This is a genomic window from Azospirillum sp. TSO35-2 (assembly GCF_003116095.1).
Taxonomy (GTDB): Bacteria; Pseudomonadota; Alphaproteobacteria; order Azospirillales; family Azospirillaceae; genus Azospirillum.
This window is the reverse complement of the sequence record NZ_LGRA01000018.1, coordinates 768749-825237: the sequence shown is the minus strand read 5'-3', so window position 1 is coordinate 825237 and position 56489 is coordinate 768749. Positions and strand designations below refer to the sequence as shown.

General features: G+C 68.0%; 50 protein-coding genes, 3 tRNA genes, 1 pseudogene and 1 riboswitch (1 of these 55 cut by a window edge). Of the genes and pseudogenes, 35 read left to right on the top strand and 19 right to left on the bottom strand.

From position 1 onward, the window contains the following. On the top strand, positions 1–2420 hold the 3' portion of the coding sequence (mutS, locus tag TSO352_RS14680) for a DNA mismatch repair protein MutS (RefSeq protein WP_109108338.1). Its footprint begins 283 nt before the window's first position; the window shows 2420 of its 2703 coding nt (coding positions 284–2703); its start codon lies off the left edge, out of view; its stop codon occupies positions 2418–2420. Between the two features lie 51 nt (positions 2421–2471). Here mutS and ccoG read toward each other — a convergent pair whose 3' ends face one another. Beyond that, on the bottom strand, positions 2472–3992 hold the full coding sequence (ccoG, locus tag TSO352_RS14675; protein ID WP_109108035.1) for a cytochrome c oxidase accessory protein CcoG: 1521 nt from the start codon (positions 3990–3992) through the stop codon (positions 2472–2474). A 147-nt stretch (positions 3993–4139) separates the two neighbouring features. Continuing rightward, positions 4140–4703: an HD domain-containing protein gene (locus TSO352_RS14670; RefSeq protein WP_109108034.1), complete on the bottom strand. Its 564-nt coding sequence runs from the start codon at positions 4701–4703 to the stop codon at positions 4140–4142. 58 nt (positions 4704–4761) lie between these two features. Between TSO352_RS14670 and TSO352_RS14665 the strand changes: the two genes are divergently transcribed. Next, positions 4762–5955, top strand: a complete 1194-nt coding sequence (locus TSO352_RS14665; protein ID WP_109108033.1) for a VWA domain-containing protein — start codon at positions 4762–4764, stop codon at positions 5953–5955. A 58-nt stretch (positions 5956–6013) separates the two neighbouring features. Here TSO352_RS14665 and TSO352_RS14660 read toward each other — a convergent pair whose 3' ends face one another. Both TSO352_RS14660 and TSO352_RS14655 read right to left on the bottom strand, forming a co-directional pair. Next, positions 6014–7780, bottom strand: coding sequence for an AIPR family protein (locus TSO352_RS14660; protein WP_109108337.1), 1767 nt, complete (start codon positions 7778–7780; stop codon positions 6014–6016). Between the two features lie 251 nt (positions 7781–8031). Further along, complete coding sequence (locus TSO352_RS14655; RefSeq protein WP_247872107.1) at positions 8032–8844, bottom strand: DUF2189 domain-containing protein; 813 nt, start codon at positions 8842–8844, stop codon at positions 8032–8034. 325 nt (positions 8845–9169) lie between these two features. Here TSO352_RS14655 and TSO352_RS14650 point away from each other — a divergent pair, with 325 nt between their 5' ends. The 10 genes from TSO352_RS14650 to TSO352_RS14605 all read left to right on the top strand — a co-directional run bounded on the left by TSO352_RS14650 (position 9170) and on the right by TSO352_RS14605 (position 19987). Beyond that, positions 9170–9886, top strand: coding sequence for a hypothetical protein (locus tag TSO352_RS14650; protein WP_109108032.1), 717 nt, complete (start codon positions 9170–9172; stop codon positions 9884–9886). 164 nt (positions 9887–10050) lie between these two features. Beyond that, positions 10051–12162 (top strand): multicopper oxidase family protein, encoded by a 2112-nt coding sequence (locus TSO352_RS14645; RefSeq protein WP_109108335.1) that lies wholly within the window; start codon positions 10051–10053, stop codon positions 12160–12162. Between the two features lie 135 nt (positions 12163–12297). Next, positions 12298–13743, top strand: coding sequence for an NADP-dependent isocitrate dehydrogenase (locus TSO352_RS14640; RefSeq protein ID WP_109108031.1), 1446 nt, complete (start codon positions 12298–12300; stop codon positions 13741–13743). A gap of 43 nt (positions 13744–13786) precedes the next feature. Beyond that, complete coding sequence (locus TSO352_RS14635; RefSeq protein WP_109108030.1) at positions 13787–14335, top strand: RNA polymerase sigma factor; 549 nt, start codon at positions 13787–13789, stop codon at positions 14333–14335. Continuing rightward, positions 14335–15147 carry an anti-sigma factor gene (locus TSO352_RS14630; RefSeq protein WP_109108029.1) on the top strand — a complete coding sequence of 271 codons (813 nt, stop codon included), beginning with the start codon at positions 14335–14337 and terminating at the stop codon, positions 15145–15147. The genes TSO352_RS14635 and TSO352_RS14630 overlap by 1 nt, the downstream gene beginning before the upstream one ends. A gap of 174 nt (positions 15148–15321) precedes the next feature. Continuing rightward, positions 15322–15690 carry a GcrA family cell cycle regulator gene (locus TSO352_RS14625; RefSeq protein ID WP_109108028.1) on the top strand — a complete coding sequence of 123 codons (369 nt, stop codon included), beginning with the start codon at positions 15322–15324 and terminating at the stop codon, positions 15688–15690. Between the two features lie 162 nt (positions 15691–15852). Beyond that, a complete protein-coding gene (locus tag TSO352_RS14620; protein WP_348770620.1) occupies positions 15853–16296 on the top strand; it encodes a DUF192 domain-containing protein in 444 nt (147 codons plus the stop codon). A gap of 103 nt (positions 16297–16399) precedes the next feature. Continuing rightward, the gene (locus TSO352_RS14615; RefSeq protein WP_109108026.1) at positions 16400–18034 is read left to right on the top strand and encodes an efflux RND transporter periplasmic adaptor subunit; all 1635 of its coding nucleotides are present in this window, start codon (positions 16400–16402) and stop codon (positions 18032–18034) included. Next, positions 18024–18758 carry an ABC transporter ATP-binding protein gene (locus tag TSO352_RS14610; RefSeq protein WP_282183862.1) on the top strand — a complete coding sequence of 245 codons (735 nt, stop codon included), beginning with the start codon at positions 18024–18026 and terminating at the stop codon, positions 18756–18758. Before TSO352_RS14615 ends, TSO352_RS14610 begins: the two co-directional genes overlap by 11 nt. Continuing rightward, the gene (locus TSO352_RS14605; protein WP_109108024.1) at positions 18755–19987 is read left to right on the top strand and encodes an ABC transporter permease; all 1233 of its coding nucleotides are present in this window, start codon (positions 18755–18757) and stop codon (positions 19985–19987) included. The genes TSO352_RS14610 and TSO352_RS14605 overlap by 4 nt, the downstream gene beginning before the upstream one ends. Here TSO352_RS14605 and TSO352_RS14600 read toward each other — a convergent pair. After that, entirely contained in the window at positions 19956–20360 is a 405-nt protein-coding gene (locus TSO352_RS14600) for a glycosyltransferase (RefSeq protein WP_109108023.1), read from the bottom strand. The genes TSO352_RS14605 and TSO352_RS14600 overlap by 32 nt on opposite strands. Before the next feature lie 154 nt (positions 20361–20514). Between TSO352_RS14600 and TSO352_RS14595 the strand changes: the two genes are divergently transcribed. From TSO352_RS14595 to TSO352_RS14585, 3 genes are all read left to right on the top strand, one after another. Beyond that, positions 20515–20592, top strand: a tRNA-Pro gene (locus TSO352_RS14595). Between the two features lie 74 nt (positions 20593–20666). Further along, entirely contained in the window at positions 20667–20963 is a 297-nt protein-coding gene (locus TSO352_RS14590) for an ETC complex I subunit (protein WP_109108022.1), read from the top strand. A gap of 29 nt (positions 20964–20992) precedes the next feature. After that, positions 20993–21069 (top strand) — tRNA-Arg (locus tag TSO352_RS14585). A 205-nt stretch (positions 21070–21274) separates the two neighbouring features. Here TSO352_RS14585 and TSO352_RS14580 read toward each other — a convergent pair. The 4 genes from TSO352_RS14580 to TSO352_RS14565 form a co-directional block, all read right to left on the bottom strand. Next, positions 21275–21350, bottom strand: a tRNA-Lys gene (locus TSO352_RS14580). A gap of 135 nt (positions 21351–21485) precedes the next feature. Further along, positions 21486–22049 carry a pantetheine-phosphate adenylyltransferase gene (coaD, locus tag TSO352_RS14575; protein ID WP_109108021.1) on the bottom strand — a complete coding sequence of 188 codons (564 nt, stop codon included), beginning with the start codon at positions 22047–22049 and terminating at the stop codon, positions 21486–21488. A gap of 25 nt (positions 22050–22074) precedes the next feature. Continuing rightward, positions 22075–24882, bottom strand: a complete 2808-nt coding sequence (gyrA, locus tag TSO352_RS14570) for a DNA gyrase subunit A (protein ID WP_109108020.1) — start codon at positions 24880–24882, stop codon at positions 22075–22077. 131 nt (positions 24883–25013) lie between these two features. Next, a complete protein-coding gene (locus TSO352_RS14565) occupies positions 25014–26372 on the bottom strand; it encodes an MATE family efflux transporter (RefSeq protein ID WP_109108019.1) in 1359 nt (452 codons plus the stop codon). A gap of 290 nt (positions 26373–26662) precedes the next feature. Between TSO352_RS14565 and TSO352_RS14560 the strand changes: the two genes are divergently transcribed. Both TSO352_RS14560 and TSO352_RS14555 read left to right on the top strand, forming a co-directional pair. Next, the gene (locus TSO352_RS14560) at positions 26663–26863 is read left to right on the top strand and encodes an entericidin A/B family lipoprotein (RefSeq protein WP_109108018.1); all 201 of its coding nucleotides are present in this window, start codon (positions 26663–26665) and stop codon (positions 26861–26863) included. Between the two features lie 39 nt (positions 26864–26902). Beyond that, positions 26903–27091, top strand: a complete 189-nt coding sequence (locus TSO352_RS14555) for a hypothetical protein (protein ID WP_109108017.1) — start codon at positions 26903–26905, stop codon at positions 27089–27091. A 43-nt stretch (positions 27092–27134) separates the two neighbouring features. Here TSO352_RS14555 and TSO352_RS14550 read toward each other — a convergent pair whose 3' ends face one another. Continuing rightward, on the bottom strand, positions 27135–27941 hold the full coding sequence (locus TSO352_RS14550) for an alpha/beta hydrolase (RefSeq protein WP_109108016.1): 807 nt from the start codon (positions 27939–27941) through the stop codon (positions 27135–27137). A gap of 187 nt (positions 27942–28128) precedes the next feature. Here TSO352_RS14550 and TSO352_RS14545 point away from each other — a divergent pair, with 187 nt between their 5' ends. Genes TSO352_RS14545 through TSO352_RS14530 form a run of 4 tightly spaced genes read left to right on the top strand, consistent with a single transcriptional unit; the run spans position 28129 to position 31228 of the window. After that, positions 28129–28608, top strand: a complete 480-nt coding sequence (locus tag TSO352_RS14545) for a cupin domain-containing protein (protein ID WP_109108015.1) — start codon at positions 28129–28131, stop codon at positions 28606–28608. Next, on the top strand, positions 28605–29129 hold the full coding sequence (cobU, locus tag TSO352_RS14540) for a bifunctional adenosylcobinamide kinase/adenosylcobinamide-phosphate guanylyltransferase (RefSeq protein ID WP_109108014.1): 525 nt from the start codon (positions 28605–28607) through the stop codon (positions 29127–29129). The genes TSO352_RS14545 and cobU overlap by 4 nt, the downstream gene beginning before the upstream one ends. Further along, positions 29126–29749 (top strand): cob(I)yrinic acid a,c-diamide adenosyltransferase, encoded by a 624-nt coding sequence (gene cobO, locus TSO352_RS14535; RefSeq protein ID WP_109108013.1) that lies wholly within the window; start codon positions 29126–29128, stop codon positions 29747–29749. Before cobU ends, cobO begins: the two co-directional genes overlap by 4 nt. 18 nt (positions 29750–29767) lie before the next feature. Beyond that, a complete protein-coding gene (locus TSO352_RS14530) occupies positions 29768–31228 on the top strand; it encodes a cobyric acid synthase (protein ID WP_109108012.1) in 1461 nt (486 codons plus the stop codon). A 138-nt stretch (positions 31229–31366) separates the two neighbouring features. Here the strand turns inward: TSO352_RS14530 and ispH are convergent, their stop codons facing one another. Further along, positions 31367–32332, bottom strand: coding sequence for a 4-hydroxy-3-methylbut-2-enyl diphosphate reductase (ispH, locus tag TSO352_RS14525; protein WP_109108011.1), 966 nt, complete (start codon positions 32330–32332; stop codon positions 31367–31369). A 180-nt stretch (positions 32333–32512) separates the two neighbouring features. On the opposite strand from ispH, the gene TSO352_RS14520 reads away from it, so the two are divergent. The 5 genes from TSO352_RS14520 (at position 32513) to gcvPB (ending at position 38132) form a co-directional block, all read left to right on the top strand. Further along, positions 32513–33109, top strand: coding sequence for a hypothetical protein (locus TSO352_RS14520; protein WP_247872106.1), 597 nt, complete (start codon positions 32513–32515; stop codon positions 33107–33109). A gap of 237 nt (positions 33110–33346) precedes the next feature. Beyond that, positions 33347–33462: riboswitch (glycine riboswitch) on the top strand. A 169-nt stretch (positions 33463–33631) separates the two neighbouring features. Further along, positions 33632–34744, top strand: a complete 1113-nt coding sequence (gcvT, locus tag TSO352_RS14515; protein WP_109108009.1) for a glycine cleavage system aminomethyltransferase GcvT — start codon at positions 33632–33634, stop codon at positions 34742–34744. Between the two features lie 106 nt (positions 34745–34850). Further along, positions 34851–35225: a glycine cleavage system protein GcvH gene (gene gcvH, locus TSO352_RS14510; RefSeq protein ID WP_109108008.1), complete on the top strand. Its 375-nt coding sequence runs from the start codon at positions 34851–34853 to the stop codon at positions 35223–35225. 1 nt (position 35226) lies between these two features. Beyond that, positions 35227–36570 carry an aminomethyl-transferring glycine dehydrogenase subunit GcvPA gene (gene gcvPA, locus TSO352_RS14505; RefSeq protein ID WP_109108007.1) on the top strand — a complete coding sequence of 448 codons (1344 nt, stop codon included), beginning with the start codon at positions 35227–35229 and terminating at the stop codon, positions 36568–36570. Further along, positions 36567–38132, top strand: coding sequence for an aminomethyl-transferring glycine dehydrogenase subunit GcvPB (gcvPB, locus tag TSO352_RS14500; RefSeq protein ID WP_109108006.1), 1566 nt, complete (start codon positions 36567–36569; stop codon positions 38130–38132). The genes gcvPA and gcvPB overlap by 4 nt, the downstream gene beginning before the upstream one ends. Before the next feature lie 99 nt (positions 38133–38231). Here the strand turns inward: gcvPB and TSO352_RS14495 are convergent, their stop codons facing one another. Further along, positions 38232–38447, bottom strand: a complete 216-nt coding sequence (locus TSO352_RS14495; RefSeq protein WP_146210764.1) for a hypothetical protein — start codon at positions 38445–38447, stop codon at positions 38232–38234. Between the two features lie 226 nt (positions 38448–38673). Here TSO352_RS14495 and TSO352_RS14490 point away from each other — a divergent pair, with 226 nt between their 5' ends. The 6 genes from TSO352_RS14490 to TSO352_RS14465 all read left to right on the top strand — a co-directional run bounded on the left by TSO352_RS14490 (position 38674) and on the right by TSO352_RS14465 (position 47463). Next, positions 38674–41322, top strand: a complete 2649-nt coding sequence (locus TSO352_RS14490) for a glycosyltransferase family 2 protein (RefSeq protein ID WP_109108004.1) — start codon at positions 38674–38676, stop codon at positions 41320–41322. A gap of 215 nt (positions 41323–41537) precedes the next feature. Next, a complete protein-coding gene (locus tag TSO352_RS14485; protein ID WP_109108003.1) occupies positions 41538–42635 on the top strand; it encodes a phosphotransferase family protein in 1098 nt (365 codons plus the stop codon). Next, complete coding sequence (locus TSO352_RS14480) at positions 42635–43021, top strand: DUF6285 domain-containing protein (protein WP_109108002.1); 387 nt, start codon at positions 42635–42637, stop codon at positions 43019–43021. The genes TSO352_RS14485 and TSO352_RS14480 overlap by 1 nt, the downstream gene beginning before the upstream one ends. 412 nt (positions 43022–43433) lie before the next feature. Next, positions 43434–45575, top strand: a complete 2142-nt coding sequence (uvrB, locus tag TSO352_RS14475) for an excinuclease ABC subunit UvrB (protein WP_109108001.1) — start codon at positions 43434–43436, stop codon at positions 45573–45575. 101 nt (positions 45576–45676) lie between these two features. Then, a complete protein-coding gene (locus TSO352_RS14470) occupies positions 45677–46564 on the top strand; it encodes a transglycosylase SLT domain-containing protein (RefSeq protein WP_109108000.1) in 888 nt (295 codons plus the stop codon). A 41-nt stretch (positions 46565–46605) separates the two neighbouring features. Then, entirely contained in the window at positions 46606–47463 is an 858-nt protein-coding gene (locus tag TSO352_RS14465) for an alpha/beta hydrolase (RefSeq protein WP_348770631.1), read from the top strand. A 22-nt stretch (positions 47464–47485) separates the two neighbouring features. Here the strand turns inward: TSO352_RS14465 and TSO352_RS14460 are convergent, their stop codons facing one another. Beyond that, positions 47486–48679, bottom strand: a complete 1194-nt coding sequence (locus TSO352_RS14460) for an alpha/beta hydrolase (protein WP_247872105.1) — start codon at positions 48677–48679, stop codon at positions 47486–47488. A gap of 192 nt (positions 48680–48871) precedes the next feature. Between TSO352_RS14460 and TSO352_RS14455 the strand changes: the two genes are divergently transcribed. Continuing rightward, complete coding sequence (locus TSO352_RS14455) at positions 48872–49345, top strand: hypothetical protein (RefSeq protein WP_109107997.1); 474 nt, start codon at positions 48872–48874, stop codon at positions 49343–49345. A 13-nt stretch (positions 49346–49358) separates the two neighbouring features. On the opposite strand, the gene TSO352_RS14450 is transcribed toward TSO352_RS14455, so the two are convergent. Beyond that, entirely contained in the window at positions 49359–50006 is a 648-nt protein-coding gene (locus TSO352_RS14450) for a GNAT family N-acetyltransferase (protein WP_247872104.1), read from the bottom strand. Positions 50007–50404: 398 nt separating this feature from the next. Between TSO352_RS14450 and TSO352_RS33520 the strand changes: the two genes are divergently transcribed. Further along, complete coding sequence (locus tag TSO352_RS33520) at positions 50405–50575, top strand: hypothetical protein (RefSeq protein WP_199231600.1); 171 nt, start codon at positions 50405–50407, stop codon at positions 50573–50575. 150 nt (positions 50576–50725) lie between these two features. Here TSO352_RS33520 and TSO352_RS14445 read toward each other — a convergent pair whose 3' ends face one another. The 4 genes from TSO352_RS14445 to TSO352_RS14430 form a co-directional block, all read right to left on the bottom strand. Beyond that, entirely contained in the window at positions 50726–52072 is a 1347-nt protein-coding gene (locus TSO352_RS14445) for a globin-coupled sensor protein (RefSeq protein ID WP_109107996.1), read from the bottom strand. A gap of 340 nt (positions 52073–52412) precedes the next feature. After that, complete coding sequence (gene rpoH / locus TSO352_RS14440; protein ID WP_109107995.1) at positions 52413–53303, bottom strand: RNA polymerase sigma factor RpoH; 891 nt, start codon at positions 53301–53303, stop codon at positions 52413–52415. A 721-nt stretch (positions 53304–54024) separates the two neighbouring features. Further along, positions 54025–54435 (bottom strand): MucR family transcriptional regulator, encoded by a 411-nt coding sequence (locus TSO352_RS14435; protein ID WP_109107994.1) that lies wholly within the window; start codon positions 54433–54435, stop codon positions 54025–54027. Between the two features lie 35 nt (positions 54436–54470). Next, complete coding sequence (locus TSO352_RS14430; protein ID WP_109108333.1) at positions 54471–54746, bottom strand: HU family DNA-binding protein; 276 nt, start codon at positions 54744–54746, stop codon at positions 54471–54473. Positions 54747–55192: 446 nt separating this feature from the next. Here TSO352_RS14430 and TSO352_RS14425 point away from each other — a divergent pair, with 446 nt between their 5' ends. Then, positions 55193–56194 (top strand): TerC family protein, encoded by a 1002-nt coding sequence (locus TSO352_RS14425; RefSeq protein WP_109107993.1) that lies wholly within the window; start codon positions 55193–55195, stop codon positions 56192–56194. A gap of 17 nt (positions 56195–56211) precedes the next feature. Here TSO352_RS14425 and TSO352_RS14420 read toward each other — a convergent pair. Next, positions 56212–56489, bottom strand: a pseudogene (locus TSO352_RS14420) (hypothetical protein); the annotation flags it as partial.

Below are 56489 nucleotides of genomic sequence, written 5' to 3'. Positions count from 1 at the left end.
GCTTCCGCGTCGCCATCTGCGAGCAGATGGAGGATCCGGCGGAGGCCAAGAAGCGCGGCGGCAAGTCGGTGGTGAAGCGCGGCGTCATCCGCATCGTCACCCCCGGCACCCTGACTGAGGACAGCCTGCTCGACGCCCGCTCCTCCAACTGGCTGGCGGCGGTGGCGGAGGCGGCGGGCGGCCTCGGCCTCGCCTGGCTGGAGATGTCGACCGGCGAGCTGGTGGTGCAGCCGGTGGAGCGCGCCGGGCTGGGCGCCGCGCTCGGCCGGCTCGACCCGCAGGAGGTGCTGGTCTCCGAAAAGCTGTCGCAGACACCGGAGCTGTTCGAGCTGTGGGGCGAGTGGAAGTCGCGCCTGACGGTGCAGCCGACCCCGCGGTTCGACAGCGAGAACGGCCGGCAGCGGCTGCTGTCGCAGTATGGCGTCGGCACGCTCGACGCCTTCGGCACCTTCACCCGGGCCGAGGTGGCGGCGGCCGGCGCGCTGGTCGGCTATGTCGAGCTGACGCAGAAGGGCCGGGTGCCCCGCCTGTCTCCGCCGCGCCGGCTCGGGCCGGGGGCGGTGATGGAGATCGACGCCTCGACCGGCCGCAATTTGGAACTGACCCGCACCCTGACCGGGGAGCGGCGCGGCAGCCTGCTCGCCACCATCGACCGCACGGTGACCGGAGCGGGCGCCCGGCTGCTCTGCGCCCATCTGGCGGCGCCGCTGACCGACCCCGCCGCGATTGCCCGCCGGCACGACATGGTGGAGTTCGCGCTGACCGAGGACCGGTTGCGCGGCGAACTGCGCGAGGCGCTGCGCCGCTGCCCGGATCTGGAACGGGCGCTGTCGCGCCTGACGCTCGGCCGCGGCGGTCCGCGCGACTTGGCCGCCATCCGCGACGGGCTGATGCAGGCCGGGCTGATCCGCCAGCTGCTCGGCACCGTCCACCCGCTGCCCGACGGGTTGGGCGCGCTCGACAAGCGGCTGGGCGTGCACACCGAACTGGTGGACCAGTTGACCCAGGCGCTGGCGCCGGAACTGCCGCTGCTCGCCCGCGACGGCGGCTTCATCGCCCGCGACTACAGCTACGCCCTGGACGAGCTGGTGACGCTGCGCGACGAGAGCCGGCGGCTGATCGCCGGCCTGCAGAGCAAATACGCCGAGCTGGCCGGGGTGCCGGCGCTGAAGATCAAGCACAACAACGTGCTGGGCTACCACATCGAGGTCACCGCCACCCACGCCGACAAGCTGATGTCGGACAAGGGTCGCGAGGTCTTCATGCACCGCCAGACCATGGCGAACGCGGTGCGCTTCGGTACGGTGGAGCTGTCCGACCTGGAGCGCCGCATCTCCGAGGCGGCCGACCGGGCGCTGGCGGTGGAGCTGGAGCTGTTCGCCGGGCTGGTCGAGGCGGTGGCCGGCCGTGCCGACGCCATCGCCCAGGCGGCGCACGCGCTGGCCGCGCTCGACGTCGCCACCTCGCTGGCCGAATTGGCGGACGAGCGGCGCTACAACCGGCCGGTCGTCGACGACAGCCTGACCTTTTCCATCCAGGGCGGCCGCCACCCGGTGGTGGAGGCGGTGCTCGACGCCGGCCATTCCGGCCCCTTCGTCGCCAACGACTGCGATCTGGCGCCGGACAACCGGTTGTGGCTGCTGACCGGCCCCAACATGGCCGGCAAATCGACCTTCCTGCGCCAGAACGCGCTGATCACCGTGCTGGCGCAGATGGGCAGCTTCGTCCCGGCCGAGCGGGCGCACATCGGCGTGGTCGACCGGCTCTACAGCCGGGTCGGCGCCGCCGACGACCTCGCCCGCGGCCGCTCGACCTTCATGGTGGAGATGGTGGAGACGGCGGCGATCCTGAACCAGTCCGGCGCCCGCGCCCTGGTCATCCTCGACGAGATCGGCCGCGGCACCGCCACCTTCGACGGCCTGTCGATCGCCTGGGCCTGCGTCGAGCATCTGCACGACGTCAACCGCTGCCGCGCCCTGTTCGCCACCCATTATCACGAGCTGACCATGCTGGCGGCCAAGCTGCCGGCGCTGTCCTGCCACACCATGCGGATCAAGGAGTGGCAGGGCGATGTGGTCTTCCTGCACGAGGTGACGGCGGGGGCGGCCGACCGCAGCTATGGCATCCACGTCGCCAAGCTGGCCGGCCTGCCGCCGGCGGTGGTCGGCCGGGCGGAATCGGTGCTGAAGCTGCTGGAGAGCGGCGACCAGAACGCCACCATCCACCGCCTCGCCGAAGACCTGCCGCTGTTCAGCGCCGCCCTGAAACGCGCCCCGGCCAAGCCGGAGGCCGCACCCGAAGCCCCTCCCGCCGGCCCATCACCGGTGGAAGCGGCGCTGTCCAGCATCGACCCCGACAGCCTGACCCCCCGGCAAGCGCTGGAAGAACTCTACCGCCTGCGCGGCCTGATGCGGGGATAGAACAATCCCCCTCTCCCCGGGGGGGAGAGGGGGATTCTTACCGTCCACCCCTCACGGCGCCATGAAGACGCTGGGGTGGCGGCCGACCTCGCCGCTGCCGGTGTCCTTGGCGATCACCGACACGTCGGTCGACCCGGACTTCGCCGCCGCCGCCGGCACCTTGACGAAGACGCGGTAGGTCGCCACCGAGTCGGGCTGGGCGTTCAGCGTCAGGCTGGCACCGCTGCCGACGCTGTCGTCGCCGACCACCGAGAGCTGGGCGCCGGGCAGCCCGTCGATCGACACGACGTAGTTGCGGGCGATGTGCGTCTTGTTCAGCACCTTGATGGTGTAGGCGTTCTGCACCGTGCCGTCCGACAGCGCGACGAACAGCGGCGCCCGATCGCGCAGCACGCTGACGTCCAGCGTCGGGCGCATCAGCAGGGCGATGCCCATGGCGCAGCCGACGACCAGCATGATCAGCGAGTAGATCACCGTGCGCGGCCGCACCAGCTTCACCCGCTCCGGCTTGCCGTCGATCTTGGCGATTTGGTTCGACTGGGTGTCGAAGCGGACGAGGTCGATCGGCCGGCCGATCTGCCGCATGACGTCGTTGCAGGCGTCGACGCACAGGCCGCAGCCGATGCACGAGATCTGCTGGCCTTCGCGGATGTCGGTGCCGGTCGGGCAGACCTGGACGCACTGCTTGCAGTCGATGCAGTCGCCCAAGCCCGCCGCCTGCCGCTCGTCCCAGCTCTGCGACTTGCGCATCGGGCCGCGGCCCTCGCCGCGCCAGTCCTCGTAGGTGACGAGGAAGGTGTCCTCGTCGACCATCGCCGACTGGAAGCTGCGCCACGGGCAGACATAGATGCAGATCTGCTCGCGCGCCCAGCCGGCGAAGAAATAGGTCGTAAAGCTGAACAGCGCGATGAAGGTGGCGACGCCGCTGGTCAACTGCCCGTGCAGCATCTCGTTCATCAGCGTCGGCGCGTCGTTGAAGTAGAACACCCACGCCCCGCCGGTCAAAAGCGAGATGCCGAGCCACGCCGCGTGCTTGGCCGCCTTCTTGCCCAGCTTCGACGCGGTCATCGGCGCCTTGTCCAGGCGGATGCGGGTGGTGCGCGGGCCTTCGATCTTGCGCTCCACCCACATGAACAGGTCGGTCCACACCGTCTGCGGGCAGGCGTAGCCGCACCAGATGCGGCCGGCCAGCGTGGTGGCGAAGAAGATGCCGAAGGCGCCCAGGATCAGCAGGCCGGTCAGGTAATAGACCTCCTGCGGCCAGATCTCGATCCAGAAGAAGTAGGCGCGGCGACCGACCATGTCGATCAGCACCGCCTGGTCGGGGATGCCGGGGGCGCGTTCCCAGCGAATCCAGGGCGTGATGTAGTAGATCGCCAGCAGGGCGATCAGCGCCGCCCACTTGATCCGGCGGAAGGTGCCGTGCACGTCGGCGGCGTAGACCTTCGGCCGGTTGATGAACCAGTGGCGGCCCGGATCCTCGTGGGTCTCGCCATGGGCGGGGGCCGACGGTTGCGGAGCGGGCGCCGGAGTGGGACGGCGGGTGAGGGTGTCTTCTTGGCGTACGGACATGGCGTGATTCCTCGGCCGTCGATGGACGGTGACGTCAGCTTCGTCCCTTATCCATAAGACTTCCGTGATGGAGTCACATTGCGCGATATCAATTCACGCGCGGATTCCCGTCCTACCCCGGATTTTGGTTCCCGGATTTCAGCCCTCTCAGCCGTTCTGCCCGCGCAGTTCCGCCAGCCCGTCGTGATAGGCCCGGTCGAACAGCTGCTCCAGCCGGGCGTCGGTGCCGCGCAGGCCGGCGACGACGGCGTGCGCCCATTCGAAATACTCGACCTTGCGGGTCAGCGGCCAGTCGGCCGGCGGGCTGGCGGCCATCGAGCGCAGGTTCGACACCTTGTCGGCCAGCTTCACCAGCCGGGCCCGCGCCGAGGCGTGCGGCGCGGCGTCGATCTGGTGCTGCTTGCGCTCCGCCTTCGACATCCGCTTGTCGTCGGTGGTCTCGGCGACGACCTGCACCACCTCGGTGCCGAACAGCCGCTCGATCTCCTCATAGCTGGCGTCGGTGTCCTCCAGCGTGTCGTGCAGCAGCGCGGCGATCACCACCACCGGGTCCTGGCCGTTGGTCGCCTCGGCCACCAGCAGGGCCACTTCCGACAGGTGGTTGACGTAGGGTTCGGCGCGCACGCCCTTGCGGCGCTGGTCGATGTGCTTGTGCGCGGCGAAATCCAGCGCGCGGGCGAAATCCAGCAGGGGAGCGTTCAGCAGGCTCATGGTGTTCTCTCTGGTACGGCGCTACTCTCCGCCCGAGACCCCGCGCGAAGGACCGCTCATGTTCACGAGTTTCTTCTTCGATCTGCGCAAGGCCGGCGTCCCCGTCTCGCTGACGGAGTACCTGACGCTCATGGAGGCCATGAAGCAGGGCACCGCGTCCTTCCGCGTCGAGGACTTCTATTACCTCAGTCGTTCCTGTCTGGTTAAGGACGAACGCAACCTCGACCGCTTCGACCGCGTCTTCGCCGCGACCTTCAAGGGCCTGACCGGCGAGGGCGGCGAGGCCGGCGCCGAAGTGGCGGTCACCGACCTGCCGGAGGAGTGGCTGCGCAAGCTGGCCGAGCGCTTCCTGACCGACGAGGAAAAGGCGCAGGTCCAGGCGCTCGGCGGCTGGCAAAAGCTGATGGAGACGCTGGCCCAGCGGCTGGCCGAGCAGCAGGGCCGCCACCAGGGCGGTTCGAAATGGATCGGCACGGCGGGCACCTCGCCCTTCGGCGCCTACGGCTACAACCCGGAGGGCGTGCGCATCGGCCAGCAGGGCAGCCGCCACCGCCGCGCCGTGAAGGTGTGGGACCGCCGCGACTTCAAGAATCTGGACGACCGGGTGGAGATCGGCACCCGCAACATCAAGGTGGCGCTGCGGCGCCTGCGCAAGTTCGCCCGCAGCGGCGCCGCCAGCGAGCTGGACCTGCCCGGCACCATCCGCGCTACCGCCACCAACGCCGGCTGGCTCGATCTGAAGATGGTGCCGGAGCGGCACAATTCGGTGAAGGTGCTGCTGTTCCTCGACGTCGGCGGCTCGATGGACGACCACATCCGTCTGGTCGAGGAGCTGTTCTCCGCCGCGCGCAGCGAATTCAAGCACCTGGAGCACTTCTACTTCCACAACTGCGTCTACGAGGGCGTCTGGCGCGACAACGCGCGGCGCCACGCCGAGCGCACCCCGACCTGGGACGTGCTGCACACCTACCCGGCCGACTACAAGCTGGTCTTCGTCGGCGACGCCGCCATGAGCCCCTACGAGATCGTCTACCCCGGCGGCAGCGTCGAGCACTGGAACGAGGAGGCCGGCGAGGTGTGGATGCAGCGCCTGCTGTCGGTCTACGCCAAGTCGGTCTGGCTGAACCCGACCCCGCCGCAATACTGGGACTACTCGGAAAGCACCCGCCTGCTCCAGCGCCTGATGAACGGCCGGATGTTCCCCCTGACGCTGGAGGGGCTGGACGGGGCTATGCGGGAGTTGTTGCGATAATAAGCTCCATATTGGTCAGCGATCGGTGGAGAGTTGTTCTAAATCGGTTATTTGAGATTTATTGAACAGAGACTTTTGATGCGAAATCATTGAATGTTGTTTGCTGAAGGTCCTTGATTGAAGCAACCACCCCGACAAAATTTGGAACCGTTTTGTTGACGTTTTCATTTGATATTCTATTCCTTGAGAACGCTGGCTCAAGCTGATTTGATAGAGAAAGCATCATATCAACAATCGGCTTCCATAGAGATACAGCTGCAAATGGGCTTACGTTTTGCCGAAACTGAAGATCAAATCGGTTTGGAATTGGCTTTGATAGAATTGTCTCCATGCACTGAGATATAACATGCAGCAATAAGTAATTGGCTCCCTTATTATTGAGGAAATCGAGGCTTGTTTTCTGGATTTTTGTTAAGGAATTACCATCTTTTTTATCCATATTTGTGAGATCTAGCCTTCTGTCATTAATGGACGTAAGTAGTGAGTAGCAGAATACAATATGCCGAGCGGTAGTACGTTCGGTGAAAATGTGCCTGTAGTTACTGTCGTTTGTCCATAGTTCCGATTTCTTGTCGTAAGCTGTAACAGGATTGCCGTGAAAGGCCGCGAGAGACTGTCCAACAGTATAAGAAGGAAGTGTGAATTTACTTCTTTTGATCGCGTCGCTTGCGCCTCCGCGCCTTCCTCCTTCGTACTCGGCGTCAGGAATCTTTTCGAATTCTGTCCTGAGGCGTTCTTGGATTTGGTCAGCACTTCGAAAATCCGCAGCCTGCAGCTTGTTTTGAAGATTGTTATATCTAACGACATCCGCTACAATAGAGTCTTTATTGGCTTTTACAAAGCGGATCGGGATTTTCAATCCGGCTGAAGGCTTATTGTCGAGGTTCCCAATTGAGCCTGTAGTCTGTGCCCCATTTACAATCGCAATTCCAGTAATCTTGAGCTTTCTGCCACTTCTGGAGCGGCGACCGATTTCAAAGTCCAATACGAGCGCTGTAATTCCGTTGTTGTATACGTAGAAGTTGTTTGGTTGTGTGTTGGCGGTTTTTTTGATCCCGTTGTTAATATTCGAATCGCTATCACGAGATCCTAGGTATCCGCGAAGATTTGCAGAAAATAGATCCGTCCCATATTGATGGTAAAGATTGTATAGCCATTCTCCATTCACATTTGTAACAACTGAGCTCCAGTCAGTCTCAATTGTTTCCACGACATCAGGAACTATGAGGGAAAATTCATCTGTTACAATTACCGTTCTTTCAGCCTGCATATAAAGGTGGCCTATTTTTTTATTACACATTTCTTCTGCAAATATATTAATATCTCGACCTGTTTCATAGCGGTTTAAAGCCACACGCGCTGAATTTTCGACCGCGCGCAGCTCGTCTTCAACATTCTTGGAAGAGGGGGCGTTGTGCACATACCAGATAAAAAGTTGTTTTACATCACCAGATGAAATTGCTGATCGAAGCTCGTCAGCTTTTCCTTTGAGTGATGCCGGCAATTGATCAATGTCGGCAGACAAAAGCCAAGAAATAGCAGTGTTAAGATCGGAAGCTTTGTTAGAGGGGGCTGATTGTCTTAACTTCTGAGAGACATAGCATTGCGCTATGACAGCTATTCTTCTTTCTTTGTCGACATATAGAACGTCACACTTTTTGTCATCACCTCCTCCTGTGATTGATTCTGCTGCTATTGTCTGAATATCGTCTAAATTGAAACGAAGATTGATCGCAAAGACGCCGATGGCATCATCAGTAAGCCCATAGTTATCTTTCATAATATTGAATGCGCTAAACCAGCCTGCATCAGCGTCGCTATTCATGATAAAATCTCTGGTTGCAGTTATGCGGATAGATGGAAATCATATCCTTCAGCTGTGCATTTCTGCAACCAGATTTATATTAGTTTTTCTGAAAACTCAAACACGGGGATGCGTCGTGAGCGGAGCTACTAATATACGAATACGTTTAGGTTGCCGTCAACGGCTAGCTGTCAAATTCCTATCGTTTCGATGCTGAAGTGCGCTGGGGAGTTGAGTCGCTTCGTTTCCAATGAAGTTAAGGTGTGTCAAAATCACCCCACCACCCGCCGATACAGGTGCCACGTCGCGTGCCCCAGCACCGGCATGACGACGGCCAGCCCGACGAAGGCCGGCAGGCACCCGAGCACCAACAGCGCCGTCACCATCACCCCCCACAGCGCCATCGGGCCGGGGTTCGCCATCACCGCGCGGATCGAGGTCTGCATGGCGATGATCCAGTCCACCTCGCGGTCGAGCATCATCGGGAAAGACACGACGCTCAGCGCCAGCGCGGTCATGGCGAAGATCAGGCCGACCGCGTTGCCCAGCACGATCATCTGCCAGCCCTCCGGCGTGGTGATGGCCAAGTGGGCGAAGGCGCCGACGCTGTCCGGCTGCAGGCGGCCCAGCGTGTGGTCGTAGACGATCTGCGCCGCGCCCAGCCACAGCACATACAGCGTCAGCATCAGCAGCCCCAGCGCCGCGATCGACCAGATCGCCCGCGAGTGGAAGACGTCCAGCGCGTTGACCCAGGACACCGGCTTGCCGTCCTCGCGGCGGCGGCTCAGTTCATAGACGCCGACGGCGGCGAGCGGGCCGACGAAGGCGAGGCCGGCGACCAGCGGGTAGAACAGCGGCAGCAGGTCGCCGCCATAGGCCGCGCGCGCGGCGACCAGACCGACCAGCGGGTAGATCACGCTCAGGAACAACAGTTGCGTCGGCGCGGCGAGGAAGTCGCGCCAGCCCAGCGCCAGCGATTCGCCCAGGGTGTGGGCGTCGATCCGGCGGATGCGGATGTCGTGGGGGACCACCAATCGGTCGCTCAGCGGGATGTGGTGGTCGGGCATGGTCCAGCGGTTTGCCATGGCGGGACGGCTCCCTCTTCCCTGGGCGGCCCGGCGGGGGGTGGACGGGCCGGCGGTGCGGCGGCACAGGATGGCTCGATCCGCGGGTCGGGCGGGGCGGCGTGCGTCGGCCGGCCGGGCGGGACGGGGATCGGGTCGCGGTCGGGACAGGATACACCCGGCGGCGGCGGCGGGCACCGCGAATGGTGGGTATACGAACATTTTCCCGGCGAGGGGCCGTGCCGGTCGATGGTCCCGGCGTCGGCAACAGGGATTTCCAACCTACTGTTGCCCGCGACAGCCGGCAGAGTTGGGAAATAACACCTAATTCGCCCTGGAGGACCCGATGCCCGCCGATTGCCTGCCTCCCACCCACCTCCTGTCCACCGACAGCCTTCCGCGCTGGGCCGACGAACCGCCGGTTCCGCCCGAGGGCTCGCTGGTCCCCGGTTCGCGCTTCCACGAGGAGCAGTGGGTCATGGCCGCCGGCATGCTGGCGCGCGGCGCCTCGTTCCAGCAGGTCGCCCGCGCCATGGGCTGCAGCCGCACCACGCTGTGGCGGGCCTATTACGGCGCGCAAGCCTTCCGCGTCCGGGTGTGGTGGGAGCGGCAGGCGTTGAACCGGGAGTCGGAACTGCGGCTCGGCTCGCTCCGCGCCCAGGTGACGGAGCAGATCGAACGGCTGGTGTCGGCCGGCGATCCGTCGACGGTGCGCTGGCTGGCCGAGCGGCTTGGCCTGTTCAAGGAGCTGGACACCAAGGACGCTGCCGCCGCCCCCGCGGCCACCACCCCCGCCCCCGAACCGCTGCCCGCCGATCCGCAGCCGGCTCCTCCCGCCGCCGCCGACCCGGCTGCCGCCTTCGACGACGACTCCGTCCCCGGCGCCTTCCGCGAACGCACGCCGCCCGATCCGCACGCCGTCGCCGCCATCCTCGCCCGGCCGGAGGGGGACGGGCCGAAGGGCGTCTATCCCTGGTCGTTGAACCCCGATGATCCCTTCCCCAACCTCGGCTCGGTGCTGGAACGGCGGGGCGGGCAGGGGGCGTTCCCGCGCCGTGGCTGACCGGATGGAACCGTGGAACGCCGCCGGGGAAACGGTTCAGGGGGTTTCAAACGTTCCATCCGCCGTTCCGCCCCGTCCGTCTGACACAACGTGCAACACTGTTACAGTAAGCAATTTTTAGGACGCATGGTACGTTCCACCACCTGTGCATGATGGAGCATTCCATGAAGAACGCATACGTATTGGGTGTGCTGCTGCCCCTGGCGCTGGCCGCCGCACCGGGCGCCTCGGCCGCCACCGCCACCGCCCCGGCCAAGGACAGCGCGGCGGCGGGCGAGAGCGTCGGCAACCCGCCGGTGCTCGGCAACTCGGCGACGCCGCGCGCCGGCTCGCTGCTGCTGCGTCCGCCGACGGCGACCGCGCGGCCGCACACCGGACAGGCGCGCAACCTCGACCTGTTCGTGACCTTCACCGACGGCTTCATCCGCAACCCGCCGCAGGGCCGTCCCGACCCGGTGCGGCTGCGCAGCTACCGCGGCACCAGCGTCGACCCCAACCATCCCTACGTCGCGCCGACGATCGAGGCGACGCCGGGCGACACCGTGCGGATCAAGCTGCACAACGATCTGCCGGCCGATCCGGACTGCACCCACCAGCCGGCGGCGGACATCAACACGCCGCACTGCTTCAACGGCACCAACCTGCACAGCCACGGCGTCTGGGTCAGCCCGACCGGCAACAGCGACAATGTGCTGGTGTCGATCAACCCCGGTGTCAGCTTCGAGTATGAATACAACATCCCGGCCGACCATCCGGCGGGCACCTACTGGTACCACCCGCACCGCCACGGCTCGACCGCGCTGCAGGTCGGCAGCGGCATGGCCGGCGCCTTCATCATCCGCGGCGACCGTCCGCCGACCGAGGCGGCGAACGGCGACCTCGACACCCTGCTGACGAGCCGCAAGGGCCGGGCGATGACCGACCGGGTGCTGCTGATGGAGCAGATCCCCTACGCCTGCACCAAGGACGGCAAGCTGAAGCACAAGGCCGACGGCTCCATCGACTGGAGCTGCGCCGCGGGCGAGGTCGGCGAGATCGTGTCCTACGACCAGTTCGCGCCGCAAACCTGGGAACAGTCCGGCCGCTTCACCACGATCAACGGCCGCGTCCGCCCGATGTTCGCCAACGCCGTCACCGGGCAGGCCGAGCGCTGGCGGCTGATCCACGCCGGCGTGCGCTCCCCGATCACGGTGGAGTTCCGCAAGCTCGACATCACCGACTTCTTCGCCCGTGAAAAGGCCCTGTCGGCGGCCAACCAGGACCGCTTCGTCAAGGATCTGTGCGTCGGAAAGCCGGTGCCCTACATCCTGGCCGCGTCGGACGGGCTGACCATGGGGCAGGGGCAGGTGCGCACCAGCGTGCCGATGCAGCCCGGCTACCGCGACGACCTGCTGGTCAACTTCCCCGAGGCCGGCATCTACTGCGTGGTGAACAAGGGCGCCGCCGCCAACAGCAGCCCCGACCAGGCCGCCACCTCGACCGGCGTGCTGGGCTTCGTCCGCGTCAAGGGCGACCGGGTGGTCAAGGACCCGGTGAAGGCGACGCTCCGCCAGCTCTCCGCCAACGCCGGCAAATACGCCCCCGCGGTGGCGCGGCAGGTGGTCGCCGACCTGAACGCCCGCTGCGACGGTGCGCTGGCGGCCGACACCCCCTATTGCCCGCGCTTCAGCAAGTTCACCGCCCACCCGACGGTGACCGACCAGGAGGTGAAGGGCCAGCCCAAGCAGGAACTGGTCTTCTACATCAACCTGCCGACCGCGACCTCGACGCTGAAGGCGGCGCAGTTCCAGGTCGCCAACGACGTCCAGGTGGTGGAGAACCCTGACGGCACCTATGGCCCGAAGGGCGCCAGCGCCTACCAGCCCGCCGTCGTCGACCGGCCGGTGGTGCTCGGCACCGCCCAGCAGTGGGAACTGCAGTCCTACTTCGTCAGCCATCCCTTCCACATCCACGTCAACCCGTTCGAGATCATGGCGATCATCGGCCCCGACGGGCGCGACGTCAGCGAACCCGGCTCGGGCGATCCGGACTATGCCGGCATGAAGGGCGTGTGGAAGGACACCATCTGGGTGAAGAGCGACATCACCAGCGCGCTCAGCTCGACCGAGCCGCCGAAGGGCACCTACAAGGTGGTCATCCGCACCCGCTACGAACGCTTCATCGGTGAGTATGTCCTGCACTGCCACATCCTCGACCACGAGGACCAGGGCATGATGCAGAATGTCAGCATCGGCGTTCCCGACGGCCATGGCGGCACCGCCGGCGCCCATCATTGACGACGGGCCGTGCCTCCTTCTCCTTTCGGGTGAGAGGGGGGCATCACCCCCGATGCTGCGATCCGTCGCTGCCTCCAACCATTGAAAAAGCCCCCGGTTTCCGTCTACGGTCGCGCGTCCCCTTGGAGTGAGTGCATGCGCGATATCACCCCCGTCACGGTCGCCCCCGGCGACGGCATCGGCCCCGAGATCATGGACGCGGTGCTCTATGTGATGAACGCGGCCGGCGCGCGGCTGAAGGTGGAAGAGGTGCCGGCGGGCGAATCGGTCTACAAGCGCGGCCATCCGGGCGGGCTGGACGCCGCCGGCTGGGGCTCGATCCGCCGGACGCGGGTCTTCCTCAAGGGGCCGATCACCATGCCCCAGGGCTATGGCAACAAGTCGCTGAACGTGGTCGCCCGCACCACGCTGGGGCTGTTCGCCAACGTGCGGCCCTGCGTGTCCTACCACCCCTATGTGCGGACCCGGCACCCGCGGATGGACGTCGTCATCATCCGCGAGAACGAGGAGGACCTCTACGCCGGCATCGAGCACCGGCAGACCGACGACGTCATCCAGTCGGTCAAGCTGATCTCGCGGCCGGGGTCGGAGCGGATCGTCCGCTATGCCTTCGACTTCGCCCGCTCCAACCACCGGGAAAAGGTGACGGCCTTCGTCAAGGACAACGTCATGAAGATGACGGACGGGCTGTTCCTGAAGATCTTCTACGAGATCGCCGCGGATTATCCGGAGATCAAGGCCGACCACATGATCGTCGACATCGGCGCCGCCCGGCTGGCCGACCAGCCGGAACGCTTCGACGTCATCGTCACCCTCAACCTCTACGGCGACATCGTCTCCGACATCGCCGCCCAGCTCACCGGGTCGGTCGGGCTGGCCGGTTCCGCCAACATCGGCGAGACCTGCGCCATGTTCGAGGCGATCCACGGCTCCGCCCCGATGATCGCCGGGCAGGGCATCGCCAACCCGTCGGGCCTGCTGATGGCGGCGGTGATGATGCTGGTCCACATCGGCCAGGGCGACATCGCCGCGCGCATCCACAACGCCTGGCTCAAGACGATCGAGGACGGCATCCACACCGCCGACATCTACGCCCGCGGTCTGGGCCGGGTCCGCGCCGGCACCCACGCCTTCGCCGAGGCGGTGGTGGAACGGCTGGGCCAGACGCCGGTGACCATGCCGCCGGTCGGCTACTCCACCGCGCGGCCGGCCTATGACGGCGTCAACCGGCTGGCACCGCGCGTCCGCGCCGTGAAGGAGCTGGTCGGGGTCGACGTCTTCCTGCAATGGTCGGGCGGGCTGCCCGACGATCTGGCAGAGCTGATCCTGCCGCTGTCGACCGAGGCGCTGACGCTGGTCAGCATCTCCAACCGCTCGCAGCGGGTCTGGCCCGACGGCCACGCCGACGTCTTCTGCACCGACCACTGGCGCTGCCGCTTCCTGGCCCAGCACGGCCCGGTGCAGCACAGCGCCATCGTCGAGCTGCTGGGCCGGCTGGCCGAGGCCGGGATCGACTTCACCCAGACCGAAAACCTCAGCAACTTCGACGGCAAGGCCGGCTTCTCCACCCCGGGCCAATAGCGGATGGGGCGTCGGGGAATAAAACACCGGCCGGGAGCGTCCCATGACTGACGACGCCATCCCCGGACCCGACATGAGCCCGCCCGACATCGACGACCGCGCCATCGCCGCGCATGTGCCGCGGCTGCGGCGCTACGCCACCGCGCTGGTCGGCAACCGGTCGGACGCCGACGATCTGGTGCAGGACTGCGTGGAAAAGGCGCTGTCCAACCGCCACGCGCTGCGCGACCCGTCGAAGCTCGGCGGCTGGCTGATGACCATCCTGCACAACCTGCACATCTCCGGCCAGCGTGGACGGCGGCGGCGCGGGGCCGAGGTGCCGGTCGAGGATCTGGCCGACGATCTGGCGCTGAGCGCACCGCCGGCCGACCGTGGCGCGGTGCGCGACTTCGTCCGCGCCTTCGCCCAGTTGACCGACGAACACCGCACCATCCTGCTGCTGACCGGGATGGAGGGGCTGTCCTACCGCGAGGTGGCGGAGGTGCTGGAACTGCCGATCGGGACGGTGATGTCGCGGCTGGCCCGCGCACGGGAAAAGTTGAGGGTCCTGCTGGACGGTGGTTCCCAGCAGGTGGTGAGGAGGATCAAGTGATGAGCGCCGACCGCAATCCCGTGACCGAGGCCGAGCTGCACGCCTGGCTCGACGGCGAGTTGCCGGAGGAACGCCTGGCGGCGGTCGAGCGCCATCTGGCGGACCATCCCGAGGTCGCCCAGCGCTTCGATCGCTACCGCGCGCAACGCACCCTGCTGGGGCAGAGCTTCGGCCCGCTGATCGACCGGCCGGTGCCCGACGCCCTGACGCCGCCCTTCACCCTGCGCGAGCGCGCCGAACCGGTCCGCGGTCCTTGGGGCAGCGGGTGGGGCAGGGGGGCGCTGTGGGGCATGGCGCTGGCCGCTTCGCTGCTGGTGTTCGTCGCCGGCGGGGCCAGTGGCTGGCTGCTGCGCGACCGCGTCGGCTGGCGCGCCGACCCGCTGACCGCCGCCTTCATCGCCGACGCCGTCGCCGCCCACCGAGTCTTCTCCGTCGAGGTCCGTCACCCGGTGGAGGTCGGCATCGACCAGGAGGCGCATCTGGTCAACTGGCTGTCGAAACGGCTGGGAAAGAGCATGCGTTGCCCAACGGTCACACGCGGCGGCTATCAGCTGATCGGTGGCCGTCTGCTGGCGGATTCCGCTGGCCCTGTGGCCTTGTACATGTACGAGGATGCGGCCGGGCGTCGCATTACGTTGTACATCCGCCCCGCTCCCAACACCTCAGGTTCGGCCTTCCGCTTCGCCGCCGACGGCGGCGTCCACGCTTTGTATTGGCAGGACAACGGGTTGGCGCTCGCCGTCACCGGCGAACTCGATCGGGATACCCTGTCCGGCATCGCCGAGGAGGTCTATGGCGCGCTGAACTCATGAGTCTAAGCGCGGACTTATCAACAGGAATGTTGCCGCGCCCCTCTATCGTTCGCGGCGTTCATCTGGTAGCTTCCTCACCGGCTGGCACAAAATGTTGCGGCTTATGGAAAACGGCGCTAGACCGTGACCCTGTTGCCACAGCAGAACCGGACACCGGATCGGGAGTACTCGGGGATGAGTTGGACGGACGAGCGGATTCAACAGCTCAAGGATCTCTGGTCCCAGGGGTTGAGCGCGAGTGAGATTGCCGACATTCTGGGAGATATCACCCGCAACGCGGTCATCGGGAAGGCTCACCGTCTGGGCTTGTCCGGTCGCCCGTCGCCGATCAAGAAAAAGCCCACCCGCGGGGCGACCATCCTGGCATTGACCGAGCGCATGTGCAAATGGCCGGTCGGCGACCCCAAGCACCAGGATTTCCACTTCTGCGGCAAGAACGCGCTTGCCGGCATGCCCTATTGCGCCGAACACGCCGCCCTGGCCTATCAGCCGACGTCGGGCAGCAAGAAGCGTGACGAGGACCGCAACGTCGGCGCCGCCTGAAGCCTTCGGTGACTGCAAAAAAGCCCGCTCTCGTCAGAGAGGCGGGCTTTTTGCTGTGCCGGCTTGGCGTGGGCGCGGCTTGATGGTTAAATCCCGCCACTTCGGACCCGCTGGGGTCCGCCTTCACGGACGCACACGATGATCGGTCGGAGTTTTCGGGGTGTGGCGGTCACGCTCCTGCTGTTGGTGGCGGCCTTTCCGGCGGCGGCGCTGGAAACCTTCCAGAAATCCAAGCTGACCATCGAAACGGCGAGCGGCGGCAAGTTCCGCTTCGACGTGGAACTGGCGCTGACCCCGGCGCAGCAGGCGCAGGGGCTGATGTTCCGCCAGTCGATGGCGGCCGATGCCGGGATGCTGTTCATCTACGACCGGGTGCAGCCGGCCAGCTTCTGGATGAAGAACACGCTGATCCCCCTCGACATGATCTTCATCGCCGCCGACGGCCGCATCGTGAACATCCACGAGCGCGCGGTGCCGGAATCGCTCGACGGCGTCAATTCCGACGGGCCGGTGAAGGCGATCCTGGAGTTGAACGGCGGCATGACCGCCCGGCTGGGCATCCACCCCGGCGACCGCGTGGTGTCCCCCGATCTCTCCAAGCCGTAGGGGCCAAGCCGTAACGGCCGAGCCGTGCCGGTGACTTTGGCGTAAGCTCCCCCAGATTGTTCCCGAGGATGAACGGCGTCGATCGGCGTCAGGGGGGCGGGGGATGGGCAGGCGAACGGCGGTCTTCCTTGGTGTTGCGCTGAGCGCCGCGGCCGGGCTGTCGGCCTACGTCGTGCTGGCGCGGGCGGAACCGGCCCCGGCCTACCGCCTCGCCCGGGTGGAGCAGGGGCCGCTGGTCAGCGCCATCACCGCGACCGGCACGATGAGCGCGCTGGTGACGGTGGAGGTCAGCTCCCAGCTCTCCGGCCAGATCGCGGAGCTGTACGCCGACTTCAACAGCCGGGTGACCAGCGGCCAAATCCTGGCCCGGCTGAACGGCGACCAGTTGGCGGCCCGGCTGGCGCAGGCCAGCGCCGACGTCGACTCCGCCCGCGCCACCCTGGTGCAGCAGCAGGCCCTGCGGGACAAGGCGGGCGCCGACCTTGCCAGCGCCCGGGCCAACGTCGCCAACGCCGACGCCCAGATCCTGCGGGCCGATCTGGCCCAGCGCGACGCCGAACGCGACCTGCGGCGCCGGCGCGACCTGCGCGACCGCGGGGTGGTCGCCGCCGCCGACCTGGAAAAGACCGAAACCGCCGCCCGCAGCGCCGACGCGCAACTGGTCGCCGCCCGCGCCCAGAAGCGGCAGGCCGAGGCCGCCGAAGCGTCGGCCGCCGCCTCGCAGGAGGTCGCCGCCGCCCAGGTCGAGGTCGCCCGCGCCCAGGTGGCGCAGCGCGAGGCGGCGCTGCAACTGGTCCGCGTCGACGTCAACCGCTCGGTCATCCGTTCGCCGATCGACGGGGTGGTGGTGAACCGCGCGGTCAGCACCGGCCAGACCGTCGCCGCCAGCCTGTCGGCGCCGACCCTGTTCACCATCGCCCAGGATCTGCGGCAGATGGAGGTGCTGGCCAACATCGACGAGGCCGACATCGGCCGGGTGCGCGAAGGCATGCCGGTGCGCTTCACCGTCAACGCCTTTCCCGGCGACTCCTTTAACGGCACCGTGGCGCAGGTCCGGCTGGCGCCGAAGGAGGACCAGACCGTGGTCACCTACATCGTCGTCATCACGGTGGAGAACCCGGAACTGCGGCTGCTGCCGGGCATGACCGCCAACCTGCGGATCACGGTGGACGAGCGGCCAGCGGCGGTGAAGATCCCCAACGCCGCCCTGCGCTTCCGTCCGCCTGGGGTGGAGCCGGCCGGTGGGGCGCCGACGCCCACCACCGGCGGCCCGAACGGCGGCCGCGGCGCCGCGGCGCTGGAGGCCGCGGCCAAGCGGGTGATCGATGGCTTCAGGCTGGACGAGGGCAAGCGCCGCGACATCGCCGCGCTGGTCGCCGAGGCGCGCGAGCGCTTCACCGCGCTGGACGCCGAAGGTGGCGATCCCGAACGCCGCCGGGTGGAGGCGAACGCAATCCGCACGGCGACGCTGGACCGCATGGCGACCCTGCTCGACCCGGCACAGCGTGACCGCTTCGACGCCCTGGTCGAACCCGGCCGCGCGGGGGAGGCGACCCGCACCGTCTGGGTCCCGAGCCCCGGCAACGGCAGTCCGGTCGGCGTGCCGGTCCGGCTCGGCATCGGCGACGGCAGCTTCACCGAACTGGTGTCCGGCGACCTGCGCGCCGGGCAGGAGGTCATCACCGGCGTCCTCGCCCCCGACCGCGACACCCGCCGGGGACCGCGCCTTGGCTTCTGACCTGCGAGAGGCCGCATCCCCCTCTTCCCCCCTCATCGCGGTCGAGGCTCTCACCCGCCACTACCGGATGGGGCCGCAGACCGTCCACGCGCTGGACGACGTCACCGTCACCATCCGGCGTGGCGAGTTCGTGGCGGTGATGGGGCCGTCCGGCTCCGGCAAATCCACCTTCATGAACCTGCTGGGCTGCCTGGACCGCCCCGACGCCGGACACTACCGGCTGGACGGGCAGGAGGTCGCCGGCCTGACCTCCGACGAACTGGCCGCGGTGCGCAACCGCGCCATCGGCTTCGTCTTCCAGTCCTTCAACCTGCTGCCGCGCCAAACCGCGCTCGCCAACGTCATGCTGCCGATGGTCTATGCCGGGGTTGGCCACGCCGCGCGGGCCGAGCGGGCGCTCGCCGCGCTGGACTCCGTGGGCCTGCGCGAGCGGGCCGGGCATCGTCCGACGCAGCTGTCCGGCGGCCAGCAGCAGCGGGTCGCCATCGCCCGCGCGTTGGTCAACGCCCCCCTGCTGCTGCTGGCCGACGAGCCGACCGGCGCGCTCGACACCGCCACCAGCCGCGAGATCATGGCGCTGTTCCAGCGGCTGAACCGTCGCGGCATCACCATCGTGCTGGTGACCCACGAGCCGGAGGTGGCGCGCTTCGCCGACCGGGTCCTGCAGTTCCGCGACGGCCGGCTGATCGACGACGCAAGGCAGGAACCGGAGGTCGCGGCATGACCGCCTGGGACGCGTTCCGCTCCGCCCTGGATTCGCTGCGGGCCAACCCGTTGCGCAGCGCGCTGACCATGCTGGGCATCGTCATCGGTGTCGCCGCGGTCATCGCCATGGTCGCGGTCGGCGCCGGCGCCCGCGACCAGGTGCTGCGCCAGATCGCCAGCCTGGGCACCAACCTGATCATGGTCGGGCAGGGCAGCATCGCGCGCGGCGGGGTGAAGCTCGGCGCCGGCACCGCCTCCTCGCTGACGGAGGATGATGCGCTGGCGGTGCTGACCGACATCCCCGGCGTGGTGGTGACGGCGCCGTCGGTGCGCTGGGGGCTGCAGATCGTCGCCGGCAACCAGAACTGGGGCACCGTCCTGTTCGGCATCACCCCCGATTACATGGACGCGCGCGACTGGTCGGTGGCGCAGGGCCGTGGCCTGTCGGACGAGGATGTGGCGCAGGCCAATAAGGTGGTGGTGCTGGGCCAGACGGTGGTGCGCAACCTGTTCGGCGGCGGCGACCCGATCGGCGAGCCGGTGCGCGTCTTTTCCACCCCGCTGACCGTCATCGGCGTGCTGGGCGAGAAGGGGCAGAACACCCAGGGCCAGGACCAGGACGACGTGATCTTCGTGCCGCTGTCGACCGCCAAGCGCAACATCCCCGGCATGGCCAAGAGCAACCCGCGCTTCATCCACACCATGGTGGTGAAGATGCGCGACGGCGCCGACATGGCCGAGGCGCAGGCCGAGATCCGCGACCTGCTGCGCCAGCGCCACCGGTTGATCCCCGGCCAGGACGACGATTTCTGGATGCGCGACCTGACGGAGGTGTCGGCGACCCGCGACGCCTCCTCTCGCGCGCTGTCCTTCCTGTTGGCGGCGGTGGCGGCGGTGTCGTTGCTGGTCGGCGGCATCGGCATCATGAACATCATGCTGGTGTCGGTGACCGAGCGCACGCGGGAGATCGGCCTGCGGCTGGCCATCGGCGCACGGCGGCGCGACATCCTGGTGCAGTTCCTGATCGAGTCGACCACCCTGTCGTTGATCGGCGCTGCGGTCGGCGTGGCCGTCGGCATCGGGACCGCCATGGTCGTCGCGGCGCTGGCCGGCTGGCCGACGCTGATCCGGCTGGACTCGGTCGTGCTGGCGGTGGTGGTCAGCGGGCTGGTTGGGGTCTTCTTCGGCCTCTATCCGGCACGGCGGGCGGCACGGCTCAACCCGATCGAGGCGCTGCGGCACGAATAGTCGCCCAATCCACCTCAGGCCGGCCGCTCAGGGCCACCAGCCGGGTTCCACCGCGTGCCAGCCGCACCGCCAGCCGCGCCACCCAGAACACCCCCTCCGGCGCCGCCAGCACCGCCGGCCGCCGTTCCGCCAGCACGCGCGCCAGCGCCAGGGGGGACGTGGTGGCGTGCCGCTTGGCGAGGTCGATCTGCCCGATGGCGGGATCGAGCGCCGCCCGCAGTGGTCCGCCGCCCATCGGCGCGACCACATCGACCGCGTGGCCGTCGTCCTGCAGTCGGTTGGCGAGGTCGATCGCGGCGCGGCGGTCGGGTCGGTCGCCCAGATCGGGCAGAAACAGCGCGATGCGAGGCAGGGGGAGGGGGTGGAGAGGCAACGATGGGACCCTGAACGGTGTTGATGGGGCCGAGTGAGCGACCGAACGCCGCAGCTTGGCGTGCCGGATGGCCGGCGGATGGAGAAAGACCGGCTGACTGGTGCGCCGTCCGCTTGCCGTGGGCGTGGCGTTCGTGTATCTCACAACGCGGCGACGGGGCGTAGCGCAGTCTGGTCAGCGCGCCAGTTTTGGGTACTGGAGGCCCCCGGTTCGAATCCGGGCGCCCCGACCATCGCCAGGGGAATCATCGCGGTTGCGCCGACGCGCACGACCGCAGTCGCAGACCGTAGGGGAGACGAGCGAGCCATGAACGTCCGGATCTATCAGCCGAGCAAGACGGCCATGCAATCCGGCCGTGCCAAGACTCACCGTTGGATGCTGGATTACGAGATCGAAACCCCGCGCCGGCCGGAACCGCTGATGGGCTGGACCAGCTCGGGTGACACGCTGAACCAAGTTCGCCTGTCCTTCGAGACGAAGGAAGAGGCCATTGCCTTCGCGGAGCGCGAGGGCTGGAACTACACCGTGCAGGACGCCCCGGTCCGCCGCATCCGCCCGCGCAACTACGCCGACAACTTCCGCACCGACCGCCCGCGCTTCTGAGGCTCGGGTCACGGTCTGTTCCGTGATGAGGCCCCATAGCTCAGTTGGATAGAGCAGCCGCCTTCTAAGCGGCAGGTCGCTGGTTCGAATCCAGCTGGGGTCGCCACGGGACGTGTACGGATCGCAAAGAAAAAGCCCCGCTTCGGCGGGGCTTTTTCTTTGCGTTGGGGCAGCGGATCAGACGCCAGGCTTGCGTCAGGGACCAAGCCGTTGTGGCCGCTGGTCGACACGCAGGCGAGAGCCTATCTGCCCCACAAAGCAAAAGAGGCCGCCGAAGCGACCTCTACAGGAAGGCTAAAGCCTTGAAAAGATGGTGATCCGGGTGGGATTCGAACCCACGGCCACATGATTAAAAGTCACGTGCTCTACCGACTGAGCTACCGGATCATCCTGCGCGGCGGGAGGAAAAACTGCCCTCCGCCGAAGGTGGGCGCACCATAGAAAGACGCGCCGGAAAGGTCAACCATGGGCTTGATGGCAATGGCAGGAAATTGCCATCAAGCCCATGGTTGATTGGGCAGATCAGGTCTGGTTGACCGTCGGCTGGGTACCGCTGCCGGCCTCCATCGCGAAGCGTTCAGCCAGACGCTCGGCAACGCGGGCGGAGACGAAATGGCGGATGTCGCCACCCAGACGCCCGATCTCCTTCACAAAGCGGGAGGAAATGAACTGGTGCTTTTCCGATGACATCAGGAAGATCGTCTCGACCTTCGGATTCAGCCGCGCGTTCATCCCCGCCATCTGGAATTCATACTCGAAGTCCGAGACGGCGCGCAGGCCGCGGATGATGACGCGGGCGTTCATCTCGATGGCGAAATGCATCAGCAGATTGTCGAAGGCCCGCACCTCGATGCTGGCACCGGCGGCGTTCAAGGACGCGACGTCCTCGCGCACCATCGCCACCCGCTCGTCCGTCGAATAGAGCGGGCCCTTGCCGGCGTTCCGTGCGACGCCGACGATCAGGTGGTCGACCTGACGGGCGGCGCGCTGGATGATGTCCATGTGACCGTTGGTGATCGGGTCGAAGGTGCCTGGATAGACACCGATTCGCCCCGTCACAGTGGTCTCGGTCTGGCTGGTCGCCATGGAGGTTCCCCTTTACGCCCTTCCGTTACTCGTTCGGCGCGGCGGTGTCGCCGGCGGTGTCGCCGGTGTCCGCGGAACCGTTGGCGTCGCTGCCGTTGTCGACACCAGCCTCGCCGGCGGCATCGATGCCGTTCTCGCCGCCGTTCTCGCCGTCTTCCTCGGCGATGGTGGCGACGGACACCACGCGCTCGTCCGCCCCCACGCGGAACAGCGTGACGCCCAGCGTCTTGCGGCCGGCCACCCGCACGTCGTGCAGCGGCATGCGGATCACTTGGCCGCCGTTCGTCACCATCATCACCTGGTGGTTCGATTCCACCGGGAAGGCGGCGACGATCCGGCCGTTGCGCTCGCCCATCTCCATGTTCCAGATGCCCTGGCCACCGCGGCCGGTCACCCGGTATTCGTAGGACGAGCTGCGCTTGCCGTAACCGCGGTCGGAGACGGTCAGGATGTACTGCTCGAGGCGCTTCAGCTCCTCATAGCGGTCCGGCGTCAGGGTGACCGATTCGGCGGAGACCTCGTCGGCTTCCGGCGCGGCCTCGCCCTCCATCTCCAGACCTTCGTCACGCTTCATCTTGAAGAAGGCGGCGCGTTCCTCGGCGGTGGCGTCGACATGGCCCAGGATCGACATCGAGACGACCTCGTCCCCGTCGGCCAGGCGGATGCCGCGGACACCGGTGGAGGTGCGGCCGGCGAAGACGCGCACGTCATCCACCGCGAAGCGGATGCACTTGCCGCCGCTGGTGGCCAGCAACACGTCGTCGGTATCGGAGCAGGTGTGGACGCCGATCAGCCGTTCGCCTTCCTCTTCCAGCTTCATGGCGATCAGGCCGTTGGAGCGGATGTTGGCGAAGTCCGACATGCGGTTGCGGCGGACGTTGCCGCGGGAGGTGGCGAAGACGACGTGCAGGTCGGCCCAAGCCGCCTCGTCCTCCGGCAACGGCAGGACGGTGGTGATGGTGTCGCCGTCGAGCAGCGGCAGCAGGTTGACGAAGGCCTTGCCGCGCGCCTGCGGGTTGCCCAGCGGCAGGCGGTAGACCTTCAGCTTGTAGACCATGCCCCGGTTCGAGAACAGCAGCAGCGGCGTGTGGGTGTTGGCGACGAACAAGTCGCTGACCGCGTCCTCCGCCTTCATCGACATGCCGGCGCGGCCCTTGCCGCCGCGCTTCTGCGCCCGGTAGGTCGACAGCGGCACCCGCTTCACATAGCCGGACTGGCTGACGGTGACGACCATGTCCTCGCGCTGGATCAGGTCCTCAATGTCGGCCTCGAACTCCAGATCCTGGATTTCGGTGCGGCGCGGGTTGCCGAACCGCTCCTTCATCTCGACCAGCTCGTCGCGCAGGATGCCCATCAGCTTCGGCCGGTTGGCCAGCGTGGCGAGGAAGTCGGCGATCTGGTCGGTGACGTCGGTCAGCTCGGCGCCGATCTTGTCGCGCTCCAGCCCGGTCAGGCGGTGCAGGCGCAAATCGAGGATGGCACGGGCCTGGACCTCGGACAGGCGGTACGTGTTCCCGGGGTTGACGCCGCGGCCCGGCTCGTCGATCAGCTCGATCAGCGGGCCGACGTCGTGAACCGGCCACTCGCGGGCCATGATCTCCTCGCGCGCCCACACCGGATCGGGGGCGCTGCGGATCAGCTGGATCATCGCGTCGAGGTTGGCGACGGCGACGGCCAGACCGACCAAGGTGTGCGCCCGCTCCCGCGCCTTGCCCAGCAGGAACTCGGTCCGCCGGGTGATGACCTGCTCACGGAAGCGGATGAACGCCTCGATGATCTGCCGGAGATGCATCAACTCCGGCCGGCCGCCGTTCAGCGCCAGCATGTTGACGCCGAACGAGGTCTGGAGCTGGGTGTGGCGGAACAGCTGGGCCAGCACGACGTCGGGAACGGCGTCGCGCTTCAGCTCGATCACCACGCGGACGCCGTCGCGGTCCGACTCGTCGCGCAGGTCGGAGATGCCCTCGATGATCTTGTCGTTCACCACCTCGCCGATGCGCTCCATCAGCTTGGCCTTGTTGACCTGATAGGGCACCTCGGTCGCGACGATGGCGGTGCGGTCCTTGCGCACCTCCTCGAAATGGGTCTTGGCACGCAGGATGACCGAGCCGCGTCCGGTCTGCAGCGCCGCCCGGCTGCCCGATCGGCCGAGGATCAGGCCGCCCGTCGGGAAATCGGGGCCGGGCACATGCTCCATCAGCTCTTCGAGCGTGACGTCGGGGTTGTCGATGTAGGCGCAGCAGGCGTCGATCACCTCGCCCAGATTGTGGGGCGGGATGTTGGTCGCCATGCCGACGGCGATGCCGCCGGCGCCGTTCACCAGCAGGTTCGGGAAGCGGGCGGGGACGACGGTGGGCTCGCGGCCCGAATCGTCGTAGCTCGCCTGGAAGTCGATGGTGTCCTTGTCGATGTCGTCGAGCAGCGCTTCCGCCGACTTGGCCAGACGCGCCTCGGTGTAGCGCATCGCCGCGGCCGGATCGCCGTCCATCGAACCGAAATTGCCCTGGCCGTCGATCAGCGGCAGGCGCATCGAGAAGTCCTGCGCCATGCGGACCATGGCGTCGTAGATCGCGCTGTCGCCGTGCGGGTGGTATTTACCCATCACGTCGCCGACGATGCGCGCCGACTTCTTGTAGGGCTTGGTCGAGTCGTACCCGCCCTCCTTCATCGCGTAGAGGATGCGCCGGTGAACCGGCTTCAGCCCGTCGCGGACGTCGGGCAGGGCACGGCTCACGATCACGCTCATCGCGTAATCGAGATACGATTTCCGCATCTCGTCTTCGATGTTGATCGGCGCGATGTCGGAGGCGGGCGGAAGGGGCGTGGTGCTCAAGCAGGACACTCATTCTTCGGTGGCGCGGCCGCGGTGATGCGGGCGCGCTGGCCTTGGCGGCCGAAGGTTTTGCTCAAGAAATATAGCAACTCCCGCAACTGCACACAACGTCCGGGGCCGGCGGCTGCAGGTCAGCGCCGGCTCAGATGCGCGAAGCGCAGCGACAGGATCGTCACCGATACCACACTGGCGATCAGAATTCCCTCGAAAAGCCCGTGGGCGCCGTGGCCGAGTACGAACACGAGCACGGCCGATACCGGAATCATCACCACCGCGTAGGAGAAGAAGTGCAGCGCGGTCGGGACCCAGGCGTCGTGCCGGCCGCGCAGCGCGTTGGCCATCACCGTCTGCCCGCCGTCGGCGATCAGGATCCAGGCGGCGAAGGCGATCAGCGGGGCGACGGCCTCCAGCAGTTCCGGATCGTTGGTGTAGATGGCGCCCAGCGCGTCGGGCAGGCTGCGGTAGAGGATGCCGACCAGGGCCAGGATGGCGCTGGTGACGCCCAGCCCGGTCCAGCCCGCCAGCGCCATGTCGCGCCGGTCGCCGCGGCCATAGGCCACACCGACCCGCACCGCGGTGGCCGACGCCAGCCCGACCGCCGCCATGAAGGGCAGGGCGGTCAGGTTCAGCCCGACCGTGTAGGCGCCGAGCGCCAGCGGCGAGATCATGCCGGCGAACAGGCCGAGCGCGGCGAAGGCGCCGCTCTCCACCCCGATGCTGAGCCCGGCGGCATAGCCGAGATGGCGCTGGCGGGCGGCGCCGCTCCACCAGCCGGCGACCGGCCGGCGCAGCTCCCACCGGTCGTGGTCGCGCATCCACCAGACATAGGCGACGAGGCCCAGCCCCATGCCCCAGCGCACCACCGTCGTCGCCCAGGCCGAGCCGACGGCGCCCAGCGGCTCCAGCCCGACATGGCCCCACACCAGCGCCCAGGCCAGCCCGGCGTTGACAAAATTGCCGATCACCATCGCCACCATGCCCGGCAGCGGCCGCTTGATGCCCTCCAGGAAGAAGCCGGTGGTGATGTAGAGCATCATGCCCGGCGCGCCGAGGCCGAGGACGGCCAGCACATGGGCGCCGCCGCGCGACAGGTCGCCGGTCTGCCCGCCCAGCCGGAACAGCGGCTCGCCCAGCAGCGACACCAGGGCGAACAGCACGCCCAGCAGCAGCGCGTAGGGGACGGAACGGCGCCACGCCCGTCCGCATTCCGCGTCGGTGCCGGCGCCAAAGGCGTGGGCGGTGATCATCACGGTGCCCATCAGCAGCCCGACTCCGGTGCCGACCATGATGTTCCCCGGCAGGTGGGCCAGCCCGTAATAGGCCAGCTCCTGCGCGGCGAACCGGCCGACGATGGCGGTGTCGACCGCCATCATCACCATCAGCCCGGCGCGCGAGACGATGACCGGCCCGGCCAGCCGCAGCAGTTCGCCGATGTGCGTCGACAGGCTGGAGCGCTGTGGATCGGGGGCGGGCAGGGCGTCGGTGCTCATTGTCGGACCCGTGAGTGCTTTTGGGTGAGGCGATCGGGGCGGTGGGGACGGCGCGTCGACCCTAGGGGCTGACCGGAATGCGGGCAGGCTGCGCAAAAGCTGGTCATCTTGCCCGGTGGGCGTACCGCGTCAAGGCTTTCGACCGCTCCGAAAGGACCGTTGCGTGGCGCGCATGGCGCGGCGGAACCAAGCCGCCGCCGCCCCGTTGTCAAAGGCAGACCCACGCAACGCACACCCCCATCAACCCCAGCGGGGCGATCCCCCGCCGGCCCAGACACAGGAGAGACACCATGCGCCACGCCAAGCACCGGGACCACCAGCGCGCTCCCCACCGTGCCATGGCCCGCGCGATCCCGTTTCCCGCGCGCGAGGTGGTGCTCCTGACGTTCCTGGTCGCCTTTGCCGCCCTGCTGACCGGCTGCAACACGGTGGAGGGCGCCGGTCAGGACATCCGCGCCGGCGGCCGCGCCATCGAGCGCACGGCGGAGTAGAGCCCCGCCGCCCAAAACGAACAGAAACGGAGTGCCCGCATGAGCGACCCGCAGAAGCCGACCGGCCCCGGCGAAATACCGGCGCCGTCCAACCCGAACCCGCCGCAGCCCGACCGGCCGACGACTCCGGACCCCTACCCGGTGCCGCCGAACCCCGGCATCCTGCCGGAAGTCCCGCCTCCGGCCGATGAGCCGATGCCGGGCATGCCCAACCCGACCACGGCGTAAGGCCGCGCCCGGTCCCGATGACCTGAGCCGGGGCGGAGCGGGGTTACGCCGCCTCGGCCGGCACGGTTGCGGCCACCCAGCCTTCGACCCGCTCGGCGGCCGAGCGCCAGTCGCGTTCCAGCATCATCGCGTGCCCCGTGCCGGGCATGAACACCGGCTCGGTGCCCAGTGCCATTGCGGTGGCGACGATTTCGGCCCGCGGGAACAGCAAATCCTTCTCCGCCCCCATCACCAGCACCGGGATGTCGCGCGGCGGCAGGGTGGGGAAGGGAATCCAGCCGCCGATGTCCATCAGGACGCGGCGCGATTCCTCCTGAAGGAAGGACTCGTACTTGGCCGCCTCCGCGCGCGGCATGTCGTCGGAGAACATGGCCCGGCGGATCGCTTCGGGATCGATGGCGTTCTCGCCGAAGGCCGTCAGCATCGCCATCTGCTGGAACACGTAGGGCGCCCGCCACGCCAGCCCCAGGGTCGATGACCACAGGCCGTGCGGCGGCGCCGACGCCATCAGCACCGCGCCGGGAAAGCGCCGCCGCGCCAGCGCGCGCTGCACCACCATGCCGCCCATCGAATGGCCGATCAGCACCGGCGGCGCCGACAGGCGGTCCGCCGCCTCCAGCACGTCGTCGACATAGTCGGAAATCCCGAAGCCGTGCAGGCGGTCGCGCCCTTCGCTGCCGCCATGGCCGCGGAGCGAGACGGCGTGCGCCTCCCAGCCGTGCTCAGCGAACCAGGGCAGGAACTTGGCGTCCCATATCCAGGCGCCGCTGAAAGCGCCATGGACGAACAGCAGGGGCGGCTTTTTCGGCGTGCCGGACGGGAGGCGGCTGATGAGTTCCAGATCGGACATCGGGCGGATCGTCTCATCTCAGGTTGTTATTGTGCATCGCAATAAGCATGGCGCGCGCACCGCACCCTGTCCAGCCGGACGCCGGGCAACCCTGCTGTGCATGGTGTCTTGCGCCGTTTGACGCCGTCCGCCGGGTTTGCGACAGTCCGGGCGCGCAAGCGACCGCAACCCGTTCCAGGAGACGGCCGTGCCCGACCATCCCGTTCCCCAGAAGCCGCCGGTTCTCGATCCGGCCGCCCTCGACGCCGAAACCGGCGCCACCGACTACCCGCAGCCCTTCCGGGCGCAGGTCGCCGGCCGGCATCGGGTGGCGCTGGGCGATCCGCTGGGCCTGACCAACTTCGGCGTCAACCTGACCCGGCTGGAGCCCGGCGCGTCCTCCGCCTTGCGCCATTGGCACAGCCGGCAGGACGAGTTCATCTATGTCGTGGAGGGCGAGCTGATTCTGGTCACCGACGCCGGCGAGACCCTTCTGACCCCCGGCCTGTGCGCCGGCTTCCCGGCTGGGGCCGCCGACGGCCACCGGCTGGTCAACCGCAGTGACCGACCGGCCAGCTACCTGGAGGTCGGCGACCGCAGCACCGGTGACGTGATCGACTACTCCGACGAGGACATGGTCTGGCGCGACGGCGCCTATCACCACCGCGATGGAACGCCCTGGGAATGACGACCGACCTCACGCTGGTGCTGGGCGGCGCCCGCTCCGGCAAGAGCCGCTACGCCGAGGGGCTGGTGACTGGGCTGGGCGGTCCGCGGGTCTACATCGCGACCTCGCAGGTTTGGGATGCCGAAATGGCGGAGCGGGTCGCCAAGCACCGCACCGACCGCGGCCCCGACTGGACGACGGTGGAGGAGCCGCAGGATCTGGCCGGCGCGCTCCGCCGCCACGCCGCCGCCGGCACCGGCGTTCTGGTCGATTGCCTGACGCTGTGGCTGACCAACCTGATGATGGCCGACCGCGACGTCGAGGCTGAAAGCGCGGCGCTGGTCGCCCTGCTGCCGACGCTGCCCGGCCGGGTGGTCCTGGTCTCCAACGAGGTCGGGCTGGGCATCGTGCCCGACAACGCGCTGGCCCGTCGTTTCCGCGACCATGCCGGTCGCCTGCATCAATCCATCGCGGCCGTGGCGCCGCGCGTCGTGCTGACCGTCGCCGGTCTGCCGATGTTCGTGAAGGGAATCCCCGCATGACCAATACCCCGGTCGACACCGACGAGACCAACCGCCGCCACGCCGAGAAGATGAAGCGCCGCAAGGCGTTGCAGGAGCGGGCGCTCGCCTCCAAGACGGTGGAGAAGGGCCTGCTGATGGTCCACACCGGCAAGGGCAAGGGCAAGTCCACCGCCGCCTTCGGACTGATGATGCGCGCGGTCGGCCATGGCATGCGCGTCGGCATGGTGCAGTTCGTCAAGGGCGCTTGGTCGACCGGCGAGACGGTGGCGCTGGAGCGCTTCGAGGATCTGGTCGACTTCTACACGATGGGCGAAGGCTTCACCTGGGACACCCAGGACCGCGCCCGCGACATTGCCGCCGCCGAGGCCGCCTGGGCCAAGGCAAAGGAGCTGATGGCCGACCCGCGCTATCGCCTGATCGTGCTGGACGAGCTGAACATCGTGCTGCGCATGGATTACTTGGCCCTGGACGAGGTGCTGGCGACGCTGGCCGCCCGCCGGCCCGATCTGCATGTCTGCATCACCGGCCGCAACGCCAAGCCGGAGCTGATCGCCGCCGCCGACCTCGTCACCGAGATGACGCTGGTCAAGCACCCGTTCGAGGCCGGGGTGAAGGCCCAGGCCGGCATCGAGTTCTGAGCCATGCGGTCACGGGCGATGCGGTCGCGGGCAATCATGCTGCAGGGCACCGGCTCCGACGTGGGGAAGTCGCTGCTGGTGGCCGGGCTGTGCCGGGCGCTGGTGCGGCGCGGGCTGACCGTCCGGCCGTTCAAGCCGCAGAACATGTCCAACAACGCCGCGGTGACGGCGGACGGCGGCGAGATCGGCCGTGCCCAGGCGCTCCAGGCCCGGGCCTGCGGCGTGGCGCCCAGCGTCCACATGAACCCGGTGTTGCTGAAGCCGCAGTCGGACGTCGGCAGCCAGGTGGTGGTGCGCGGCGTGGTGGTCGGCACCGCGCGGGCCGCCGACTATCAGGCGCGCAAGCGCGAGCTGCTCGGCACCGTGCTGGACAGCTTCGAGCGGCTGAAGGCCGAGGCCGACATCGTGGTGGTCGAGGGCGCCGGCAGCCCGGCGGAGGTCAATCTGCGGGCCGGTGACATCGCCAACATGGGCTTCGCCACCGCCGCCGACGTCCCGGTGATCCTGGTCGGCGACATCGACCGCGGCGGCGTGATCGCCAGTCTGGTCGGCACGCACGCTCTTCTACCAAAATCTGAACAGGAGCGGATCAAGGGCTTTCTGATCAACAAGTTCCGCGGCGACGTTCGCCTGTTCGATGAAGGGCTGCGGGTGATTGAACGCCACACCGGCTGGCGCGGGTTCGGCGTCGTGCCCTGGTTCGCCGAAGCGGCGACCCTGCCGGCGGAGGACGCCGTGGCGCTCGACCGGCCGCGGGCGTCGGGGGACGGGGCGGTGCGCGTCGCCGTGCCGATGCTGTCGCGCATCGCCAACTTCGACGATTTCGACCCGCTGGCGCAGGAACCCGGCGTCGCCCTGACCATGGTGCCGCCGGGCCGCCCGTTGCCGGCCGACGCCGATCTGGTGATCCTGCCCGGCACCAAGGCGACCATCGCCGATCTCGGGTTCCTGCGGGCGCAGGGCTGGGACATCGACCTGCTGGCCCATTGGCGGCGCGGCGGCCGGGTGCTCGGCATCTGCGGCGGCTACCAGATGCTGGGCCACCGCATCGCCGATCCCGACGGCATCGAGGGCCCGCCGGGCGAGGCCGCCGGTCTCGGCCTGCTCGACGTCGAAACGGTGCTGAAAGGCCCGAAGGTGCTGGAGGAAGCGCAGGGCACCGAGCGCCGCACCGGCGCCGCCGTCGCCGGCTACGAGATGCACATGGGCCGCACCGAGGGGGCGGACCGGGCACGGCCGATGCTGGCGCTCGCCGGCGGCGTCACCGACGGTGCCGAGTCGGCGGATGGGCGGGTCGCCGGCTGCTACCTGCACGGCCTGTTCGGCGCCGACGGCTTCCGCGCCGCCTATCTGCGCGGGCTGGGCGTTGGGTCGGAGCTTGCCTACGGCGTCGCGGTGGAACGGGCGCTCGACGCCATCGCCGACCGGCTGGAGGGCGTGGTCGATGTCGATGGGCTGCTGGCGGTGGCGGAGGGGTGAAGGCGGGGGCCGACGGTGCCCCCTCCCTAACCCTCCCCCGCGTTCCGCGGGAGAGGGAACTCCGCCGCTCCGACGCTTGCTCCCTCTCCCGCGCGAGCGGGGGAGGGTTGGGGAGGGGGCAAAGTGGAGCGCCGACGGTCACACCCCCGCTGCCGGTTCCTCCGTCAGCGCGCGCGGCAGCTTGAAGACGACGCTTTCGGTCGCGGTGCGCAACTCCTCCACCGTCACGTCGAAGCGGGCGCGGGCGGCGGCAATCACCTCCTCCACCAGCACTTCCGGGGCCGACGCGCCGGCGGTGATGCCGAGCCGGGCGATGCCGGCCAGCGCGGTCCAGTCGATGTCGGCCGCGCGCTGGACCAGTTGGGCCGCCGGGCAGCCGTGGGTCTTCGCCACCTCCACCAGCCGCTTGGAGTTGGAGGAATTCGGCGCGCCCAGCACCAGCAGCGCGTCCACCATCGGCGCGATGGCCTTCACCGCCGCCTGCCGGTTGGTGGTGGCGTAGCAGATGTCCTCCTTCTTCGGCCCGGCGATGGCGGGGAAGCGGGCCTGCAGCGCGGCCAGGATCTCCGTCGTCTCGTCGACCGACAGGGTGGTCTGGGTGGCGAAGGCGAGGTTCTCCGGGTCGCGCACCTCCAGCGCCGCCACGTCGGCCACCGTCTCGACCAGCACGACGGCGCCGTCGGGCAACTGGCCCATGGTGCCGATCACCTCCGGGTGGCCGGCGTGGCCGATCAGCACGATCTGGCGGCCGTCCTCGTGGTGGCGTTCGGCCTCGCGGTGGACCTTGCTGACCAGCGGGCAGGTGGCGTCGAGATAGAACAGCCCGCGCGCCTCGGCGGCCTGCGGCACCGACTTCGGCACGCCGTGGGCGGAGAACACCACCGGCACGCCGTCCGGCACCTCGGTCAGTTCGTCGACGAAGACGGCGCCCTTGGCCTCCAGGCTTTCGACGACGAAGCGGTTGTGGACGATCTCGTGCCGGACATAGACCGGTGGGCCGTAGCGGTCGAGCGCCGTCTCGACGATCTGGATCGCCCGGTCCACCCCGGCGCAGAAACCGCGCGGGGCGGCGAGGAGGATCGTCAGGGGAGGCGTCGTGGTCATAGGCGCTGTTCCGTTCTTGCCATGGGTCGATCTGGGGGTCGTTTCAGCCCGGTTGCGTCCTGCGTTGAACCGTCACATCGAACCGTCTCAAGGAATAGGACCGCGGCGCGGCCTTGTGCCGGTCAAGCTGGGACACTAAAGTCGCGGTCCAACAGCCCGTTAACCGATCAGGCCGAACCGATGGACCGCCGCGACCGTAATATAGGAACCCCCGCCCGGAAAAGCCCGCTGGCGTCCCGCTGGGCGATGGCCCGCCCTGCGCTGCTGGCGACCGGGGCCCTGCTGGTGCTGTCCGGCTGCTCCGGCCTGGGGCCGAAGGACCCCGCCGAACTGGCGCTCGCCTGCCCGAAGGTCAACATCGTCCGCGACCTGCAGGAGGTGACGGTGTTCCGTCCCGGCGGCAAGGACCTGACCGATCTGGAGTCGCGCGCCGCCCTGACCGATTATTCCGGCAACTGCGAATACACCAGCACCGGCGTCACCGTGAACGTGAACGTCTATCTGGTGGCCGAACGCGGCCCGGCGCTGAAGGGCGACACCGCCAAGTACCAGTATTTCGTCGCGCTGGCCCAGCCGGACGACACGCTGGTGTCCAAGGCCTATTTCGACACCGACGTGACCTTCGTCCCCGGTCAGCCGCGCGCCGGCAGCAAGGAGGAACTGGCCCCGAAGATCCCGCTGCCCAAGGACGCCAACGCCAAGGACTGGAAGATCTATCTGGGCTTCCAGCTGACGCCGGAGCAACTGAACTTCAACCGGACGCAGGTGAAGAAGTAAGGCGCCGGACTGTTGTGAGTTTCCAGTTCGTTTTTTCCGACCGTCATTCCCGCGAAGGCGGGAATCCAGCGTTACCACTGTGTTGCTTGAAGGTGGAGCCTGGATTCCCGCCTTCGCGGGAATGACGTCGATATGAGCGCAATCCGGCAAGACGGCGTCTCGGGTTCGGCGGCCCGCCGCCCGTTACCCCGATTGACAAACTTATCCAATCGCGACAGTGTGCCGCCATCACGCCGATGATCCCTCGCGGGAGAGATCGTCCGGGAGCTCGTCGCAAATCGGCAGGTTCACGGGCGGCGCCGAAGGAGCAACCGCCCCCGGAAACTCTCAGGCAAAAGGACCGCAAGGGGATAAGGCAACTCTGGAAAGCAGCCTCGGCGCTCACCCGCCGCGACTCACCGAAGGAGTAAACCGGGTGTCCGGCTCGACCGGACGGCGGTGAATCTCTCAGGTCCAAGACAGAGGGGGCAAGCCCTCGCGCCGATCCCGGCGCGGGCGCCATACCCCTGTCGGAGGACCCGCGTGACCGAGGCCGCAACCGCTCTCAAGACCACCCCGCTGCACGCGCTCCATGTCGAGCTGGGCGCCCGTATGGTGCCCTTCGCCGGCTATGACATGCCGGTGCAGTACCCGCTGGGCATCCTGAAGGAGCACCAGCACACCCGCGAGAAGGCCGGGCTGTTCGACGTCTCGCATATGGGGCAGGTCCGCCTGACCGGTGACGATCCCGCCGCGGCGCTGGAAACGCTGGTTCCCGGCGACATCAAGGGGTTGGCGCAGGGCCGCATGCGCTACACGCTGTTCCTGAACGAGCAGGGCGGCATCCTCGACGACCTGATGGTGACCAACGCCGGCGACCACCTGTTCCTGGTCGTCAACGCCGCCTGCAAGGAGCAGGACGTCGCCCACCTGCGCGAAAAGCTGGCCGGCAAGGCCGAGGTCGAACTGCTGGACGATCTGGCGCTGATGGCCCTCCAGGGTCCGGCGGCGGCGTCGGTGATGGCCCGCTTCGTGCCGGAAGCCGCCACCATGAAGTTCATGAGCTACCTGTCCGCCACCTTCAACGGTGTGCCGGTGATCCTGACCCGCTCCGGCTACACAGGCGAGGATGGCTACGAGATCTCCTGCGACAAGGCCGACGCCGAGGCCATCGCCCGCGCCCTGCTCGGCGAGGCGGAGGTCGAGGCGATCGGGCTGGGCGCCCGCGACTCGCTGCGGCTGGAGGCCGGGCTCTGCCTCTACGGCCACGACATCGACACCACCACCACCCCGGTCGAAGCCGCGCTGGAATGGACGCTGCCCAAGCGCCGCCGCGCCGAGGGCGGTTTCCCCGGCTACGCCATCATCCACCGGCAACTGACCGAGGGCGCGTCGCGCCGCCGCGTCGGCATCCAGCCGGAAGGCCGCCAGCCGGCCCGCGATCACACCGAGATCCAGGACGCCAGCGGCACGCGGATCGGCGAGATCACCAGCGGCGGCTTCGGCCCGACCGCCGGGGCGCCGGTCGCCATGGGCTATGTCGACACCGCCAACTCCGCCATCGACACGCCGCTGGCGCTGATCGTCCGCGGCAAGCCGCTGCCGGCCCGCGTCGCCGCCACGCCCTTCGTGCCCCAACGTTATTACCGGGGCTGACCCGACAGCCGCTCTGTCGGCCGTCGTCCCCGCAGGGGGATGACGGAACCCAAGAACTTCGATCTCCAAATCAAACGAACGATTTTCAGGAACAGGGGATTCCCAGATGACCGTGAAGTACACCAAGGACCATGAGTGGGTGCGCGTCGAAGGCGACGTCGGCACCGTCGGCGTCACCGACTTCGCCCAGAGCCAGTTGGGCGACGTGGTGTTCGTCGAGCTGCCCGAGGCCGGCCGCAAGCTGGAGCAGGGCAAGGAAGCCGCCGTCGTCGAATCGGTGAAGGCCGCCAGCGACGTCTACGCCCCGGTGTCCGGCACCGTGCTGGAAGCGAACCAGGCGCTGGTCGACGACCCGGCGATGGTCAACAGCGCTGCCGAAACCGACGGCTGGTTCTTCAAGCTCACGCTCAGCGACCTGTCCCAGCTCGACGCGCTGATGGACGAAGCGGCCTACAAGGCCTTCGTGGAGGAATCCCACTAACATGCGGTATCTGCCCCTGACCGAGGCCGACCGGCAGTCGATGCTGGCGGCCACCCGCGCGACATCGGTGGACGACCTGTTCCGCGACGTGCCCGAGGCGGCCCGGCTGGCCGGCCCGATCGGGGGCTTGCCCAGCCATATGGGCGAGCTTGAGGTCGAACGGCTGCTGGGCTCGATGGCGGCGAAGAACCTTCCGGCCGGGTCGGTGCCGAGCTTCCTCGGCGCCGGCGCCTACCGCCACCATGTGCCGGCGACCGTCGACCATCTGGTCCAGCGCGGCGAGTTCCTGACCGCCTACACCCCGTACCAGCCGGAGGTGAGCCAGGGCACGCTGCAGGTCCTGTTCGAGTTCCAGACCCAGGTCGCGCTGCTGACCGGCATGGATGTGGCCAACGCGTCGATGTACGACGGCGCCACCTCCTGCGCCGAAGCGGTGATGATGGCCAACCGCGTCACCCGGCGGAAGAAGGCGATCCTGTCCGGCGGCCTGCACCCGCATTACCGCGACGTGACCACCACCGACGCCCGCTTCATCGGCTTCGAGGCGGTGGCCCTGCCGCCGGCCCCGCGGGGCGGCGAGGATCTGCTGGCGCTGGTCGACGACAAGACCTCCTGCGTCGTCGTGCAGAACCCCGACCTGTTCGGCCATGTCCGCGACTACACCGAGCTTGCCGCCGCCTGCCAGGCCAAGGGTGCCCTGCTGATCGTCGTGGTGACCGAGGCGCTGTCGCTGGGGCTGCTGACCCCGCCGGGTGACATGGGCGCCGACATCGTCGCGGCGGAAGGCCAGTCCTTCGGCAACGCGCTGAACTTCGGCGGCCCCTATGTCGGGCTGTTCGCGGTGAAGGACAAGTATGTCCGCCAGATGCCGGGCCGCCTGTGCGGCGAGACGGTGGACGCCGACGGCCGCCGCGGCTTCGTGCTGACGCTCTCCACCCGCGAGCAGCACATCCGCCGCGAGAAGGCGACGTCGAACATCTGCACCAACTCCGGCCTGTGCGCGCTGGCCTTTTCGATTCATGTCAGCCTGCTGGGCGAGGCCGGGATCACCCAGCTCGCCCAACTAAACCATGCCAAGGCGGTCCAGCTGGCCGACAAGCTGGCTGCGGTGCCGGGCGTCGAGCTGCTGAACGACGGCTTCTTCAACGAGTTCACGGTGAAGCTGCCGAAGCCGGCCGCGGCGGTGGTCGAGGAGCTGGCCAAGCGCCGCATCCTGGGCGGCGTGCCGGTGTCGCGCCTCTACCCCGGCGAAATGGATGACCTGCTGCTGGTCGCCGTCACCGAGACCAACACCGACGCCGACATGGACGCCTTCGCGGCTGCGCTGACCGAGGTTCTGGCATGAGCATGAACACCCAGGGCCGTCCGTCGGCCATTCCCGCCGGCACGGCGGACGCCGTGACCGGCACCTACACCGGCAACCGCGGCCTGCAGATCGAAGAGCCGCTGATCTTCGAACAGGACAGCGCCGGCCGCTGCGGCGTCGACCTGCCCGACGTGCCGAAGGTCGCCTCGCGCCTGGGCGCGGTGAAGCCGCGCGCCAAGGTCGGGCTGCCCGGCCTTGCCGAGCCGCAGGTGGTCCGCCACTACACCCGGCTGTCGCAGAAGAACTACGCCATCGACAGCGGCTTCTACCCGCTGGGCTCCTGCACGATGAAGCACAACCCGCGCCTGAACGAGAAGATGGCGCGGCTCCCCGGCTTCTCCGACGTCCACCCGCTGCAGCCGGTCAGCACGGTGCAGGGGGCGCTGGAGCTGATGGACCAACTGGCCCACTGGCTGAAGACGCTGACCGGCATGGCCGCCGTGACGCTGGCGCCGGCCGCCGGTGCCCATGGCGAGATGTGCGGCATCATGGCGATCCGCTCTGCGCACGAAGCCAAGGGCGACAGCGGCCGCACCAAGATCCTGGTGCCGGAAAGCGCCCACGGCACCAACCCGGCGACCGCCGCCGCCTGCGGCTACAGCGTCGACGCCATCCCGGCGACCGCCGACGGCCGCGTCGACCTGGAGGCGCTGAAGGCCAAGCTCGGCCCCGACGTCGCCGGATTGATGCTGACCAACCCCAACACCTGCGGCCTGTTCGAACGCGACATCATCACGATCGCCGAGGCGGTGCACGCGGCCGGGGCCTATTTCTACTGCGACGGCGCCAACTTCAACGCCATCGTCGGGCGGGTGCGTCCGGCCGACCTCGGCATCGACGTCATGCACATCAACCTGCACAAGACCTTCTCCACCCCGCACGGCGGCGGCGGTCCGGGGTCGGGGCCGGTGGTGTTCGCGGAATCGCTGGCGCCCTTCATCCCGGTGCCCTACGTCACCCATGGCGCGAACGGCTTCGCGCTGGTCGAAAACGCCGGCGGCGGCCAGGCCTTCGGCCGCATGAAGGCGTTCCACGGCCAGATGGGCATGTTCGTCCGCGCGCTCGCCTACATGCTCAGCCACGGCGCCGATGGGCTGCGGCAGGCGTCGGGCGACGCGGTGCTGAACGCCAACTACGTGATGGCGCGGCTGGAGGACGTGATGACGGCCTCCTTCGACGGCCCGTGCATGCACGAGTGCCTGTTCGACGACCGTTTCCTGAAGGGGACCGGGGTCACCACGCTCGACATGGCGAAGGCGCTGATCGACGAGGGCTTCCACCCGATGACCATGTATTTCCCGCTGGTCGTCCACGGTGCCCTGCTGATCGAGCCGACCGAGACGGAGAGCAAGGCCAGCCTGGACCAGTTCGTCGACGCGCTGCGCGCGCTGGCGGAGCGGGCCAAGTCGGGCGACGCCGCTTATTTCCAGGCGGCCCCGCGCCTGACCCCGCGCCGCCGCCTGGACGAGACGGCGGCTGCCCGCAAGCCGGTGCTGCGTTGGACCCCGCCGGTCGCGGCGGAGGCTCTGGCGGCGGAGTAAGGGGCCGCGGCGGTTGCCCCCTCCCTAACCCTCCGCCGCTTTGGCAAAAGGCACCCTCTCCCGCCGAACGCGGGGGAGGGTCGGGGAGGGGGCAACAGCTCACTTGTCGTTTTTGTCGACGTACTTGTCGGCCTTCTTCTGATCCTCGGCGGCTTCGCGGGCCATCTCGTCGCCGATCTTCGGGTCGATGCGCTTGGCCTCCTCGATCAGCTCGCGCGCCTTGCGGGGGTCGCCGCCGGCCGCCTTGTCCAGCGCCTGCTCGGCGAGGTCGTGGGCCTTCTTGTGTTCCGGGGTCTGTTCGTGGCGGTTGGCCATGGGGTTGGTCTCCTGGGTGAGGCGGAGGTCAAGGTGGATGTTGTCCAACAGCCCCATCCCCGCAGAGTTCCTCCGACCGCACCCGCTGCCGCAGCGCACAAAAATTTTTCAGAAAGCACGGAATAGTCGTGGGGGTGTGGCCGTTCATGGCGATGTCCGGTGGCCACGAGCCACCCTGCAACTCCGGTGGCCCCGGCCACCCTGCACAGGGCAACGCGAACTCCCCATGAGCAACCCGAAGAACCCGATCCGGCGCGCCGCGATTGCCGCCGCACTGCTGGCCGTGACCGCCGGCCACGCGTCCTTCTGGTCCTGGCGCAACGCGCCGACGCCGGTGGAGGCGGAGCCCGGTCGCATCGAATCCGTGTCCTACTCGCCGTCGGGCCGCAACTACGACCCGAACCACCAGCCGGTGGTGCCGCGCCAGGACATCGAGAAGGACATGAGCGCCATCGCCGGCTTCGCCGACGGCGTGCGCACCTATTCCACGCTGGGGTCGCAGGGCGAGGTCCCGGCGGTCGCGGTGTCCAAGGGCCTGGACGTCACGCTCGGCATCTGGCTGAGCAAGGACAAGGTCCGCAACGAGCGGGAGGTGCTGCACGGCATCGCGCTGGCCAAGGAGTTCCGCGGCATCAAGCGCATCGTCGTCGGCAACGAGACGCTGCTGCGCGCCGAACTGACCGACGCCGAACTGGCCGGCTACATCAAGTGCGTCCGCGCCGCCGTCCCCGCCGGCATCAAGGTCGGCACCGCCGACGTCTGGTCGGAGATGGTCAAGGCCGACGCCACGGTGAAGGCGTCCGACTTCATGGGCGTCCACGTGCTGCCCTACTGGGAAGGCGTGCCGGTCACCGACGCGCTGATCTGGATCCGCGACCGCCTCGACACCGTGCGCAAGGCGCATCCGGGCAAGCCGCTGTTCGTCGGCGAGGTCGGCTGGCCGTCGGGCGGCGAGAATTTCCACGACGCCTACCCGACGCCGGAGGCGCAGGCCGCCGTCGTCCGCGGCTTCGCGGCCGAAGCCAACGCGCTCGGCATCCATTACAACGTCGTCGAGGCGTTCGACGGCGTGTGGAAGTCGACCATCGAAGGTTCGCCCGGCCCGACCTGGGGCGTGCTCGACGCCGATCGCCAGCCGAAATGGGCGATGACCGGTGCCGTCGCCGCTCCCTACGGCGACCGGGTCGGCGCCGCCGTGGCGCTGGCCGTCGGCCTTGCCCTGTCGGCCTTCGCCGTGTTCCGCCGCCGGACCAACGCCGGCTTCGCGCTGGCCGCCTCGCTCGGCGCCAACATCATCGGCTTCGCCATCGGCTCCGCCGTGGCCGGCGCCTTCGCCGAGTACCTGACCTTCGGCGCCGTCACCACCTGGGGCTCCGCCTTCGCGCTCGGCGCCCTGATGATGAGCATCGCCTTCGCCGATCTGGTCGACGTCGCCCGCCGCCTGCTGACCGGCCGCGCCCCGGCGCTGCTGCCCCACGCCGTGCCGGCCGCCGGTCACCACACGCCGATGGTGTCGATCCACGTCGCCGCCTGCCGCGAGCAGCCGGACGTGCTGAACGCCACGCTGGCCTCGCTGTCGCGGCTGGACTACCCGAACTACGAGGTCGTCGTCCTGATCAACAACACCGAGGAGGAGCATCTGGTCCGCCCGGTGGAGGAGATGTGCCAGGCGCTCGGCCCCAAGTTCAAGTTCCACTGGTACAAGAAGATCTCCGGCTTCAAGGCCGGCGCGCTGAACGCCGCGCTGCGCCACACCGACCCGTCGGCCGAGATCGTCGCCGTGCTGGACGCCGACTACACCGTGTCGCCCGACTGGCTGTCGAAGCTGGCCCCGACCTTCGCCGACCCGTCGGTCGGCATCGTCCAGGCGCCGCAGGAACACCGCGACGGCCACGAGACGGCGCTGAAGGCCGCGATGACCGCCGAGTACCGTCCGTTCTTCGACGTCGGCATGCAGGAAGGCGTGTCGTCCCAGGCCTTCATCTGCCACGGCACGATGATCATGCTGCGCCGCTCCGCCATGGACCAGGTCGGCGGCTGGTCGGAGGCCGGCATCTGCGAGGACACCGAACTGGGCCTGCGCATCCTGTCGGCCGGCTACCGCGCCGCCTACACCGACGAGCGTCTCGGCGCTGGTCTGGCCCCCGACAACTTCATGCAGTTCCGCAAGCAGCGCGACCGCTGGGTGTTCGGCTCGACCCAGATCGTCCGCGCCCACTGGAAGAAGTTCCTGCCGGGTTCGGCCGAGCTGAGCGCGCGGCAGAAGCTGGGCTACGTCACCAACTGGATCCGCTGGTGGTCCGACGCCGTCGGCCTGGCCGCCGCCGCCGCCGCCGTGGTCTGGACCTTCGCCTCGCTGGTGCTGCCGCTGCACCTGCCGCCGGTGGCCGCCACCGCCGCCGTCCTGGGTGCCCTGGTTCTGCGCGCCGGTTCCAGCCTGCTGGCCTCGCGCTACGCCTCCGGCAACAGTTGGAAGGAGAGCCTGGGCGCCTGCGCCGTCGGCATGGCGCTGTCGACCACCGTGGCGCTGGCCGCCCTGCGCGGTCTGGTCCGCAAACAGGACGCCTTCCGGGTGACCGCCAAGGGCGGCAAGCGGTCCAAGGGCCGCTTCTGCGCCCGGCCGGAAGCCATCCTGTCCGGCGCCCTGGTCGCCGCCTCGGCCACCGCGGCCCTGGTCAACCCGCTGGGCACCCTGTCGCTGGAGCTGTGGTCGATCCTGCTCGCCGCCATGGCGGTGCCCAACCTGATGGCCGTCGCCTTCGCCATCGGTGACATGCTGCCGGTCCGCGAGGCCAAGCCGGCGCCGGTTCCCGCGGTCCAGCAGACCGCCCCGGTTGCCCAGGAGCAGGGTGCGAACCGCCCGATGGCCGCCTGACGCTCCCAAGATCGTCCTGCCGTCGCCCACACCGCCCCCTTTCCCGCCTGCCCGGCGGGGGAGGGGGTGTCTTTTTGGGAGGAGCTACGCCCTTCCCACCAAGGTCAAACTTGTGAGTGCGGCGCTTCCTGATACCATCGACGCCCGACAACGACGCGCGAGCCAACGCGCGACCGAACCGCAGCAACCGGACCGCAATTCCGAGGGAGGAAGCCATGCACGTCGTCTCCGCGTCCGATCAACCGCCGCGCTCCCTGCTGGCGGACGACAACCGGGGCCGCCTGGAAGGGTGGCTGGCCGGGCAGGCCGGTGCCTCCCGCGTCACGGTGACCGAGGACGGACGTCTGGGCGGCGGTGCGATCTCCCTCAATCTGGCGGTGACGCTGGACATCGACGGCGGCCCGCTGGCCGGGCGGCACGCCTGCGTGCTGCGGGCGGAGGGGGGCGGACGGATCTCCGCCAGCATCGGCAAGCTGCGGGAGTTCGTGGTGCTGCGCGCCGCCTTCGCGGCCGGCGTCGCGGCGCCGGAGCCGCTGTTCGCCTGCGACGACCCGGCGGTGCTGGGCCCCGACTTCTACATCATGCGGCGGGCCGAAGGGCTGGGCGCCGGCCACGCCATCACCCGCTCCGAGGCGCCGCAGGCGGACCTGGCGCGCGAACTCGGCCGGCAGCTCGGCCGGCTGCACCGGGTGACACCCGACACGCCCGGCCTGGACCGGCTCGCCGAAGCGCCGGAATGCCCGGCGCAGGAGACGCTGGCGCAATTCCGCGCCTGGCTCGGCGACCTCGGGCGGCGCGACCCGGTGCTGGCCTGGGGCCTGCGCTGGATGGAGGTCAACGCGCCGCTGCCGGGGGCGGTGGTGCTGTGCCACCGCGATTTCCGCACCGGCAATTATCTGGTCAAGGACGGCGCCCTGACCGCCATCCTGGATTGGGAGTTCGCCGGTTTCAGCGACCCGATGGAGGATCTGGGCTGGTTCTGCGCCCGTTCCTGGCGCTTCCGCCGCCCCGACCGCGAGGCCGGCGGCATCGCCGACCGCGCCGACTTCTATGCGGGCTATGAGGAAACCTCCGGCCGCCGCGTCGATCCGGCGCGCGTCGCCTATTGGGAAACCGCCGCCTACCTGCGCTGGGCCGCCATCGCGGTCGAGCAGGGACGCCGCCACACCTCCGGCGCCGAACCGTCGCTGGAACTGGCGCTGACCGGCCGGATGCTGCCGGAGATCGAAATGGACATGCTGCGCCATCTGCGGTCGATCGGCGGTTTGTCGGCGACCTCGGCCGTCGGTTCGGCCATCGACAAGGTGGCTTGATGCGGACCAACCCCGACGCCCGCGGGCTGCTGGACATCGCCGCGGCCACCTTCCGCACCGACGTGCTTCCCCATGTGGCGCCCGAGGCGCGCTACGCCGCGCTGATGGTTGCCAACGCGCTGGAGATTGCCCAGCGCGAGTTGACCGGCCTCGACGCCTCCGGCCACGCCATGCTGGCGGCGCTCGCCCTGCTCTACGGCGAGGACGCCTACGACGATCTCGGTGGCAACGACCTGCGCCACCGGGTCGAGGCGCTGCAACACCGCCTGTGCATCGAGATCGCCGCCGGCGACTTCGACCACGACGGCCAGGACACGCTGCTGGATTCGTTGGAGGCCATCGTCAAGGCGCGGCTGGCGATCTTGAACCCGAAGGCGGCGGGGTAGGGGCGGATCCGGTCGCCGACGAGGTTTTTTATCCTCCGCTTATTCCCGACCTGTGGCCGTGCTAGGAAGGAGAAGCCTGTTCCATATGATGGAGGCTCCTGCATGTCCCGCCGCTGCCGACCGACACGCAACCACTCCACAATCGGCCCGTTTGCTGTCCGCCGATCCGACGCATGGCGGCCGTCCGGGCGAATGGAACGATGAAACAGCCCGGCGTGAACGTTTCACCCGGTTTCAAATGTTCCATTCGCGATCAGCAGGGCGGCTCGACCTGCCAAGATGCCGCTCCGGTTCTCACGCCAAGCTCTGCGTGGGAAGCAGCGCCGCACAGCCGGCACTCGACAGCGGGAGGCGGTGGCTCCATATAATCGGTTCCCGTTCCGTACCCCTCCTCTGATCGGATCGTCGCCCCATGGCAAGCCCTGTCCTCTCCGCCATTCCCGCCAAGCCGCTCGCGAAGCTGGAAGCCGGGAAGCCGTTCGTCATCGTGTCGGACTACACGCCGGCCGGCGACCAGCCGCGGGCGATCGAGGAACTGACCGCCGGGCTGAGGCAGGGCGAGAAGGATCAGGTGCTGCTGGGCGTCACCGGGTCGGGCAAGACCTTCACCATGGCGCACGTCATCCAGACGCTGCAGCGGCCGACGCTGGTGCTGGCGCCAAACAAGACGCTGGCGGCGCAGCTCTATGGCGAGATGAAGTCCTTCTTCCCGAACAACGCGGTGGAGTATTTCGTCTCCTATTACGACTATTACCAGCCGGAAGCCTACGTCCCGCGCACCGACACCTACATCGAGAAGGAATCCTCGATCAACGAGCAGATCGACCGCATGCGCCACTCGGCGACGCGGGCGCTGCTGGAACGGGACGACGTCATCATCGTCGCCTCGGTGTCGTGCATCTACGGCATCGGTTCGGTCGAAACCTATTCGGAGATGACGGTCGACCTGCGCAAGGGCGAGGTGATCGCCCAGCCCGACCTGCTGCGCAAGCTGACCGAGCTGCAATACAAGCGCAACGACGCCGCCTTCGGGCGCGGCCTGTTCCGCGTGCGCGGCGACACGGTGGAGCTGTTCCCCGCCCACATGGAAGACCGCGCCTGGCGCATCTCGCTGTTCGGCGACGAGATCGAGGGCATCCACGAGATCGACCCGCTGACCGGCGAGAAGCTGGCGGCGCTGGAGGCGGTGCGCGTCTACCCGAACAGCCACTATGTGACGCCCAAGCCGACGCTCAATCAGGCGATCAACCAGATCAAGAAGGACCTGAAGGATCGGCTGGAGGAGTTCGCCGCCGAAGGCAAGCTGCTGGAGGCGCAGCGGCTGGAGCAGCGCACCACCTTCGACATCGAGATGATGGCGGCGACCGGCTCCTGCGCCGGCATCGAAAACTACTCGCGCTATCTCACCGGCCGCGCCGCCGGCGAGCCGCCGCCGACGCTGTTCGAGTATCTGCCCGGCGACGCCCTGCTGATCGTCGACGAGAGTCACGTCATGGTGCCGCAGATCGGCGGCATGTACCGCGGCGACTTGGTGCGCAAGTCGACGCTGTCCGACTACGGCTTCCGCCTGCCCAGCGCCAAGGACAACCGCCCCCTGAAGTTCGAGGAGTGGGAGGGCATGCGGCCGCAGACGGTGTTCGTCTCGGCCACGCCCGGCCCTTGGGAGCTGGAGCGCACCGGCGGCGTCTTCACCGAACAGCTGGTCCGCCCGACCGGCCTGATCGACCCGCCGGTGATCGTCCGCCCGACCGAGACCCAGGTCGACGACCTGATCGGCGAGTGCAAGGAGGTGGTGGCCAAGGGCTACCGCGTGCTGGTCACCACCCTGACCAAGAAGATGGCGGAGGCGCTGACCGAATACATGCACGAGGCGGGCTTGCGCGTGCGCTACATCCACTCCGACGTCGAGACGCTGGAGCGCATTGAGATCATCCGCGACCTGCGGCTCGGCGCCTACGACGTGCTGGTCGGCATCAACCTGCTGCGCGAGGGGCTGGACATCCCGGAATGCGCGCTGGTGGCGATCCTGGACGCCGACAAGGAAGGCTATCTGCGTTCCAAGACGTCCCTGATCCAGACCATCGGCCGCGCGGCGCGCAACGTCGACGGCCGCGCCCTGCTCTACGCCGACAAGATCACCGACAGCATGAAGTACGCCATTGACGAGACGGCACGTCGCCGTGAAAAGCAAATGGCCTACAATCTGGAACACGGCATCACCCCGGAGTCGATCAAGAAGGCGATCGGCGACATCATGGAAAGCGTCTACGAACGCGGCGACCATGTGACGGTGAAGACCGGGCTGAACGCCACCGAGTTGGTCGGCCACAACCTGAAGACCGTCATCGCCGACCTGGAAAAGCGCATGCGCGCCGCTGCCGCCGACCTGGAGTTCGAGGAGGCCGCCCGGCTGCGCGACGAGTTGCGCCGGCTGGAGGCGATGGATCTGGGTCTGGAAACCCCCGGCAGCATCGGCATCAGCACCGCCCGCCAGGGCCGCGGCATCCCCGAAGGCGCCTCGAAGAAGCAGGGACGGCGCCGCCGCGGACCGTGAGCTTGCGGCTGGAACGGGCGCCACCCTTGTCGTCGGCTGGTTGCATCACCATACTCCCGCTTCCCGCGGGACGACGCGGGGAGCCGGAGGAGGGCCGAGGTTTGTCGTTTCGCCGTGTCGTGATGGTGCCGCTGATGGCGCTGGCGCTGTGGGGCGCCGGGTTGGCGTCGGTTCCCATCGCCGCCGCAGCGGACGCCAAATCCGCGGCGAAGCCGGCAACGGTCGCCGAGCTGCCGCCGCCGTCGCTCAAGACCAAGTCCACCGACTGCGAGCTTGCCGAACAGGGCGACGCCAACGCCGCCTATCGGCTGGCCCGCCGGTACCTGTTCGGTGCCGGGGTGCACAAGAACCGCCGGCTCGGCACCGCATGGCTGCGCGCCGCCGCCTCGCGCGGGCATCCGGAGGCGCGCCGGCTGGTCAATTACGTTCCTGGCCGGATGGGGCGCATCCGCCCCTGGTGCCGGCCGGGGGCCGGTCCGGTGCGCGAACTCGGTCCACCGCCGGCCGAGGTGGTGTCTCTGGTCAACGCCATCGCGCCGAAATACGGCCTCGACCCGGCGCTGGTGCTGGCGGTGATCCAGGCGGAGAGCGCCTTCCGCACCGACGCGGTGTCGCCCAAGGACGCCGCCGGGCTGATGCAGCTGATCCCGGACACCGCCGACCGCTTCGGCGTCGGCAACGTCTTCGACGCGCGCGAGAACATCACCGGCGGGGTGAAGTACCTGCGCTGGCTGCTGGCCTATTTCCAGGGCGACGTCACGCTGGCGCTGGCCGGCTACAACGCCGGCGAGGGGGCGGTCGACCGCTACAAGGGCATCCCGCCCTATGAGGAGACGCGCAACTACGTGCGCATCATCCGCCGCCTCTACGCCGCCGACCGCCATCCCTTTGACAGTGCGGTGGCGGAACCGTCGCCGGCGTTCGCCGGTGTCGCCAAGGACGAGGCTGCGGAGTTGCCACGCCCGGCCAAATCGCCGAAAAAGGGGTGAGTGAATCCCAAGCCCGGAACAGGAGTGACCCGCCCGTGCCGATGTCCGAACGCAGCGTCCTTGGCCTCAGCGCCGCCGGGTTCCACAGCATCGCCTACACCCAGTGGGGGCGCGACGACGCGGCGCGCACCGCGCTGTGCGTCCATGGGCTGACGCGCAATGGCCGTGATTTCGACCGGCTGGCGCTGGCGCTGGTTGATGGTTGGCGCGTCGCCTGCCCCGACGTGGTCGGGCGCGGGCGCAGCGACTGGCTGCCGGTGCCGGCGCTCTACGGCTACCCGCAATATTGCGCCGACATGGTGGCGCTGATCGCCCGGTTGGGGGTGGAGCAGGTCGACTGGGTCGGCACCTCGATGGGCGGGCTGATCGGCATGACGCTGGCCGCGCAGGCGAAAAGTCCGATCCGCCGCATGGTCATCAACGACGTCGGCCCCTTCATCGCCCAGGCCGGGTTGCAGCGAATCGCCGACTACGTCGGCAAGGACCCGGTGTTCGAGGACATGGCGGCGCTGGAATCCTACCTGCGCTTCGTCCTGATGGGCTTCGGCACCATCAGCGACGACTGCTGGCGCCATATGGCCGAACACAGCGCGCGGCCGATGCCCGACGGGCGGTTCCGGCTGGCCTATGATCCGGCGATCGGCGAGGCGTTCAAGACGGCGCCGATCACCGACGTCGATTTGTGGGCGCTGTGGGACCGGGTGCGCTGCCCGGTGCTGGTGCTGCGCGGCGCCGATTCCGACCTGCTGAGCGCCGAAACGGCGGAGCGGATGACCCAGCGGGGTCCGGGAGCCTCCGGTCTGGTGCGGGTGGTCGAGTTCCCCAACACCGGCCACGCCCCGGCCTTGATGACCGCCGACCAGATCGCGGTCGTCCGCAACTTCCTGGCGGAGGGCTGAGCCTCCGCCGGTGGCGCTGCGCTCAGTTCACCCGGCGCAGCACCGTATCCAGCCGGCCGTGCCCGTCCTTGTCGAGCCACGTGGCGGCGATGCGGCCGTCGGGGCGCAGGCGATAACGCAGGAGGTTGCGGCCCTTCTCGTCGAACACCAGTTCGCCATCCTCGATCCGGCCCTTGCGGCGGACCCGCTCGAAGGGCTGGTCGGCCTCCATCCCGGCGCCCAGGACATAATCGGCGTAGACCGCGTCGCCGTCGCCCTTTTCCACCGACAGGGCGACTTCGCGGCCGTTGATGTAGCTGCCGTACCAGACCCCGACATAGGGGCGCGCGGCGGCGGCAACGGCGGCGGGGGTGTTGGCGGGGGTGCCGTTGGCCGACCCGGAACCGACCGCGGGCATGGCGGCCTGCATCAGCTCGGCGCTCGGGCTGCGGCCCCAGGAGTCGTCGCAGGGCGGGTCGTTGGGGGAGGTCGGTGCCTCGGCGAAGCGGATGATGCAACCGGCGAAGCGGCGGACGAACAGGCCGGTGTTGGCGGCGCCATGGCCGGTCAGCAGCGCCGGCTGGTCGATCACCAGGTTGGTCAGGCCGCGCTGGGTCAGGATGGACCGCGCCGGCTCGCCGCGTCCGCCCGGATCGAAATCGTCGCCGTGGAAGAAGAACAGCATGACACGGGCTTGACGCACGTTGCGCAGGATCGGCCAGAGCTGCGCCGCGTTCTCGCGGTAGCTGTCGAAGGCCTCGGTGAAATTGCCGAAGGCGGCGGGCGCCGTGGCGATCACGGCGTCGACCGCGCTGGTCTGTCCAGCGGCGATCAGCGAGATGAAGGCGCCGAAGGACTGCCCGGTGAGGGTGACGCGGCGATAGCCCTTGCCCCGCAGCGCTTCGGCATAGCCGGCCAGCGCGCGCGAGCTGTTGGGCAGCGTGTCGCTGACCCGCATGCGGTCGAGGCGGTAGACGTCCCAGCCGGCGTCGCGCATCGCCTTCATGTAGAGCGGGGTCGGCGCCTCCGAATCCTCGGATTCCACCGAACGTCCGTGGCTCCACACCACGGCGCCGCGGGCCTTGGCCGGCCCCGCCAGCGATGCTTCGCCATAGGCGGGCTTCAGGATGATCTGGGCTGCCGCCGGGGTGGCGGCCAGACCACCGGCCAAACCGCAGGCCATGGGCAGCCCCACCACCGCGATCAACCCCAGAAAGGCGTCTCGAAGCGTCCGCATCATCCCCACCGGCTCCCTTGTGCTGCTGGTCGGTTCAGAATTGGCTGGGGAGGTTAACGCGACCTTTCCGTTCCCTGGCGCCCGCTTTTTATCACAGGTGCGGCAGGGTCAATGTGTCGCAATTAAGAATGACTCGCAATCAATCGCGTCCGACGTTAGGATGCCCCCGCAACCGAACGAAGGAGCATCGGCATGTGCGGTACGGTGGGTGAGGGGCGGCCGTCGCCCTGGACGACGTCGGACCTGACGGCGGCTGAGCGGGCGCTGTTGAGCGGCGTGCGGCAGTGGTTCCGCGCCGGCACCGCCGGGGCAATGGCGTCGATGCGGATTGGGCTGAACGTTGCCGGGGTGCCGAACACCGCCCTGCTGCCGCTGTTCGCGCTGCTGGGCACCTTCGCGGTGGCCGGTTCGCGGCGGCCGGAGATCCGCTGCCCCGCCTGCAGCCGCATCAGCGTCGACGAGGCGGCGTTGCTCGATGCGCTGGCGGCGGTGCAGGGCGGCGACGCGGAAAGCGCGGCCCAACTGTTCGACCGCTGGCTGCCGCTGGTGGCGCTGTGCATGGCGACCGACGCCCTGCGCGAACTGGCGGGCATCCTGGACGGCGCGCGCATTCATCTGCCGCGGCGGCGCGCGGCGCGGCTGGTGGCGGCGATGGCCGCGGAGTGACCGGCGCGGAGGTCTATTCGGCGGCTTTCCGAACCGCCAGGTGTCGACCGCCGCTCTCGGCCGGGAGCTGTTTTTCCAGCAGCCATTGGTCGATGGCGACACGGACCAGCCGGCCCTCCGGCGTGTGATAGATGAACTGACCGCGCTCCCGCCCGCAGTGCTGGTAGCCGAACCGCTCGTAGAAGGGCAGAACTCCGGCGTTGTCGCGGTCAACCCCCAGTTCGGCGACCGTGACGCCGCGCTGCTCCACGACCTGTTCCGCCGCGCGCAACAGCAAAGCCCCCAGCCCAAGCCCGCGGAACGGCTGGAACACACGCAACGCCCACAGGGTGGCCCGGCCGCTCGGACGCTTGCGCAGGAAGTCGATGCAGATCTGGCCAGCGGGGAAGCCGTTGACGTCGGCCAGCAGCATGGCGCCATCACCGCGTTCCTGCAGGCGGTAGGCGCCGGCGATGATCTCGCGGTGCGGTGTGTGAAGGCCGTACCATTCCAGCGTCGGTAAGTCCGTCTCACGGGCCGGCCGGACCGTCACCGGCAGCGGCAGGGTGGTGCGGCCGACGGCCGGTGCACCTGACCCCTGCGGCTCCGACATGGGGTGCTTCGCCACGGTGCGCCGGTTTGCTGGTGCCATGATGCCGATGCCCTGCGCGGTTCCCATCATCGTCGTGGCCGTCACCCTGCCAAGCGGGCGTCCGGGTCTGCCGGAAACAACCTTACACACCGCACGGCCGTTCCAGTGCTGATCGGTCGGCATAAGGCTTTCGGCCAGGACCGGTGAACGGAACGGTCAGCACCCTCAGCGATCACTTCCGTAAAATTTTAGAGAATATTCAGCCTGATTAAAGATTCGGGGGAAATTTGCGGTGGCGGTGAAGAGTTCTATGCCCGTCCCCGAAGGACCCGTATGGAGTTCGTTGCAGGGTTGAATGACGGAAGTCTTATTGACGCCACACGGCTGTGCTTGATAAGCACATGCACGTGCAGAGAAGCATTCTTCTGTTTTTCGGAACCCTAAGAAACTTATCTAAAATGTTTTCATGTGATTGGGGGAGGTGAATCATGATGAGGATCGTCAATCTTGGACGCACCGGACTGTTCGTGGCCATGCGCGGCGGTTGCCTGACCAGCCTGGGCGGGCGCAGCCACTGGCGCAGCGTGGACGAGGTGCGCCGCGCCGCCCTGGCCGAAAACATCCCGGTCAGCGACCTCGTGGTCCGCACATTGCCCTGATGGGCCATCACCGGCGGGTTGCGCCGGCGGTGGTCCACGAACGCCGATCGTCGAACGGCGCGGGCCAAATGACAAAGGGCCAAACGACGAAGGGCGCGTTCCGTGGAGCGCGCCCTTCGTCGTTGCGGGCCCTGCCGCGGCAGTGAGGGGTCAGCCGGCGCGGACGCGGGTAAGGAAGCGGTCGACTTCGGTCCTCAGGGTGTTCGACTGGCGCGACAACTCGTTGGTGGCGTCCAGCACATGACGGGCTTCATCGCCGGCACCGTTGGCCGAGGCGTTGACCGCGACAATGGTCTCGCTCACCTCGCGGGTGCCGATGGAGGCCTGCTGGACGTTGCGGGCGATCTCGGTCGTCGCGGCGCCCTGTTCCTCCATGGCCGTGGCGATGGAGGTCGAGATCTCGTTGATGCGGGCGATGGTGCCGGAGATGGAGCGGATGGCGCCGACCGCCTCCTGCGTCGCGCCCTGGACGGCGCCAATCTGGGAATTGATCTCTTCCGTCGCCTTGGCGGTCTGGTTGGCGAGGCTCTTGACCTCCGACGCGACGACGGCGAAACCCTTGCCCGCCTCGCCGGCGCGGGCCGCCTCGATGGTGGCGTTCAGCGCCAGCAGGTTGGTCTGGCTGGCGATGTCGTGGATCAACTTCACCACCTGCCCAATCCTGCTGGCGGCGTCGGCCAACCCCTGAACGGTGGCGTTGGTGCGCTCCGCTTCGGTCATCGCCTCGTTGGCGATGGCAGCGGACTGCGTCACCTGATGGGTGATCTCGCCGATGGAGGCGGTCAGTTCCTCCGCCGCCGCGGCGACGGTCTGGATGTTGACGGAGGCCTCTTCGGCCGCGGCGGCCACCTGGGTGGACTGCTCGCTGGTCCGTTCCGCGGTGCGGCTCATGGTCAGGGCGCTGCCCTGCAACTGCTGCGCCGCGGTCGCCACCGCCTGCACCACACCCTTGACCTCGCGTTCGAAGCTGTCGGCGGTCGTGCCGAGTTCCCGGGCGATGATCGCCGCGGTGTTGAGGTCGATGTAGACCGAGGTGGCAAGGTCCATGTCCAGGAACACGGCCTTGTTGATCGCCTGCAGCAGTTGCGCCAGCTTTTCCGGTTTCTTGCGATGGATCTGGCTGGCCAGATCGATCAACTTGTTCAGCGTGAAGCAATAGGCGCCGGTGTACCAGCGCGGCTCCAGCCCGATGCGCTGGTGCGTCTGGCCGATCTTCAGCACCTGATTGACGTAGGCCTCGTCGAACGTGCCGGTGAAGACGTTGCGCAGCCAATGCTGCTTCTGAAGGTCGCGCGCGCGGCCCACCGTCGCCGGGTTGCTTAGCAGCGGTGCCACCTGCGGCACCGACCGCAGGTAGACATAGAACTCCTCCAGGATCTGGTCGATCCGCTGCGCCAGATGGGGTTGGAACTCTCTCAACGTGGCCTTGGTGGCCTCATCGATGCGCAGGAAGCTGATGCGGTCGATAACGGACTGAGTCTGCGCAACGTTCGACATGAAGCCTTCTCCGAATGAGATATGCCAACAGTAGTAAATATTTCGCAAAATGCAAAATTTTCCAACAGGCGGCACATCATGCTCAGCCGGGCGCATCGTTAAACCGGTCACATTGTCGCAGACCGCCGACCGGCGAGGGAACCACCGGGCGCCGTGATCCGAACAGAAAAAAGCCGGCGGAGCTGATGGCGCCGCCGGCGGTAAGGTGACAGGTCTGGAGGCAACAGGCGGGCGACAGGCCCGCGGGAGTGGTGCGGTGCCCCGGACTGCCGTCCGGTTCACCGCACGAGCCCTGTCCCGCGCGCTGCCAGCGCCGGACGGGGGCAAGGGGAAGGGGCCGTCAGGCAACCATCGGCGTCGCCGGACGGCGCAACGCCTGGGCCGCGCTCAGCACCGCTTTCTGAAGTTTTTCAAAGGCCCGTACCTCGATCTGGCGCACCCGCTCACGCGACACCGAGAATTGCTGGCTCAGCGCTTCAAGGGTCGAGGGATCGTCCTTCAGGCGGCGTTCGAACAGGATGCGCCGCTCGCGGGCATCGAGCCGGTCGAGCGCCTGACCGACCAGCCGGCGGCGCAGCGCCAGTTCGTCGGCCTCGGCCAGCATGGTGTCCTGCGTCGGCCGGTCGTCGGCCAGCAGTTCCAGCCAGTTGGTTTCGCCGTCGGACGACAGGGTGGCGTCGAGCGAGCTGTCGTTGGCGGCAAGGCGGCGGTTCATCTCCACCACTTCGGCGGCCGGTACGTCCAGCTCCGCGGCGATGGTCGCCACCGTCTCCGGCGACAGGTCGCCCTGTTCCAGTTCCGCCATCTGGCTCTTCAGGCGGCGCAGGTTGAAGAACAGCTTCTTCTGCGCGGCGGTCGTGCCCATCTTCACCAGAGACCAGCTGTGGAGGATGTATTCCTGGATCGCCGCACGGATCCACCAGGTGGCGTAGGTGGCGAAGCGGAAACCGCGCTGCGGGTCGAATTTCTGGGCGGCCTGCATCAGGCCGACGTTGCCCTCCGCCACCAGATCGACCAGCGGCAGGCCGTAGCCGCCGAACCCACGGGCGATCTTGATGACGAGGCGCAGATGGCTGCCCACGAGCTGCTCCAGCGCCTGCGGATTGCCGCGCTCCCGCCAGGCGATGGCGAGGTCGCGTTCGATATCCGGCGCCAGGATGGGAAAGCGCTTGGACTCCTCGATGTAGCGGGTCAGGCTGGCGTTTTCACCGGTCAGCAGTTTCTTCAGCACGCGAATGCCTCCTCTCCAACGCTTTCACGGCCAACCCGCGTGGGGCCTGCTCGTGGCGGAGCCCGTGACGGGGATCGCCTGAGAGGCGATGATCCATCGGCGGACGCAGGAATATCGTCCGTCGCTTCGGCTCTTGCTGGTGTGGGGTTTGTATTTTCTGGGTGTCGTCAGGAAGTGCGTCCTTCCGACAATGTTAATGTGGCCGCGCAAACCCAACGGATCAAGCCTGTAAACGGCATGTTCCGGGTGTTTTTCGGCGTATACCCAGGCTCTTCTTCCACGCGCACCGGCAGTCTGGCGGAGGACGCATGCCTATGACCGTTGCCGATCCGCCGATGAACTTTCGGGCAGGTCGCTTTGCCGGCTGATCCCTTACCTGTCCCACCAGCCGAATGTCCGGCACCGCCACCGCAAAGGGGATTGGCTGAAGGTCAGCCCAGGGGGCGGGAGGCGGCTATGCCTCAGCGGCGAGGGAGGGTCTGGAACCGCCCGTGGCCTAGGACCCTAGATGGGAAGGCCGAGCGGCTTCGCCACCCGAACCTTCGTCATACATCCGCAAGGCAGGATGCGGAGCGTTGGGGAATGGCGGAGCTGGCCGGACGGTCATACCCGAACGGAAGCGTGACGGCACCGCATCGATGCCGCCGGAGGGTCACGAAACGAAAACGGCGCGTCCCGAAGGACGCGCCGTTGCCGCAATCCGAAGGCGGTGACGTCCCGATTATTCGGTCGTCGCGCGCTTGCGGCCCAGGCCCAGCTTGGTCGCCATTTCCGAACGCGCCTTGGCGTAGTTCGGGGCGACCATCGGGTATTCGGCCGGCAGGCCCCACTTGGCGCGGTATTCGTCCGGGGTCATGTCGTAGACGGTCTTCAGATGCCGCTTCAGCATCTTCAGCTTTTTCCCGTCTTCCAGGCAGACGATGAATTCCGGGGTCACCGACTTCTTGATCGCAACGGCGGGCACGAGTTCCGCCTTGGCCGGGGCCGGCTTGTCGTCGCCCAGGTTGCGGAAAGCGGCCTGTACGCTGTTGATCAGCGTCGGCAGTTCATGGACCGGCACCGAGTTGTTGCCGACATAGGCGGCAACGACCTTGGCGGTCAGCGATTGCAGATCGGTCGTATCGATGGTCATGGCTGCGCTCCCCAACGGCAGTGGCGGCGTGTGGCTCAGCCGTTCACCTGGTCGCGCAACTGCTTGGCCGGCTTGAACTTCGGGGCCTTCGATGCGGCGATGGCGACAACCTCGCCCGTGCGCGGGTTGCGGCCTTCGCGGGCGGCGCGCTCGGCCACCTCGAAAATGCCGAAACCGGCCAGACGCACGTCCTCGCCGCGGCCCAGCGCACCGGAGATGCCCTCGAACACCGCCTGAACGACCTTGGCCGCGTCGGCCTTCTTGATGCCGGCGTTGGTGGCGACAGTCTCGATCAGTTCGGCCTGGTTCATGCAAAACTCCATTTGGTCGGTTTGGTTTCGGTTTTTCGGAGTTATTGGCAGAACGGCACCATCCGCACAAGAGCGAACAACGGATTGGCAACCGACGGTGTTTTTCTTGCGCTCTATTCCCATCCGACCTGTGGCGGCGATGCATCAAGCGCCGAGTCCCGGCGCTTCGCCGCCATGATTCCGGCCGTTCGCCGGCGTCAGCGCTGACCGTGGTCCGGCGACTCGTCCCGCGACTCGCCCAAGGCTTTGCAAGGATCGCCGGAACAATCCGGCCCGCCGATGCTTTGCCGGACGACGCGGTGTGAGGCCGCATCTTGACCCTTACGGTGGCGTCACCATCTGGCAAAGAGTTCGGGTCCGGGCCCCTCTGGCGACCGAGGCGTCGGTCGTGATGTCGGAACCGCTTGATTTCTTCGCTGACGCAGCGTCATCAAGTGGGTCTTGCGATGGACAGTGTGATCGCACCGGTTTTTCTCGAATTTCTGGGAAAACCAATCTGGATTTGGCTGGTGTTCGTCGGGGTTGTCCTGGCGTTGCTGGCGCTCGATCTCGGTGTGCTGAACCGGCGCGACCATGAGATCGGGATCGGTGAAAGCCTGAAGCTGTCGGCCTTCTACATCACCGTCGCGATGCTGTTCGGCGGCTGGATCTGGTGGTCGATGGGCGGCGAGGCCGGTCTGCAATACTACACCGGCTTCTTCGTCGAGAAGAGCCTGTCGCTCGACAACGTCTTCGTCATATCGCTGATCTTCGGCTATTTCGCCGTTCCCCGTGCGTTGCAGCACCGGGTGCTGTTCTGGGGCATCCTGGGCGTCATCGTCCTGCGCGGCCTGATGATCGGCGCCGGCGCCGCCCTGGTGGCCGAATTCCACGGCATCCTCTATCTGTTCGGCGCCTTCCTGCTGCTGACCGGCGTGAAGATGCTGTTTACGGCCGAGTCCGAGACGAACATCGCCGGCAACCCGGTGCTGCGTCTGCTGAAGCGGTACATCCCGGTCACCGACGGCTTCCACGGCCATCATTTCCTGGTGAAGCAGCCGGTGGCGGGGCAGGGTGGCGGTGTGGTGATGCGCTGGATGGCGACGCCGCTGCTGCTGGCGCTGATCATGGTCGAACTGGCTGACCTGGTCTTCGCGGTCGACAGCGTGCCGGCGATCTTCGCCATCACCACCGACCCCTATCTGGTCTACACCAGCAACATCTTCGCCATCCTCGGCCTGCGCGCCCTGTATTTCGCGCTGGCGGCGATGGTTCACCGCTTCCATTACCTGAAATACGCCCTGGCCCTGGTGCTGGTCTTCATCGGCGCCAAGATCTTCTACACCCAGCTCGTCGCCAAGCCCGACCCATTGATCACGCTTGGCGTCACGCTGGGCCTGATCGCTGGCGGCGTCGTGGTGTCGCTGTGGAAGACCAGCCGGGAGACAGGGGTGAAGGCGGCGGAGTAAGGGGGGCGGCGCTCCCCTCAGAACCCCAGCTTGACCAGTTCGGCGATGCTGTCGGCGGCGGTGCGGTGGAGGATGAACCGGCCGCCCGCCGCCTCCCAGGGATCGCGGGCCTTCTCGCGGTCGTCGACCAGCACGGTCCCGGGGCCGGCGTAGCGAGCCTTGTCGCGGGCCATGCAGGTGATGACCGGAACATCGGCGCCCAGCATGCGGGCAACCCAGCGCTTCTTCTGCTCCGGCGCCCAACTGCCCAGCGGCAGGCCGGTCAGGATGGTCGGCCGGTGCGGCGCGCAGAAGT

What these genes read in the sequence shown, in the direction of transcription:
- TSO352_RS14465 (WP_348770631.1), top strand. Translation starts at nt 46,606, where the DNA reads ATGTCCGAACGCAGCGTCCTTGGCCTCAGCGCCGCCGGGTTCCACAGC.
- TSO352_RS14445 (WP_109107996.1), bottom strand. Translation starts at nt 52,072, where the DNA reads ATGTCGAACGTTGCGCAGACTCAGTCCGTTATCGACCGCATCAGCTTC.
- TSO352_RS14565 (WP_109108019.1), bottom strand. Translation starts at nt 26,372, where the DNA reads ATGAGCACCGACGCCCTGCCCGCCCCCGATCCACAGCGCTCCAGCCTG.
- coaD (WP_109108021.1), bottom strand. Translation starts at nt 22,049, where the DNA reads ATGGCGACCAGCCAGACCGAGACCACTGTGACGGGGCGAATCGGTGTC.
- TSO352_RS14490 (WP_109108004.1), top strand. Translation starts at nt 38,674, where the DNA reads ATGAGCAACCCGAAGAACCCGATCCGGCGCGCCGCGATTGCCGCCGCA.
- gcvPA (WP_109108007.1), top strand. Translation starts at nt 35,227, where the DNA reads ATGCGGTATCTGCCCCTGACCGAGGCCGACCGGCAGTCGATGCTGGCG.
- TSO352_RS14460 (WP_247872105.1), bottom strand. Translation starts at nt 48,679, where the DNA reads ATGCGGACGCTTCGAGACGCCTTTCTGGGGTTGATCGCGGTGGTGGGG.
- TSO352_RS14665 (WP_109108033.1), top strand. Translation starts at nt 4,762, where the DNA reads ATGTTCACGAGTTTCTTCTTCGATCTGCGCAAGGCCGGCGTCCCCGTC.
- TSO352_RS14425 (WP_109107993.1), top strand. Translation starts at nt 55,193, where the DNA reads ATGGACAGTGTGATCGCACCGGTTTTTCTCGAATTTCTGGGAAAACCA.
- TSO352_RS14485 (WP_109108003.1), top strand. Translation starts at nt 41,538, where the DNA reads ATGCACGTCGTCTCCGCGTCCGATCAACCGCCGCGCTCCCTGCTGGCG.
- TSO352_RS14520 (WP_247872106.1), top strand. Translation starts at nt 32,513, where the DNA reads ATGGACCGCCGCGACCGTAATATAGGAACCCCCGCCCGGAAAAGCCCG.
- TSO352_RS14670 (WP_109108034.1), bottom strand. Translation starts at nt 4,703, where the DNA reads ATGAGCCTGCTGAACGCTCCCCTGCTGGATTTCGCCCGCGCGCTGGAT.
- ispH (WP_109108011.1), bottom strand. Translation starts at nt 32,332, where the DNA reads ATGACCACGACGCCTCCCCTGACGATCCTCCTCGCCGCCCCGCGCGGT.
- TSO352_RS14640 (WP_109108031.1), top strand. Translation starts at nt 12,298, where the DNA reads ATGCGCGATATCACCCCCGTCACGGTCGCCCCCGGCGACGGCATCGGC.
- TSO352_RS14655 (WP_247872107.1), bottom strand. Translation starts at nt 8,844, where the DNA reads ATGGCAAACCGCTGGACCATGCCCGACCACCACATCCCGCTGAGCGAC.
- cobO (WP_109108013.1), top strand. Translation starts at nt 29,126, where the DNA reads ATGACCAATACCCCGGTCGACACCGACGAGACCAACCGCCGCCACGCC.
- TSO352_RS14590 (WP_109108022.1), top strand. Translation starts at nt 20,667, where the DNA reads ATGAACGTCCGGATCTATCAGCCGAGCAAGACGGCCATGCAATCCGGC.
- gcvH (WP_109108008.1), top strand. Translation starts at nt 34,851, where the DNA reads ATGACCGTGAAGTACACCAAGGACCATGAGTGGGTGCGCGTCGAAGGC.
- TSO352_RS14455 (WP_109107997.1), top strand. Translation starts at nt 48,872, where the DNA reads ATGTGCGGTACGGTGGGTGAGGGGCGGCCGTCGCCCTGGACGACGTCG.
- TSO352_RS14430 (WP_109108333.1), bottom strand. Translation starts at nt 54,746, where the DNA reads ATGAACCAGGCCGAACTGATCGAGACTGTCGCCACCAACGCCGGCATC.
- TSO352_RS14560 (WP_109108018.1), top strand. Translation starts at nt 26,663, where the DNA reads ATGCGCCACGCCAAGCACCGGGACCACCAGCGCGCTCCCCACCGTGCC.
- ccoG (WP_109108035.1), bottom strand. Translation starts at nt 3,992, where the DNA reads ATGTCCGTACGCCAAGAAGACACCCTCACCCGCCGTCCCACTCCGGCG.
- TSO352_RS14635 (WP_109108030.1), top strand. Translation starts at nt 13,787, where the DNA reads ATGACTGACGACGCCATCCCCGGACCCGACATGAGCCCGCCCGACATC.
- TSO352_RS14605 (WP_109108024.1), top strand. Translation starts at nt 18,755, where the DNA reads ATGACCGCCTGGGACGCGTTCCGCTCCGCCCTGGATTCGCTGCGGGCC.
- TSO352_RS14645 (WP_109108335.1), top strand. Translation starts at nt 10,051, where the DNA reads ATGAAGAACGCATACGTATTGGGTGTGCTGCTGCCCCTGGCGCTGGCC.
- TSO352_RS14530 (WP_109108012.1), top strand. Translation starts at nt 29,768, where the DNA reads ATGCGGTCGCGGGCAATCATGCTGCAGGGCACCGGCTCCGACGTGGGG.
- TSO352_RS14480 (WP_109108002.1), top strand. Translation starts at nt 42,635, where the DNA reads ATGCGGACCAACCCCGACGCCCGCGGGCTGCTGGACATCGCCGCGGCC.
- TSO352_RS14495 (WP_146210764.1), bottom strand. Translation starts at nt 38,447, where the DNA reads ATGGCCAACCGCCACGAACAGACCCCGGAACACAAGAAGGCCCACGAC.
- TSO352_RS14630 (WP_109108029.1), top strand. Translation starts at nt 14,335, where the DNA reads ATGAGCGCCGACCGCAATCCCGTGACCGAGGCCGAGCTGCACGCCTGG.
- TSO352_RS14625 (WP_109108028.1), top strand. Translation starts at nt 15,322, where the DNA reads ATGAGTTGGACGGACGAGCGGATTCAACAGCTCAAGGATCTCTGGTCC.
- TSO352_RS14660 (WP_109108337.1), bottom strand. Translation starts at nt 7,780, where the DNA reads ATGAATAGCGACGCTGATGCAGGCTGGTTTAGCGCATTCAATATTATG.
- gcvPB (WP_109108006.1), top strand. Translation starts at nt 36,567, where the DNA reads ATGAGCATGAACACCCAGGGCCGTCCGTCGGCCATTCCCGCCGGCACG.
- TSO352_RS33520 (WP_199231600.1), top strand. Translation starts at nt 50,405, where the DNA reads ATGATGAGGATCGTCAATCTTGGACGCACCGGACTGTTCGTGGCCATG.
- uvrB (WP_109108001.1), top strand. Translation starts at nt 43,434, where the DNA reads ATGGCAAGCCCTGTCCTCTCCGCCATTCCCGCCAAGCCGCTCGCGAAG.
- TSO352_RS14550 (WP_109108016.1), bottom strand. Translation starts at nt 27,941, where the DNA reads ATGTCCGATCTGGAACTCATCAGCCGCCTCCCGTCCGGCACGCCGAAA.
- TSO352_RS14450 (WP_247872104.1), bottom strand. Translation starts at nt 50,006, where the DNA reads ATGATGGGAACCGCGCAGGGCATCGGCATCATGGCACCAGCAAACCGG.
- TSO352_RS14615 (WP_109108026.1), top strand. Translation starts at nt 16,400, where the DNA reads ATGGGCAGGCGAACGGCGGTCTTCCTTGGTGTTGCGCTGAGCGCCGCG.
- TSO352_RS14555 (WP_109108017.1), top strand. Translation starts at nt 26,903, where the DNA reads ATGAGCGACCCGCAGAAGCCGACCGGCCCCGGCGAAATACCGGCGCCG.
- cobU (WP_109108014.1), top strand. Translation starts at nt 28,605, where the DNA reads ATGACGACCGACCTCACGCTGGTGCTGGGCGGCGCCCGCTCCGGCAAG.
- TSO352_RS14435 (WP_109107994.1), bottom strand. Translation starts at nt 54,435, where the DNA reads ATGACCATCGATACGACCGATCTGCAATCGCTGACCGCCAAGGTCGTT.
- TSO352_RS14650 (WP_109108032.1), top strand. Translation starts at nt 9,170, where the DNA reads ATGCCCGCCGATTGCCTGCCTCCCACCCACCTCCTGTCCACCGACAGC.